At 71.5% G+C, this 56,838-nt stretch carries 51 protein-coding genes and 2 tRNA genes (2 of these 53 only partly in view); 36 read left to right on the top strand and 17 right to left on the bottom strand.

What is annotated here, in order from left to right:
* From ACZ52C_RS06080 to moeZ, 4 genes are all read left to right on the top strand, one after another.
* Positions 1-308 carry the 3' portion of a hypothetical protein gene (locus ACZ52C_RS06080; RefSeq protein ID WP_469073621.1) on the top strand. The gene continues 985 nt to the left of window position 1, outside the view, so only the last 308 of its 1,293 coding nucleotides appear in the window; the start codon falls outside the window, past its left edge; it ends in the stop codon at positions 306-308.
* 196 nt (positions 309-504) lie between these two features.
* Complete coding sequence (locus ACZ52C_RS06075; RefSeq protein ID WP_215448875.1) at positions 505-1,464, top strand: NAD-dependent epimerase/dehydratase family protein; 960 nt, start codon at positions 505-507, stop codon at positions 1,462-1,464.
* Positions 1,452-2,201: a spherulation-specific family 4 protein gene (locus ACZ52C_RS06070; protein WP_469073620.1), complete on the top strand. Its 750-nt coding sequence runs from the start codon at positions 1,452-1,454 to the stop codon at positions 2,199-2,201. The genes ACZ52C_RS06075 and ACZ52C_RS06070 overlap by 13 nt, the downstream gene beginning before the upstream one ends.
* A 63-nt stretch (positions 2,202-2,264) precedes the next feature.
* Entirely contained in the window at positions 2,265-3,443 is a 1,179-nt protein-coding gene (moeZ, locus tag ACZ52C_RS06065; RefSeq protein WP_469073619.1) for an adenylyltransferase/sulfurtransferase MoeZ, read from the top strand.
* Between the two features lie 134 nt (positions 3,444-3,577).
* Here moeZ and ACZ52C_RS06060 read toward each other — a convergent pair whose 3' ends face one another.
* The 3 genes from ACZ52C_RS06060 to ACZ52C_RS06050 form a co-directional block, all read right to left on the bottom strand.
* Entirely contained in the window at positions 3,578-5,104 is a 1,527-nt protein-coding gene (locus ACZ52C_RS06060) for an alpha/beta hydrolase (RefSeq protein WP_469073618.1), read from the bottom strand.
* Between the two features lie 120 nt (positions 5,105-5,224).
* The gene (locus tag ACZ52C_RS06055; protein WP_469073617.1) at positions 5,225-6,775 is read right to left on the bottom strand and encodes an alpha/beta fold hydrolase; all 1,551 of its coding nucleotides are present in this window, start codon (positions 6,773-6,775) and stop codon (positions 5,225-5,227) included.
* 129 nt (positions 6,776-6,904) lie between these two features.
* The gene (locus ACZ52C_RS06050; protein ID WP_469073616.1) at positions 6,905-9,784 is read right to left on the bottom strand and encodes a lysylphosphatidylglycerol synthase transmembrane domain-containing protein; all 2,880 of its coding nucleotides are present in this window, start codon (positions 9,782-9,784) and stop codon (positions 6,905-6,907) included.
* A gap of 186 nt (positions 9,785-9,970) precedes the next feature.
* Here ACZ52C_RS06050 and ACZ52C_RS06045 point away from each other — a divergent pair, with 186 nt between their 5' ends.
* The 5 genes from ACZ52C_RS06045 (at position 9,971) to nudC (ending at position 20,160) form a co-directional block, all read left to right on the top strand.
* Positions 9,971-10,336 carry an MGMT family protein gene (locus ACZ52C_RS06045; protein WP_319107512.1) on the top strand — a complete coding sequence of 122 codons (366 nt, stop codon included), beginning with the start codon at positions 9,971-9,973 and terminating at the stop codon, positions 10,334-10,336.
* 311 nt (positions 10,337-10,647) lie between these two features.
* A complete protein-coding gene (locus tag ACZ52C_RS06040; RefSeq protein WP_469073615.1) occupies positions 10,648-14,109 on the top strand; it encodes an ATP-dependent helicase in 3,462 nt (1,153 codons plus the stop codon).
* A gap of 58 nt (positions 14,110-14,167) precedes the next feature.
* Positions 14,168-17,695, top strand: coding sequence for an ATP-dependent DNA helicase (locus ACZ52C_RS06035; RefSeq protein WP_469073614.1), 3,528 nt, complete (start codon positions 14,168-14,170; stop codon positions 17,693-17,695).
* Between the two features lie 10 nt (positions 17,696-17,705).
* Positions 17,706-19,118 carry a dipeptidase gene (locus ACZ52C_RS06030; protein WP_469073613.1) on the top strand — a complete coding sequence of 471 codons (1,413 nt, stop codon included), beginning with the start codon at positions 17,706-17,708 and terminating at the stop codon, positions 19,116-19,118.
* Positions 19,119-19,212: 94 nt separating this feature from the next.
* Entirely contained in the window at positions 19,213-20,160 is a 948-nt protein-coding gene (nudC, locus tag ACZ52C_RS06025) for an NAD(+) diphosphatase (protein WP_192333087.1), read from the top strand.
* A 13-nt stretch (positions 20,161-20,173) separates the two neighbouring features.
* On the opposite strand, the gene ACZ52C_RS06020 is transcribed toward nudC, so the two are convergent.
* The gene (locus ACZ52C_RS06020) at positions 20,174-20,416 is read right to left on the bottom strand and encodes a mycoredoxin (protein WP_045559070.1); all 243 of its coding nucleotides are present in this window, start codon (positions 20,414-20,416) and stop codon (positions 20,174-20,176) included.
* A 216-nt stretch (positions 20,417-20,632) separates the two neighbouring features.
* Here ACZ52C_RS06020 and ACZ52C_RS06015 point away from each other — a divergent pair, with 216 nt between their 5' ends.
* The 5 genes from ACZ52C_RS06015 (at position 20,633) to ACZ52C_RS05995 (ending at position 24,568) form a co-directional block, all read left to right on the top strand.
* Entirely contained in the window at positions 20,633-22,855 is a 2,223-nt protein-coding gene (locus ACZ52C_RS06015; protein ID WP_469073612.1) for an ATP-dependent DNA helicase UvrD2, read from the top strand.
* A gap of 164 nt (positions 22,856-23,019) precedes the next feature.
* Positions 23,020-23,343: a hypothetical protein gene (locus ACZ52C_RS06010; RefSeq protein WP_469073611.1), complete on the top strand. Its 324-nt coding sequence runs from the start codon at positions 23,020-23,022 to the stop codon at positions 23,341-23,343.
* A gap of 173 nt (positions 23,344-23,516) precedes the next feature.
* A complete protein-coding gene (locus ACZ52C_RS06005; protein WP_365672506.1) occupies positions 23,517-23,894 on the top strand; it encodes a WhiB family transcriptional regulator in 378 nt (125 codons plus the stop codon).
* Positions 23,891-24,214 carry a hypothetical protein gene (locus tag ACZ52C_RS06000; RefSeq protein WP_045559068.1) on the top strand — a complete coding sequence of 108 codons (324 nt, stop codon included), beginning with the start codon at positions 23,891-23,893 and terminating at the stop codon, positions 24,212-24,214. Before ACZ52C_RS06005 ends, ACZ52C_RS06000 begins: the two co-directional genes overlap by 4 nt.
* Before the next feature lie 144 nt (positions 24,215-24,358).
* Entirely contained in the window at positions 24,359-24,568 is a 210-nt protein-coding gene (locus ACZ52C_RS05995) for a hypothetical protein (protein WP_078853601.1), read from the top strand.
* 21 nt (positions 24,569-24,589) lie between these two features.
* Here ACZ52C_RS05995 and ACZ52C_RS05990 read toward each other — a convergent pair whose 3' ends face one another.
* Entirely contained in the window at positions 24,590-25,945 is a 1,356-nt protein-coding gene (locus ACZ52C_RS05990; protein ID WP_086798004.1) for an ABC1 kinase family protein, read from the bottom strand.
* The gene (locus ACZ52C_RS05985) at positions 25,938-27,203 is read right to left on the bottom strand and encodes a TOMM precursor leader peptide-binding protein (RefSeq protein WP_469073610.1); all 1,266 of its coding nucleotides are present in this window, start codon (positions 27,201-27,203) and stop codon (positions 25,938-25,940) included. Before ACZ52C_RS05985 ends, ACZ52C_RS05990 begins: the two co-directional genes overlap by 8 nt.
* Positions 27,204-27,420: 217 nt before the next feature.
* On the opposite strand from ACZ52C_RS05985, the gene ACZ52C_RS05980 reads away from it, so the two are divergent.
* The 4 genes from ACZ52C_RS05980 to ACZ52C_RS05965 all read left to right on the top strand — a co-directional run bounded on the left by ACZ52C_RS05980 (position 27,421) and on the right by ACZ52C_RS05965 (position 31,344).
* Complete coding sequence (locus ACZ52C_RS05980) at positions 27,421-28,017, top strand: M48 metallopeptidase family protein (RefSeq protein WP_469073609.1); 597 nt, start codon at positions 27,421-27,423, stop codon at positions 28,015-28,017.
* Positions 28,018-28,270: 253 nt separating this feature from the next.
* Complete coding sequence (locus tag ACZ52C_RS05975) at positions 28,271-29,878, top strand: TerD family protein (protein WP_469073608.1); 1,608 nt, start codon at positions 28,271-28,273, stop codon at positions 29,876-29,878.
* Positions 29,879-29,886: 8 nt separating this feature from the next.
* Positions 29,887-30,564 (top strand): AIM24 family protein, encoded by a 678-nt coding sequence (locus ACZ52C_RS05970; protein ID WP_469073607.1) that lies wholly within the window; start codon positions 29,887-29,889, stop codon positions 30,562-30,564.
* A gap of 27 nt (positions 30,565-30,591) precedes the next feature.
* Positions 30,592-31,344: an AIM24 family protein gene (locus tag ACZ52C_RS05965; RefSeq protein WP_469073606.1), complete on the top strand. Its 753-nt coding sequence runs from the start codon at positions 30,592-30,594 to the stop codon at positions 31,342-31,344.
* Positions 31,345-31,513: 169 nt separating this feature from the next.
* Here ACZ52C_RS05965 and ACZ52C_RS05960 read toward each other — a convergent pair whose 3' ends face one another.
* Entirely contained in the window at positions 31,514-32,029 is a 516-nt protein-coding gene (locus tag ACZ52C_RS05960) for an NUDIX hydrolase (RefSeq protein ID WP_469073605.1), read from the bottom strand.
* Positions 32,026-33,441 (bottom strand): zinc-dependent metalloprotease, encoded by a 1,416-nt coding sequence (locus ACZ52C_RS05955; RefSeq protein WP_469073604.1) that lies wholly within the window; start codon positions 33,439-33,441, stop codon positions 32,026-32,028. The genes ACZ52C_RS05960 and ACZ52C_RS05955 overlap by 4 nt, the downstream gene beginning before the upstream one ends.
* A 190-nt stretch (positions 33,442-33,631) precedes the next feature.
* Between ACZ52C_RS05955 and ACZ52C_RS05950 the strand changes: the two genes are divergently transcribed.
* The 4 genes from ACZ52C_RS05950 to ACZ52C_RS05935 all read left to right on the top strand — a co-directional run bounded on the left by ACZ52C_RS05950 (position 33,632) and on the right by ACZ52C_RS05935 (position 36,743).
* Positions 33,632-34,744: an SDR family oxidoreductase gene (locus tag ACZ52C_RS05950; RefSeq protein WP_469073603.1), complete on the top strand. Its 1,113-nt coding sequence runs from the start codon at positions 33,632-33,634 to the stop codon at positions 34,742-34,744.
* Between the two features lie 64 nt (positions 34,745-34,808).
* Complete coding sequence (locus tag ACZ52C_RS05945; protein ID WP_469073602.1) at positions 34,809-35,267, top strand: molybdenum cofactor biosynthesis protein MoaE; 459 nt, start codon at positions 34,809-34,811, stop codon at positions 35,265-35,267.
* Between the two features lie 142 nt (positions 35,268-35,409).
* On the top strand, positions 35,410-35,574 hold the full coding sequence (locus tag ACZ52C_RS05940) for a hypothetical protein (RefSeq protein ID WP_179201718.1): 165 nt from the start codon (positions 35,410-35,412) through the stop codon (positions 35,572-35,574).
* Positions 35,575-35,645: 71 nt separating this feature from the next.
* A complete protein-coding gene (locus ACZ52C_RS05935; RefSeq protein ID WP_469073601.1) occupies positions 35,646-36,743 on the top strand; it encodes a YlbL family protein in 1,098 nt (365 codons plus the stop codon).
* Positions 36,744-36,854: 111 nt separating this feature from the next.
* On the opposite strand, the gene ACZ52C_RS05930 is transcribed toward ACZ52C_RS05935, so the two are convergent.
* Positions 36,855-37,397, bottom strand: coding sequence for a PPA1309 family protein (locus ACZ52C_RS05930; RefSeq protein WP_469073600.1), 543 nt, complete (start codon positions 37,395-37,397; stop codon positions 36,855-36,857).
* Between the two features lie 163 nt (positions 37,398-37,560).
* Here ACZ52C_RS05930 and ACZ52C_RS05925 point away from each other — a divergent pair, with 163 nt between their 5' ends.
* From ACZ52C_RS05925 to ACZ52C_RS05910, 4 genes are all read left to right on the top strand, one after another.
* Positions 37,561-40,494, top strand: coding sequence for a UPF0182 family membrane protein (locus ACZ52C_RS05925; RefSeq protein ID WP_469074152.1), 2,934 nt, complete (start codon positions 37,561-37,563; stop codon positions 40,492-40,494).
* Between the two features lie 44 nt (positions 40,495-40,538).
* Positions 40,539-40,612 (top strand) — tRNA-Met (locus tag ACZ52C_RS05920).
* 171 nt (positions 40,613-40,783) lie between these two features.
* Complete coding sequence (locus ACZ52C_RS05915) at positions 40,784-42,781, top strand: tetratricopeptide repeat protein (protein WP_469073599.1); 1,998 nt, start codon at positions 40,784-40,786, stop codon at positions 42,779-42,781.
* Between the two features lie 281 nt (positions 42,782-43,062).
* A tRNA-Met gene (locus ACZ52C_RS05910) sits at positions 43,063-43,136 on the top strand.
* Between the two features lie 91 nt (positions 43,137-43,227).
* Here ACZ52C_RS05910 and ACZ52C_RS05905 read toward each other — a convergent pair.
* From ACZ52C_RS05905 to hisN, 3 genes are all read right to left on the bottom strand, one after another.
* Complete coding sequence (locus ACZ52C_RS05905; RefSeq protein ID WP_469073598.1) at positions 43,228-43,644, bottom strand: Fur family transcriptional regulator; 417 nt, start codon at positions 43,642-43,644, stop codon at positions 43,228-43,230.
* A 206-nt stretch (positions 43,645-43,850) separates the two neighbouring features.
* Positions 43,851-44,243 carry a CBS domain-containing protein gene (locus ACZ52C_RS05900; RefSeq protein WP_045559052.1) on the bottom strand — a complete coding sequence of 131 codons (393 nt, stop codon included), beginning with the start codon at positions 44,241-44,243 and terminating at the stop codon, positions 43,851-43,853.
* A gap of 152 nt (positions 44,244-44,395) precedes the next feature.
* Complete coding sequence (gene hisN, locus ACZ52C_RS05895) at positions 44,396-45,196, bottom strand: histidinol-phosphatase (RefSeq protein WP_469073597.1); 801 nt, start codon at positions 45,194-45,196, stop codon at positions 44,396-44,398.
* 372 nt (positions 45,197-45,568) lie between these two features.
* On the opposite strand from hisN, the gene ACZ52C_RS05890 reads away from it, so the two are divergent.
* Entirely contained in the window at positions 45,569-46,186 is a 618-nt protein-coding gene (locus ACZ52C_RS05890; RefSeq protein ID WP_469074151.1) for a TetR/AcrR family transcriptional regulator, read from the top strand.
* Positions 46,187-46,286: 100 nt separating this feature from the next.
* Here the strand turns inward: ACZ52C_RS05890 and ACZ52C_RS05885 are convergent, their stop codons facing one another.
* The 4 genes from ACZ52C_RS05885 to ACZ52C_RS05870 all read right to left on the bottom strand — a co-directional run bounded on the left by ACZ52C_RS05885 (position 46,287) and on the right by ACZ52C_RS05870 (position 49,969).
* Positions 46,287-46,610, bottom strand: a complete 324-nt coding sequence (locus ACZ52C_RS05885; protein ID WP_469073596.1) for a DMT family transporter — start codon at positions 46,608-46,610, stop codon at positions 46,287-46,289.
* Positions 46,611-46,749: 139 nt separating this feature from the next.
* Positions 46,750-47,763, bottom strand: coding sequence for a ribosome small subunit-dependent GTPase A (gene rsgA / locus ACZ52C_RS05880; RefSeq protein WP_469073595.1), 1,014 nt, complete (start codon positions 47,761-47,763; stop codon positions 46,750-46,752).
* A 17-nt stretch (positions 47,764-47,780) separates the two neighbouring features.
* Positions 47,781-49,112: a 3-phosphoshikimate 1-carboxyvinyltransferase gene (gene aroA / locus ACZ52C_RS05875; RefSeq protein ID WP_469073594.1), complete on the bottom strand. Its 1,332-nt coding sequence runs from the start codon at positions 49,110-49,112 to the stop codon at positions 47,781-47,783.
* Between the two features lie 134 nt (positions 49,113-49,246).
* Positions 49,247-49,969, bottom strand: coding sequence for a M50 family metallopeptidase (locus tag ACZ52C_RS05870; RefSeq protein ID WP_469073593.1), 723 nt, complete (start codon positions 49,967-49,969; stop codon positions 49,247-49,249).
* A gap of 101 nt (positions 49,970-50,070) precedes the next feature.
* Between ACZ52C_RS05870 and ACZ52C_RS05865 the strand changes: the two genes are divergently transcribed.
* The 4 genes from ACZ52C_RS05865 (at position 50,071) to rsrA (ending at position 52,783) form a co-directional block, all read left to right on the top strand.
* Positions 50,071-50,886 carry an SOS response-associated peptidase gene (locus ACZ52C_RS05865; RefSeq protein ID WP_469073592.1) on the top strand — a complete coding sequence of 272 codons (816 nt, stop codon included), beginning with the start codon at positions 50,071-50,073 and terminating at the stop codon, positions 50,884-50,886.
* 1 nt (position 50,887) lies between these two features.
* Positions 50,888-51,532, top strand: coding sequence for an alpha/beta hydrolase family protein (locus tag ACZ52C_RS05860; RefSeq protein WP_469073591.1), 645 nt, complete (start codon positions 50,888-50,890; stop codon positions 51,530-51,532).
* A 271-nt stretch (positions 51,533-51,803) separates the two neighbouring features.
* Positions 51,804-52,475 (top strand): RNA polymerase sigma factor SigR, encoded by a 672-nt coding sequence (gene sigR, locus ACZ52C_RS05855; RefSeq protein WP_045559042.1) that lies wholly within the window; start codon positions 51,804-51,806, stop codon positions 52,473-52,475.
* Positions 52,472-52,783, top strand: a complete 312-nt coding sequence (rsrA, locus tag ACZ52C_RS05850) for a mycothiol system anti-sigma-R factor (RefSeq protein WP_469073590.1) — start codon at positions 52,472-52,474, stop codon at positions 52,781-52,783. Before sigR ends, rsrA begins: the two co-directional genes overlap by 4 nt.
* An 87-nt stretch (positions 52,784-52,870) precedes the next feature.
* On the opposite strand, the gene ACZ52C_RS05845 is transcribed toward rsrA, so the two are convergent.
* Entirely contained in the window at positions 52,871-53,236 is a 366-nt protein-coding gene (locus ACZ52C_RS05845; protein WP_469073589.1) for a hypothetical protein, read from the bottom strand.
* 195 nt (positions 53,237-53,431) lie between these two features.
* Here ACZ52C_RS05845 and ACZ52C_RS05840 point away from each other — a divergent pair, with 195 nt between their 5' ends.
* The 5 genes from ACZ52C_RS05840 to ACZ52C_RS05820 form a co-directional block, all read left to right on the top strand.
* A complete protein-coding gene (locus ACZ52C_RS05840; protein WP_045559249.1) occupies positions 53,432-53,773 on the top strand; it encodes a hypothetical protein in 342 nt (113 codons plus the stop codon).
* On the top strand, positions 53,770-54,597 hold the full coding sequence (locus ACZ52C_RS05835) for a hypothetical protein (protein ID WP_469073588.1): 828 nt from the start codon (positions 53,770-53,772) through the stop codon (positions 54,595-54,597). The genes ACZ52C_RS05840 and ACZ52C_RS05835 overlap by 4 nt, the downstream gene beginning before the upstream one ends.
* A 377-nt stretch (positions 54,598-54,974) precedes the next feature.
* Positions 54,975-55,112, top strand: coding sequence for a hypothetical protein (locus ACZ52C_RS05830; RefSeq protein ID WP_469073587.1), 138 nt, complete (start codon positions 54,975-54,977; stop codon positions 55,110-55,112).
* 85 nt (positions 55,113-55,197) lie between these two features.
* Positions 55,198-55,587: a roadblock/LC7 domain-containing protein gene (locus ACZ52C_RS05825; RefSeq protein ID WP_045559037.1), complete on the top strand. Its 390-nt coding sequence runs from the start codon at positions 55,198-55,200 to the stop codon at positions 55,585-55,587.
* 272 nt (positions 55,588-55,859) lie between these two features.
* Positions 55,860-56,838, top strand: the 5' portion of a protein-coding gene (locus ACZ52C_RS05820) for an HD-GYP domain-containing protein (protein ID WP_469073586.1). 488 nt of this gene lie beyond the right edge of the window; only the first 979 of its 1,467 coding nucleotides appear in the window; the start codon lies at positions 55,860-55,862; the stop codon falls past the right edge of the window.

The raw sequence follows: 56,838 nt of genomic DNA, 5'->3' as shown, positions 1-56,838 counted from the left end.
GCGCCGCGGCACTCGGGGCGCTGCTGCTGCTCGCCCGTCTCCTCATCGCCCACGGCTTCGCCCAGGCCCCGGTGATCGCCCTCCGCACGGCCGCGCTGGCCGAGGCGCTCGCGCTGGGCACCGTCTTCGCGAGCCGCCTGCCCGGCTGCTCCTTCCTGGCCGTCCCCGTCGAGACCGTCACCCATGCCTGGGGGGCCGAGGCCGTTCCCGCCCTTGTCTGCGGCACCGCCGCACTCGCCCTGCTCGTCCGCACCCTCCGCACCCTGACCCGGGCCTCGGCCCACGCCTTGCCCTCCGGGGCGACCTGACTCTCTCGGGCTTCCCGCGACGGCCTCATGCCGCCGCGCGAAGTCCGAGCCCGACCGATGCGCGGGGCTGCCGTCCCGCGCGTCCCCTTCCCGCGGGGCCGACACCGCGGGACCTCATCACCCACGGCACCACCCCATAAGGAGAACGCCAGATGATCACCTCCCGAACCGGAGAGCCCGCCCCGGGAGCCGCCCGATGAGGGTCCTGCTGATCGGAGCCAACGGATATCTCGGCCGCTTCGTCGCCGAACGTCTGCTCGCCGACCCGGCCGTCCAGCTCACCGCCCTCGGCCGTGGCGACGACGCCGACGTACGGTTCGACCTCGCCACCGGCAGCCCCGGCGCGCTCACCCGCTTCCTGGACGCCGTCCACCCCGGAGTCGTCGTCAACTGCGCCGGCGCCACCCGCGGAGGCGCCCGCGAACTCACCCGGCACAACACCGTCGCCGTCGCCACCGTCTGCGAAGCCCTGCGTCGCAGCGGCTGCGGGGCGCGGCTGGTGCAGCTCGGCTGCGGCGCCGAGTACGGGCCGAGCCAGCCCGGCTCCTCCACCGCCGAGGACGCCGTGCCCCGCCCCGGCGGCCCGTACGGAGTGAGCAAGCTCGCCGCCACCGAACTCGTCCTCGGCTCCGGCCTGGACGCCGTGGTGCTGCGCGTCTTCTCGCCCGCCGGACCCGGCACACCCGCCGGCTCCCCGCTCGGCCGCCTCGCCGAGGCCATGCGCCGCGCCATGCAGTCGGGCGACGGCGAACTCAAACTCGGCGGTCTCGGCGTCCAGCGCGACTTCGTCGACGTACGCGACGTCGCCCGCGCCGTCCACGCCGCCTCGCTCTCCGCGGCCCAGGGCGTGATCAACATCGGCTCCGGCCGAGCCGTGCGCCTCCGCGACGCCGCGGCCGTGCTCGCCCGCGTCGCCGGTTACGGCGGCGCCCTCCACGAACTGGACGCCCCGCCCAACCCCCTCAGGTCCACCATCGGCCACCCCCGCCCCGAACCCGACCACGCCGCCCCCGTCTCCTACCCCTACCCGGACGGCTGCGGCAGCTGGCAGCAGGCCGATGTGCGCACCGCCCGCGACCGGCTCGGCTGGCGGCCCCGCATCAACCTGGAGGAGTCCCTGGCCGACATCTGGATGGAGGCGGCGTGTCGTATCTGACCCCCGCCCCGTCCGGCATCGCCCGCACCGGCCTGAGCCTGGGCATCGGTGTCCCCGGCTATGCCCACCCCCTTGTCGCTCCACTGGAATGGGGCGAACTCACCCGCCCCGCCACTCCTCTGCACTGGGTCGCCCTCGATGTCGCCGACGGCCCCGGCACCCGCCCCGACCGCCACTGTCTGGAGGCCGCCGGACGCCTGCGGAACGCGGGCGTCCAGGTCCTCGGCCGTCTGGACATGACCTACGGTGCGCGCGCCTTCGCCGAGCTCGCCGCCGACGCCCGCCGCTATCTCGACTGGTATCTGGTCGACGGCTTTTTCCTGGACCGCTGTCCCACCGAGCGCGGCGCCCTCGCCGAGACCGGCCGCACGGTCACCACACTCCGCGCCCTCCTCGGCGGCGGCCACATCGTCCTCGGCCACGGCACCCACCCGCACCCCGGCTATGTCGAGACCGCCGACCAGCTGGTGACCTTCTCCGGCCCCTGGAGCGACTACCGGTGGTCGCAGGTCGCCGAATGGACCGCCGACCATCCCCCCGAGCGTTTCTGCCACTTCGTCCACGGCGTCCCGCGCGGTCACCTCGACGAAGCGCTGCGCATCGCCCGCTGGCAGGGGGCCGCCACGATCTACTTCACCGACCGCACGGATCGCGGCGGCAGGATCGACCCCTGGGAGACGATGCCCGGCTACTGGGACGACATCGTCTCGCTGGTTGGAACGGGTGTCTCGGAATGAAAAAGGGCGTGGCAGTGTTACGGGGAGAACAACTGTAGTGATTGACCGACCAACGGAGTCCCCGTGTCGCTGCCACCCCTGGTCGAGCCCGCTTCCGAGCTCACCGTAGACGAGGTCCGCAGGTACTCCCGCCACCTGATCATCCCCGACGTCGGGATGGACGGGCAGAAGCGGCTGAAGAACGCCAAGGTGCTCTGTGTGGGCGCCGGCGGCCTGGGCTCGCCGGCGCTGATGTACCTGGCCGCGGCGGGCGTCGGGACGCTCGGCATCGTGGAGTTCGACGAGGTCGACGAGTCGAACCTGCAGCGCCAGATCATCCACAGCCAGGCCGACATCGGCCGCTCCAAGGCCGCATCCGCGCGCGACTCCGTCCTCGGCATCAACCCGTACGTGAACGTGATCCTCCACGAAGAGCGGCTCGAGGCCGAGAACGTGATGGACATCTTCAGCCAGTACGACCTGATCGTCGACGGCACGGACAACTTCGCCACCCGCTACCTGGTCAACGACGCCTGCGTGCTGCTGAACAAGCCGTACGTCTGGGGTTCGATCTACCGCTTCGACGGTCAGGCCTCCGTCTTCTGGTCCGAGCACGGTCCCTGCTACCGCTGCCTCTACCCGGAGCCCCCGCCGCCGGGCATGGTCCCCTCCTGCGCCGAGGGCGGCGTCCTCGGTGTGCTGTGCGCCTCGATCGGCTCCATCCAGGTCACCGAGGCCATCAAGGTCCTCACCGGCACGGGCGAGCCGCTGGTGGGCCGTCTGATGATCTACGACGCCCTGGAGATGCAGTACCGCCAGGTCAAGGTTCGCAAGGACCCCAACTGCGCCGTCTGCGGCGAGAACCCCACCGTCACCGAGCTCATCGACTACGAGGCCTTCTGCGGCGTCGTCTCCGAGGAGGCCCAGGAGGCGGCCGCCGGCTCGACGATCACTCCCAAGCAGCTCAAGGAGTGGATCGACGACGGCGAGAACATCGAGATCATCGACGTCCGTGAGATCAACGAGTACGAGATCGTCTCCATCCCGGGCGCCAAGCTGATCCCGAAGAACGAGTTCCTCATGGGCACCGCCCTGGAGGCCCTCCCGCAGGACAAGAAGATCGTCTTGCACTGCAAGACGGGTGTCCGCAGTGCGGAAGTCCTCGCGGTCCTGAAGTCGGCGGGCTTCGCCGACGCGGTCCACGTCGGCGGTGGCGTGATCGGCTGGGTCAACCAGATCGAGCCCAGCAAGCCGGTCTACTAGCAGCACGGACCGGTTCGCCGGACGAGCGCCTTTTCGGAGGGGGCTCGGCACCACGGGTGCCGGGCCCCTCTCCGTTGCCCGGTGGACCGGCGCGAGTGCCCGGTGGACCGGCGTGAACCGGTGGCCGCACCGGCCTACGCGCAGACCTTGCCGTCCTCGGGCACCTTCCCGTTCAACAGATACGCGTTCACCGTCGAGTCGACACAGTCGCTGCCGCTGCCGTACGCGCCATGGCCCTCGCCCTTCCAGGTGAGCATCACACCGACGCCCTCGCCCAGCTCCCCGGCCATCTTCCGCGCGCCCTCGTAGGGCGTCGCCGGATCGCCGGTGTTGCCCACCACGAGGACGGGCTCCGCTCCCGGGGCGCTCACCTCCGGCGAGTCCGTGAGACCGGGCACCGGCCAGTCGTGGCACCAGCCCGCCGTGTCCCAGCCCAGGAACTCGCCGAACACGGGCGAGATCTCCCGGAACTCGGACAGGAGCCTCTTCGTCTCCTCCGGGGTCGGCCGCTGCTTCTGGTCCAAGCACGATATGACCCGTTGGGAGTGGGTCGTCGTGCCGTAGTGGCCCGACGGGTCACGCTCGTTGTAACCGTCGGCCAGCGCGAGCAGCTCGGTGCCGTCGCCGTCCTCGGCCGCGTCGAGCGCGCTGGTCAGCGTGGGCCAGCTTTGCTCGCTGTAGAGCGGCAGCACGATCCCGGTGGTCGCCAGGGTCTGGGTGAGCTCGCGGCCGGACGTCGTCGCGAGCGGCTCGGCGTCGATGCGCCGCAGCAGCTTCTCGATCTTCCGGGTGCCTTCGTCGGGGTCCTGGCCCGTGGAATTCAGGTAGTTGTCGAGGGCGCGCTGGAATCCCAGGGCCTGGTTCTTGGCGTGGCCCACCGTGTCGGCGGTCGGGTCGACGACCGCGTCCAGGACCAGGCGTCCGACCTTCTCGGGGAACAGATGGGCGTAGACGCCGCCGAGTTCGGTGCCGTAGGAGATGCCGAAGTAGCGCATCTTCTCGTCGCCGAGGACCTGGCGCATGACGTCCATGTCGCGGGCGGTCTCGGTGGTCGACACGTGCGACAGGAGCTTCCCCGCGGCCTTCTCGCAGCCCGCGCCGAAGTCGGCCGCGTCCTTGAAGAAGGCCGTCTCCTCGGATGTGTCGTCCGGTGTGGCGTCCACCGACTCACCCGCCTGGATCTCCTTGTCGCTGCGGCAGCGCACCCCGTCGCTCTGGGCCACCCCGCGCGGGTCCCAGCTCACCAGGTCGTACCGCTTGTGCAGTTCGCTCGTGAGGCCCGCGTACGACGGCAGGGTGGAGACGCCCGAGCCGCCCGGTCCGCCGAAGTTGAACAGGAGGGAGCCGACACGGTCGTCGGCGTCACCCGTCGCCTCGCTGCGGATCAGCGCGAGCCCGATCGTCGGGCCGTCCGGTGCGGCGTAGTCCAGTGGCACCTTCAGCGTCGCGCACTGCCATTCGTCGCCCGGCGCCGGACCCTCCGAGGTCGCCTTGCAGCGCCCCCAGTCGAGTTCCTGGGACGCGGCCGAAGGCGCCGGTGCGGGCGCGGAGGCCTTGCCGTCGTCCGCCCTGTCGTCGGCCCCGTCGTCCGTGCCGCCGCTGCAGCCGGCGACCAGCAGCACGGCAGCGGCCAGCGCCGCCCCCCGTGGAAAACGCGCCATGAACACTTCCCCCCCTCTCGCAGGACCGTCCGTCGGTTGTCCCGAATGACGGTCATGCCATGGTATGCGGATCGCGGGGAATGCCGAGATGGCCTGTGGATAACGCTCTGACCTGCATGTTCACGTGCAGACGGTGCCGGATTTCGGTACCTTCCCCGACAGCAGGTAGCCGTCCACGGCACTCCGGACGCACCCGTTGCCGCTGCTGTACGCGCCATGGCCCTGTCCTTTGTACGTCAGCTCCACTCCGACCCCCGGCCCGAGCGCTTCGACCATCTTTCGCGCACCCTCGTACGGTGTGGCGGGGTCGCCCGTGTTGCCGATCACGAGGATCGGCGCCGAGCCGGGAGCCCGCACATCGGGATGGTCGGCCGCGCCGGCGACCGCCCAGTCGGTGCAGCTGAGCATGGACCAGGCGAGCCAGTCACCGAAGACCGGCGAGGCCGCCCGGAACTCGGCCCGCCTCCCCTCCACGTGCTCGGTGGTGTAGCGCGGCTTGTCGTCGGCGCAGTTGATGGCGACGTTCGCCGCGGTGATATTGCTGTACTCGCCGTTCTCGCTGCGCCCGTTCAACGAGTCGGACAACAGCATCAGCACCTGGCCGTCCCCGTCGTACGCCTGTTGCAGGCCCTCGGTCAGGTACTGCCAGAGGTCGTGGGAGTACAGGGCCTGGGCGATGCCGTTCCTCGCCTCGGACTCGGTCAGGTCGCGGGGGAAGACCCCGGGGATCGGCTTCCTGTCGAGGTCTGCGAGCAGCTTGACGATCCGGTCCTCGACGTCCTGTGCGGTGTCGCCCACCGGGCAGTCCGCCACCTGGGAGACACAGTCCCGGGCGTAGTTGTCGAGCGCCCGCTGGAAGCCCTCGGCCTGCCCGAGCGAGCCCTGCTCGGCGGTCTGGGTCGGGTCGACGACCGCGTCGAACACGGCCCGTCCGATGCTCTCGGGGAACAGATGGGCGTAGACGCCGCCGAGTTCGGTGCCGTACGAGAACCCGAAGTAGTGGAGTCTGTCGTCGCCGAGGACACGCCGCATGAGGTCCATGTCGCGGGCCGCGTCCGTGGTGGAGACGTGCGGGAGGGTCTTGCCGGAGTTCTCCTCGCAGGCGGAGTTGAACGTCTCGGTGTTGTCGAGGAACTCCGTCCGCTCGGAGGTGTCGTCCGGGGTCATGTCCTGCTGGAAGTACTCGTCGAGCGCCTCGTCGTCCTCGCACTGGATGCCGGCGCTGCGTCCGACGCCGCGCGGGTCGAAGCTCACCAGGTCGTAGCGGGTGCGCAGTTTCGCGTAGTCCTCGCCGAACGAGGGGAGCGTCTTGATGCCCGAGAGGCCGGGGCCGCCGAAGTTGAAGACGAGTGAGCCGATCCGCCGGCTCGCGGAGCCGCTGGACCGGGCCCGGATCAGTGCGATGCCGATCGTGTCGCCGTCGGGGTCGTCCCAGTCGAGAGGTGCCTTCATGGTGGCGCACTGCCAGGCGTCGCCGTCCGGCAGCGGTGAGGGTGCCGGGCCGCCGCCCTGGGCCTCGGACGGTGCCTCGCAGGTCTTCCAGCTCAGCTTCTGCGTCGTCAGGTCCCCGTCGTCCCCCTGGGCGTCGTCGCCGCAGCCCGCGGCCGTCAGGGACAGCAGAACGGCGAGGGCGGTCACGGCGACGGCACACGGACGGGGAAAGAGGGGCATGCCACCCATCCTGGAGGCGCCCGGAGCGATGCGCTCGGGGCGCGGGCCGTGCGGGTGAGCCCCGGGACACGCGGTCCACGCGCGCGTGGACCGCGTACATCGCGAAGGAGGACCAACGCGCGTGGGTCCCTACAGCGCGCCCTTGCGTGACAGCTGATTGAAGGCCAGCCACCCCGGCAGCACGGGCAGCCACAGGGTCAGCAGACGGAACAGCAGCACGGCGGGCGCGGCGACCTCCTTGGGGAGGCCCACGGCGATCAGACCGACCGTCAGGGTGGCCTCGACGGCACCCACACCGCCCGGGGTGGGTGCCGCGGAACCGAGCGCGTTGCCCGCGAGGAAGACGACCGCGACGCTGGCGATGCTGATCGACACGTCCTCGTTGCCGAACGCGCGGATCGAGGCGTCCAGACACATCACGAAGCATCCAGTGAGGAGCAGCATGCCGCCGATGCCGGTGACCAGCTTCTGCGGCCGTTGCAGCACGTCGAGCATGCGAGGCACGACACCGGCGAAGAGCGACCGCACGCGCGTGACGACGAACTTGCGCAGGAACGGGATCGACGTCACCACCAGCACGAGCACCGCGACCGTCAACAGGCCCGCGATGACGGTGCGGGACGGCGACAGGGACGGTGTCTTCTCGGTGCCGGTCAGATAGCCGAAGGCCAGCAGCATCAGGATGTGGCAGCCGAGCCCGAAGAGCTGCGAGGCGCCGACGCTCGCCACCGCGAGCCCCGGCCGCACCCCCGCGCGCTGCAGGAAGCGTGTGTTGAGTGCCACACCGCCCACCGCGGCCGGCGCCACGATCTTCACGAACGACCCGGCGACCTGCGCTCCGATCGTCCGCAGGAACGGCACCCGCTCCGGCACGAAGCCCAGCAGGCTCATCGCCGCCGCGACATAGCTCAGCGCGGAGAAGAACACCGCCGCGGCGACCCAGCCCCACTCGGCGTTCTCGATGAGCGGCCCGAACTCGATATGGGTGAGCTGGGTCAGCAGGAAGTACGCGCCGATCGCACCGGCGATGAGGCTGATCAGCGTGCGCGGCTTGACCCGCTCCAGGCGGGCCGGTTCGACCGGTGCCTGGGGTCTGATCAGCAGCACCTGGTGGCGGATCTGGGTGAGCAGGTCCTCCTCGCGGGCCTCCTCCAGGGCCTCGTCGAGCGCCCGCTTCTCGGCCCGCTGCTCGGCCCGCACGGCCTTCTTGTCGGCCTTGCCCGGCTCGGCGGCCCTGCTGTGTTCCTCCGCACGGGCCTGCTTGGCCAGGTGGGACGCCTCCAGGACCGCCTCGCGCTCGCGTTCGGCGCGCTCCCGGGCGAGTCTGCGCAGGGTCGCGCGCGTGGAGCGTGACAGGGCGATCGGCTGGAGCAGCGGCAGGCAGTCGGCCACCGCGTCGGGGCCGAGCACGCTGACGGCCGAGGCCACCGCGCGTTCCGCGCCCACCCGCAGGCCGAGAGTCGTCAGCAACTGGGAGACGTCCATGCGCAGCACCAGATCGCCCGCCGCGATCTCGCCGACGCGCAGATCGGTGAGGATCACCGTGCCGGAACGATCCACCAGAACCGCGTCGCCCACGAGCCTGCGGTGCGCGATGCGCCGCGACTGCAGCGCTTTCACCTGGTGCCAGGTGTCCGACATCAGCTCGTCGGTGACCTCGTCGTCCGCCAGGGAGTCCAGGGTGCGGCCGCCGGTGTGCTCGTAGACGAGCATCACCGCGTCCGGCCCGAGCTCGGAGGTGGCGATCAGTTTCGGCGCGTTGGCGCCGGCCGCGATGGCCGCGTACGCCAGGAGCGCCTCCTGCTCCAGCGCCTGGCGCAGCGACTGGAGGCTGCGGCGTGTGGTGATGCCGCGCAGCGTCAGACGCCGCCAGACGCGGTAGAAGAAGCCCTGGGCCTGCTGTTCCCGGTCCACGACGGTGACGTCCAGGGGTGGGCCGTCCTCCAGCGTCACGAAGTACCGGCGGCCCCGGTCCCCGCCCTCCGTCGTCTCCGGGACCTCCTCACGGGCCGCGCTCACCGGCTTGAAGCCGACCCGCCTGAGGCCGGCCATCAGGGTCCGGCCGGTCGGGCGGACGTTCGGTGAGCCGACCGCGTACAGCGTTCCGTAGGCGACGGTCCAGCCGATCAGCACCGTCAGGATGATCGAGAACGGTGTCGTGTAGCCCGTGACCAGCATCGAGAAGGCGTCCAGCAGCAGCACGATCCACAGCACGGCCCGCCAGCGGGGTCTGCGTGACATCCCCACGGCGGTCATGTACGCGATGACCGGCGCGAGGTAGCCGTGCACGGGGTCCGTGAGGGCGTGGATGTCGCCGGGCGAGGGCTGGGTGAGCGCCTCCTGGATCGAGTCCGGGGCGGCCCTGGCGACCCACAGATCGGTCGCCAGCGTCACTCCGTGCGCCAGGACGGCCGCGAGCACGCCGTCGGCGATGCGCAGACCGTCCCGCTTGATCAGCCGTTCGATCGCGAAGGCGACCGGTACGAGCAGGATCGCGATGCTCGATCCCAGGCCGGCGAGCTTGATCAGGAGATCGGGTGCCTGTCCGGTGCCCTTGTTGATGTCCTGTTCGAGTCCGGAGGTGGTGCCGTGGGCGAACGCGGCGATCGCCAGCAGGACGATGATCCCGAGGATGCCGACCGACAGGCGCATGAGGTCGGAAGGGCGGTGCACGCGCGCGGGGAGCAGTGGTTCGTCGCCCTCGACCTCTTCGGCGTGCGCCTCCTCGAGGTCGTCCTCGCCCGGCCCGTCCTCCCTGTCCGGCCCGTCGTCCTCGTTGTCCTGCTGCCGCTGGTCGCCCGGCTGCTTCTCGTCCCCGTGCGTCACGGGGGACTCTTTTTCGGTCACGGGAGGAGTGGTGCCGGAGGATTCGGTGACGGGAGGGGGGGTGCCGGAGGCCTTCTTCGAGACGCCGTCCGCGCCCTTGTCGCCCCCCTCGGAGGCGTTCGGGCGCGACGAGGCGTCAGAGGTGCCCGCCGCGTCATCGGGGTGCACGCTCTGCTGCTTCATCGTCTCTTCTTGGTCTCGTATCACCAGTCACCGCCCGCACGATGGTGGCATGCCGGGTGGGCACACAGGGGCATCAGGGTGCAATGCGGGGGCGCACAGTCTGCCCGAAGACCGCCCCCCGGGGCGAGGGACGCACGCGGCGGCCGCCACGTCCCATTGTCGGTGGCGTGGGGCAGGATGGGGCGGATGAGCGAGGAGAGCCTTCCGGCGGACGCCCTGCCGGAGTACGCGGAGCGGGTCCTCGAGGTCGCCGACCTGATCCCGCCCGGGCGGGTCATGACATACGGGGACGTCGCCGAATGGCTGGGGGAGGGCGGTCCGCGCCAGGTGGGCCGTGTCATGGCCCTCTACGGCGGCGCGGTTCCGTGGTGGCGGGTCGTCCGTGCCGACGGCGTCCTGCTGCCCGGCCACGAACTGAGAGCGCTGGACCACTACCGCGCGGAGGCCACCCCCCTGCGGGAGGCGAGCCGCGTCACCGAGGGCCATGTGCCGCGTGTCGACATGAGACGGGCGCGCTGGGACGGCGGCGCGGGCGCGGAGGGTCACACCTGACAGCTTCCGGCATCCGACGGATCTCGGTGCGCCCCCTGGTCCGTACGGGGGACACGGGACACGTCGGTGCCATGCCGTACGTTCGTGGGGCGAGGGACGCCCGTGCCGCGCGCGTCGGGAGGCAATAAGGGGAAGCCCCGCTTCCGCGCCACCCGTCGGCGTAGCGTCGGCTGAGCGTGTCCTTCTCACCCCGCACCCACCCTCCTCGACGGGCGGCGCGCCGCGCACCCCTTTCCCGACCACCACCCAGCGACACCGGCGCACCGCGTCGGCAGTGACACCCCGCACACCCACCAGGACCGGCGAACCACGTGAGCTCCTCTTTCTCCACCAGGCGCCTGTCGCACACCCAGGTGCGACAGGGGAGCCGTGGCGCTTACCGACTGGTGCGTACCCCACCGGCCCGGACGGACCCCCCTCGTCTGGACGCCGAGCAGCGCGGTGTGGTTGACCACGAGAGGGGGCCCCTGCTCGTCCTCGCAGGTCCGGGCACCGGCAAGACGACCACGCTCGTCGAGTCGGTGGGAGCCCGCATCGCCCGCGGGGCCGACCCCGCGCGCGTGCTGGTCCTGACCTTCAGCCGCAAGGCGGCCGTGGAACTGCGCGACCGCATGGCGCTGCGCCTGGGGGCCGAGCGCGCCCCGCAGGCCACCACCTTCCACTCGTTCTGCTACGCCCTGGTCCGCGCCCACCAGGACAGCGATCTGTTCGTCGAGCCCCTGCGTCTGTTGTCCGGCCCTGAGCAGGACGTGGCGGTCCGTGAACTGCTCGCCGGTCAGCCCGACCTGGAGCGCCTGGGCCTCGCGCACGTGCGCTGGCCGGACGAGCTGCGCGCCTGCCTGACCACCCGCGGCTTCGCCGACGAGGTCCGCGCGGTGCTCGCCCGCAGCCGTGAACTGGGCCTGGCCCCCGAGGACCTGCGCGCCTTCGCCGCCCGCATCGGCCGCCCGGACTGGCTCGCGGCCTCCGCCTTCCTCGCCGAGTACCTCGACGTCCTCGACCTGCGGGGCGTGCTCGACTACGCGGAACTGGTCCACCGCGCGGTGCTCCTGGCCGGCCGCCCCGACGTCGCCGAGCGGCTGGCCGCGCAGTACGACGCGGTCTACGTCGACGAGTACCAGGACACCGACCCCGCGCAGGTACGGCTCCTGCGGTCCCTCGCAGGCGGCGGCCGCACCCTGGTCGCCTTCGGTGACCCCGACCAGTCGATCTACACCTTCCGGGGCGCCGACGTGAACGGCATCCTGGAGTTCCCGCAGGCCTTCCCGCGCGCGGACGGCCGCCGGGCGCCGGTCGCGGTCCTCAGGAACTCCCGCCGCTCGGCGGCGAACCTGCTCGGCGCCAGCCGCCTGCTCACCCAGCGCATGCCGCTCACCCGCCTCCCCGCCGAGAAGGTGCGTGCCCACCGCGAGTTGAGGCCCGTGCGGGACGGCGGCCGCGTCGAGGTCTACACGTACCCGACACCGGGTACCGAACTGGACAACATCGCGGACATCCTTCGCCGGGCCCATCTCGAGGACGGCGTCCCGTGGAGCGAGATGGCCGTCCTGGTTCGCGCCGGCGCACGCACGATCCCCTCGATCCGGCGCACCCTCACCGCCGCGGGCGTCCCGTTGGAGATCGACGGCGACGACCTGCCCCTGCGCCACGAGCCGGCCGTACAGCCCTTGCTGACGGCGCTACGGGCGGTGGCACGGGCAGAGCTGGGGGAGCGGACCCCGGCGGCCCCCACAGGCCCGGTGGCTCCGGCGGCCCCCGCGGCCCCGGCTGAGGAACCCGACGAGGCACCCGTCGGGCCCTCGAACAAGTTCCCCGACGAGTCCGAGTCGGCAGATGCGTCCGGGCCGGCAGATACGTCCGGGCCGTCCGGCACGGCCGCCGCGCAGCCCTGCTGGCTGGACACCGAGACCGCGCTCGACCTCCTCGCCTCCCCGCTGGCGGGCATGGACACCGCTGACCTGCGGCGCCTGGGCCGCGCGCTGCGCGAGGAGGAGCGGGCCGGCGGCAACCCCGTACCGCCGCCCTCGGACGAACTGCTGGCACGCGCGCTGGCGGAGCCGGAGCGGCTGGTGGCGCACGATCCGGTGTACGCGCGGGGCGCGCAACGCCTCGGCGCGCTGCTGCGGAAGGCCCGCGAAGGTCTCGCGGGCGGCGGTACGGCCGAGGAGGCGCTGTGGGAGCTGTGGGACGGCACGCCGTGGCCCAGGCGCCTGGAGCGTGCCGCCCGGCGCGGCGGCGCGGCCGGGCGCAACGCGGACCGCGACCTCGACGCCGTGTGCGCGCTGTTCGCCACCGCGGCGCGCGCGGAGGAGCGCACCGGCGGCCTGGGCGCCCTCAACTTCCTGGCCGAGATCGAGGCCGAGGACATCGCCGCCGACACGCTCACCGGGCGTGTCGTCCGCCCCGACGCCGTACGCCTGATGACCGCGCACCGCGCCAAGGGCCTGCAATGGCACCTGGTCGTCGTCGCGGGCGTCCAGGAGGGCCTGTGGCCCGACCTCCGCCGCCGCGGATCACTCCTGGAGGCCGACCGCATCGGCCGCGACGGTCTCGCCGAACCGCTCACGCCGGGCGCGCTCCTCGCGGAGGAACGCCGTTTGTTCTACGTGGCCGCCACGCGCGCGCGTGAACGTCTCGTCGTCACCGCGGTGAAGGCGCCCGCCGACGACGGCGACCAGCCCTCCCGCTTCCTCACCGAACTGGGGGTCGAACCCAAGGACGTCACCGGCCGTCCCCGCCGCCCGCTGTCCGTGGCCGCCCTCGTCGCCGAACTGCGCGCCACCACGGTGGACCCGCGCGTGTCGGAGACACTCCGCGAGGCGGCCGCCCTGCGGCTGGCTCGGCTGGCCGCGCTGAGCGACGAGGACGGCCGTCCGCTCGTGCTGTCGGCGCATCCCTACCGCTGGTGGGGCATGTTCGAGCCCACCGAGAGCAAGGTGCCGCTCAGGGACCGTGACCAGCCCGTCGTGCTGTCGGGCAGCGCCCTCGACCAGCTCGCCAACACCTGCGCCCTGCAGTGGTTCCTGGGCCGTGAGGTGAAGGCCGACGCGCCCGCGACCGCCGCCCAGGGCTTCGGCAACGTCGTCCACGTGCTCGCCGACGAGGTCGCCTCCGGACGCACCCCTGCCGACCTCGACGTCCTCATGGAGCGTCTCGACTCCGTGTGGAACGCGCTCGCGTTCGACGCGCCCTGGAAGTCGGAGCAGGAGAAGCAGCACGCGCGCGTGGCGCTCGAACGCTTCCTGAAGTGGCATGTCATGGACCGCGCGGGGCGTGCTCCGGTGGTCAGCGAGCACGACTTCGACGTCACCCTCGAGGCGGGCGACTACGAGGTGCGCATCCGTGGCTCCATGGACCGCGTCGAGACCGACACCGAGGGCCGTGCCTACGTGGTCGACTTCAAGACGGGCAAGCAGTCCGTGAGTTCCGCCGAGGTGACCCGCCACCCGCAGTTGGCGGTCTACCAGCTCGCGGTCCGCGAGGGAGCTGTCGACGAGCCCTTCGGCGGCGTCCGCCCGGAACCGGGCGGCGCCGAACTCGTCCAGCTGCGACAGGGCGCCGCGAAGAAGAACGGCGGCGAGACCCTCCCCAAGGTGCAGGCGCAGGGCCCTCTCGAAGGCGCGGAGGGGGAGTGGGTGGGCGACCTCCTGGCCACCGCCGCGGGCAAGGTCCTGGACGAACGTTTCTCCCCCACTGCCGGACAACACTGCACGCACTGCGCATTCCGGGCGTCGTGCAGTGCCCGTCCCGAGGGCCGGCACGTGGTCGAGTGACGGCGTCCGCTCGGCGGCCCCGCGGCCGCTGTCAGTGGACGGCGTTAGCCTCTCTGGAGTGTCCGCCCGTATCAGCGATCCCGAGCAGCTCAAGGAGCTCCTCGGGATCCCGTTCACCCCGGAGCAGACGGCCTGCATCGTCGCGCCGCCCGCTCCGCAGGTGATCGTGGCCGGAGCCGGTTCGGGCAAGACCACCGTGATGGCCGCGCGCGTGGTGTGGCTGGTCGGCACCGGACAGGTCGCTCCCGAACAGGTGCTCGGCCTGACCTTCACCAACAAGGCGGCCGGCGAACTCGCCGAGCGCGTACGCAAGGCCCTGGTCAAAGCGGGCATCACCGACCCGGACGTGATCGACCCGGACAACCCGCCGGGCGAACCGGTCATCTCCACGTACCACGCCTTCGCGGGCCGCCTGCTGACCGACCACGGCCTGCGCATCGGCCTGGAGCCCACCTCCCGGCTCCTCGCCGACGCCACCCGCTACCAGCTCGCCGCACGCGTCCTGAGGGAGTCCCCGGGCCCGTACCCGGCGCTGACCCGCTCCTTCCCCGACCTGGTCAGCGACCTTTTGACCCTCGATTCCGAACTCGCCGAGCACCTCGTACGACCCGAGGACCTGCGCGCGTACGACGCCGAACTGCTGCGCGAACTGGAGGGCGCCAAGCTCACCAACGCGGATCTGCGCAAGGTCCCCGAGGCCGCCGCCGCCCGACGCGAACTCACCGAACTGGTCGGCCGCTACCGCGCGGCCAAACGCGAACGGGACCTCCTCGACTTCGGCGACCAGATCGCCCTGTCCGCCGGCCTCGCCCGACTCCCCGAGGTGGGGCGCCTCCTGCGGGACGAGTTCCGCGTGGTCCTGCTCGACGAGTACCAGGACACCTCGGTCGCGCAACGCGTCCTGCTGGCAGGCCTGTTCGGTGGCGGCACCGGCCATCCCGTGACCGCCGTGGGCGACCCCTGCCAGGCCATCTACGGCTGGCGCGGCGCCTCCGTCGCCAACCTCGACGACTTCCCCGAGCACTTCGCCCACCCCGACGGCCGTCCCGCGACCCGCCAGGCGCTCAGCGAGAACCGCCGCAGCGGCGGCCGCCTCCTCGACCTCGCCAACGGTCTCGCGGAGCCCCTGCGGGCCATGCACGCGGGCGTGGAGGCCCTCCGGCCCGCCCCCGGCGCCGAACGCGACGGAGTGGTCCGCTGCGCCCTGCTGAACACGCACGCCGAGGAGCTGGACTGGCTCGCCGACTCCATCGCGCACCTCGTGCGCACCGGCAAGGAACCCGGCGAGATCGCGGTCCTGTGCCGCACCGCCACCGACTTCGCCGAGATCCAGAGCGCCCTCGTCGCTCGGGACATCCCGGTCGAGGTGGTCGGCCTCTCCGGGCTGCTGCACCTGCCCGAGGTGGCCGACCTCGTCGCCGTCTGCGAGGTCCTTCAGGACCCCGGCGCCAACGCCTCCCTCGTCCGCCTCCTGACCGGCCCGCGCTGGCGGATCGGACCCCGCGACCTCGCCCTCCTCGGGCGGCGCGCCAGGCTGCTGGTGTCGCACGCGCGCGTGGACGGCGACGCGGACCCGGACCGCCGGCTCGCCGCAGCCGTCGAGGGCGTCGACCCGTCCGAGGTGATCTCGCTGGCGGACGCGCTGGACACCTTCCTGGAACTCCCCCTCGAAGCCGAGGCGGAGGACGACGGGCTGCCGTTCTCGCCGGACGCGCGCGTCCGGTTCGCCCGGTTCGCCGCCGAGCTGCGCGACCTGCGCCGCTCGCTCGCCGATCCACTGATGGACGTCCTCCACCGGGTGCTCGCCGTCACCGGCCTGGAGGTGGAACTCTCCGCGTCCCCCCACGCGCTCGCCGCCCGCCGCCGAGAGACCCTGTCCAACTTCCTGGACATCGCCGCTTCCTTCGCCGCCAACAGCGCCGGAGAAGCCACCCTGCTCGCCTTCCTCGGCTTCCTGCGTACGGCCGCCCAGTACGAGAAGGGCCTCGACAACGCCCTGCCGGGCGGGGAGAACACCGTCAAGGTCCTCACCGCCCACAAGTCCAAGGGCCTGGAGTGGGACGTCGTCGCCGTCCCCGGCCTGGTCACCGGCACCTTCCCCAGCACCCAGGGCCGGGAGAAGTGGACAGCCCAGGGCAAGGTCCTGCCGCACGAGCTGCGCGGCGACGCCGACACCCTCCCCGACGTCGAAGCCTGGGACGCGCGCGGCCTGAAAGCCTTCCAGGAGGCCATGAAGGACCACCAGCACACCGAGGAACTCCGCCTCGGCTACGTCACGTTCACCCGCCCCCGCTCCCTCCTCCTCGGCTCCGGCCACTGGTGGGGCCCGACCCAGAAGCGCCCGCGCGGGCCGTCCGACTTCCTCAAGGCCCTGTACGACCACTGTGTCGCCGGTCACGGCGAGATCGAGGCCTGGACCGACGAGCCGGAGGAGGACGCCGAGAACCCCGCCCTCCACGAGACGGCGGCCGACCACGCCTGGCCGCTCCCGCTCGACGACACGGCCCTGATGCGCCGCCGCGCGGCGGCCCGGACCGTACTGGCCCACCTCGACGCGGCAGCCTCCCCCGAGTCCAGGGATCCGAGTCCCGCCGCCGACGACTTCCCGCAGGACCCCTTCATCGACGAAGACGAGGCCCCCTCCGTCGACGAGGACACCGACGACTGGGACTCCTGGTCGTCGGACCGCCCGGCCCCGGGCCCCCACGCGCGCGTGGACCACCCCGCACCGGACGAGCGCCCGCCGTCCGTGCCGCACGCCCGCAGACACCCCACCGCCTCGCGGCTCACCCCCGAGGAGGCCCGCACCGTCGCCTCGTGGGACCGCGACCTGGACGCCCTCGCCGGAGAGCTCGTGCGGGCCCGAGCGAAGGTCACCGACGTCCCCCTGCCGGCGTCGCTGACCACCTCGCAGCTGATGCGGCTGGCCGCCGACCCGGACGGCTTCGCGCAGGAGCTCGCCCGGCCCATGCCGCGCCCCCCGCAGCCCGCGGCCCGTCGCGGCACCCGTTTCCACGCCTGGCTCGAGGCCCGTTTCGAGGAGCTGCGGCTGCCCATGCTGGAACCCGACGAACTGCCCGGCGGCGAGGCCGAGATCGCCGACGAACTGGACCTGGAGGCCCTCAAGGAGGCATTCGAACGCACGCCGTACGCGCACCGCACCCCGCTCCGGGTCGAGGCACCCTTCCAGATCGGCATCGCCGACCGTGTCGTACGCGGCCGCATCGACGCCGTCTACCGGGCCGACGGCGAGGACGGGACGACGACGTACGAGATCGTCGACTGGAAGACCAGCCGCACCCGCGCCGCAGACCCGCTCCAGCTCGCCGTCTACCGGCTCGCCTGGGCCGAGCAGCAGGGCGTGCCCCTGGAGTCCGTCGACGCGGCCTTCCTGTACGTCCGCACAGGTGCCGTCGTGCGGCCCGCGAACCTTCCCGACCGGGAGGCGCTGGAGCGACTGCTCCTGGAGGAACCCGGTGCCGGAGAGGGGCCGGGTTCGACCGCGGAGGGACCGGAGCCCTCGGCGGACGGCCGGGAGGCGGTCACGGACGAACCGCCGGACGAGCATGCCGGCGCGGGCCGATAGGCTCGTGAGCATGAGCCAGTCCGTTGACAGCGACGTCAGCGTCGTCCGTACGTACATCGAGAACCACCGTGCCGCCTTCCTCGACGACCTCGTGGAATGGCTGCGCATCCCGTCGGTCTCGGCCCAGCCCGAGCATGCGACGGACGTACGCCGCAGCGCCGACTGGTTGGCCGCCAAGCTCCGGGAGACCGGCTTCCCGACCGCCGAGGTGTGGGAGACGCCGGGAGCCCCCGCCGTCTTCGCGGAATGGCCTTCCACGGACGTCGACGCCCCCACGGTCCTGGTCTACGGACACCACGACGTGCAGCCCGCGGCCCGCGAGGACGGCTGGGACACCGAACCCTTCGACCCGGTGATCCGCGGCAACCGGCTCCACGCGCGCGGGGCGGCCGACGACAAGGGACAGGTGTTCTTCCACACACTCGGTGTCCGCGCCCACCTCGCCGCCACCGGCCGCACCGCCCCCGCCGTCCACCTGAAGATGCTGATCGAGGGCGAGGAGGAGTCCGGCTCCCCGCACTTCCGCGCTCTCGTCGAAGCACAGGCCGAACGGCTCGCCGCCGACGCGGTGGTCGTCTCCGACACCGGGATGTGGGCCGAGGACACCCCCACCGTCTGCACCGGCATGCGGGGCCTCGCCGAGTGCGAGATCCGGCTCCACGGCCCCGACCAGGACGTCCACTCCGGATCCTTCGGCGGCGCCGTACCGAACCCGGCCACCGAGATCGCCCGCCTCGTCGCCGCCCTGCACGACGAGCACGCGCGCGTGTCGATCCCCGGCTTCTACGACGGCGTCGTCGAACTGACCGACCGCGAGCGCGAACTCTTCGCCGAACTCCCCTTCGACGAGGAGCGATGGCTGCGCACGGCCAGGTCGACCGCGGCGCACGGTGAGGCCGGTCACACCACCCTGGAACGCATCTGGGCCCGCCCGACCGCCGAGGTCAACGGCATCGGCGGCGGCTACCAGGGCGCCGGAAGCAAGACGATCATCCCGTCCTCGGCCATGGTGAAGCTGTCCTTCCGCCTGGTCGCGGGCCAGGACCCGGACCACATCGAGAAGGTGGTCACCGCCTGGGCCGCCGAGCGGATCCCCGCCGGGATCCGCCACGAGATCACGTTCAGCGGCTCCACCCGCCCCTGCCTGACGCCCCTGGACCACCCGGCCCTGCGGTCGGTCGTCCGGGCCATGGGCCGCGCCTTCCAGCAGCCGGTCCGCCATACGCGCGAGGGCGGCTCCGGCCCCGCCGCCGACCTCCAGGAAGTCCTCGACGCCCCTGTGCTCTTCCTGGGCATCTCCGTCCCCTCCGACGGCTGGCACGCCCCCAACGAGAAGGTCGAACTCGATCTGCTGTTCAAGGGTGTCGAGACCAGCGCCTACCTCTGGGGCGAACTGGCCGAAAGCACCCACGAGGCCCACTGAAGAAGCCCCGCCCGCCCCAGTGCGTCCGCCCGCCGCACGCCCCGCCGAACCGCCCGCCCCATCAACCGTTACACCGGGGGAGTTGGAAGCACCCGTGACCACCTGGACCGACCACACCGCCGACCGACCCATCGCGCTCACCGCCCCCAGCGGCATCGACCGGGCCGCCCACCACCGGCTCGACGAGGCCTGGCTCGCGGCGGCCTGGAGCCACCCCACTACCCGCTGCTTCGTGGTCTCCGGCGGTCAGGTCCTCATCGACGAGACCCCGGACGGCACCACCGAACTCGTCATGACCCCCTCCTTCGAGGCCCCGCTCACCGAGGCGCACCGCTACTTCCTGGGCACCGACGCCGACGGTGTGAGCTATTTCGCACTCCAGAAGGACGCGCTGCCCGGCCGCATGGACCAGTCGGCCCGCCCGGCCGGACTGCGGGAGGCGGGCATGCTGCTGTCGCCGCGTGACACGGGCCTCATGGTGCACGCGGTCGGACTGGAGAACTGGCAGCGCACCCACCGCTTCTGCTCCCGTTGCGGCGAGCGCACCGTCATCGCGGCGGCCGGCCACATCCGGCGCTGCCCGGCCTGCGGTGCCGAGCACTACCCGCGCACCGACCCGGCGGTGATCATGGCGGTGACGGACGACGAGGACCGCATCCTGCTAGGCCGCCAGGTCCACTGGCCCGAGGGCCGCTTCTCCACCCTCGCGGGCTTCGTGGAGCCCGGCGAGTCCATCGAGCAGTCCGTGAGGCGCGAGGTCCAGGAAGAGGTCGGCATCACCGTCGGCCAGGTCGAGTACATCGCCAGCCAGCCCTGGCCCTTCCCCTCCAGCCTCATGCTGGGGTTCATGGCCCGGGCCACCTCCACCACCGTGGACGTCGACGGCGACGAGATCCACGAGGCCCGCTGGTTCTCCCGCGAAGAGCTGCGGGCCGCGTTCGAGACCGGGGAGGTCCTGCCTCCCTACGGCATCTCGATCGCGGCCCGACTGATCGAACTCTGGTACGGAAAGCCCCTGCCGACACGAGGTCACACCGGCTAGGGCCCGTCCGCGGTTACGCGCCGATCTTCTGCTTGACCTGCGCCAGCGAAGGGTTGGTGAGCGTCGAACCGTCCGGGAAGAGGACGGTGGGGACCGTCTGGTTCCCACCGTTCGCCTTCTCCACGAAGGCGGCGGACTCGGGGTCCTGCTCGATGTTGATCTCGTTGTACGTGATGCCCTCGCGGTCCATCTGGCTCTTCAGCCGACGGCAGTAGCCGCACCACGTGGTGCTGTACATCGTCACAGTGCCCGGCATGTCCCTGGCGCTCCTTCACGGTCTGAGGGGTGCGTCGTCGCAGTGAGGGAACGTACGCGACGGGCCGGCCATTCCCCCGGGCGGGGGGCGTCCCCCACCGCTTCCCCGCCTCGGACACACCAGAGGACAGGAGCGCCTGCCGCATTAGTACGACTGCGGGGCCCTGCCTGTGGACAACCTGCTCAGCCGTCTCCGGCGACCTGGCAGCATGGCCATGTGACAGCAGCAACGCATTCCACCCTCTTCCCGCGGGTCCCCGACTCGGCCGACGCGGTGCTCGAAGGGCTCGACCCCGAGCAGCGCGCGGTGGCCACCGCGCTGCACGGGCCGGTGTGCGTGCTGGCCGGCGCCGGTACGGGCAAGACCCGGGCGATCACCCACCGCATCGCCTACGGAGTGCGGGCCGGCATGCTCCAGCCCGCCAGTGTGCTGGCCGTCACCTTCACCAACCGAGCCGCCGGAGAGATGCGTGGCCGCCTGCGCCAGCTCGGCGCGGCCGGGGTCCAGGCCCGGACCTTCCACTCGGCCGCACTGCGCCAACTCCAGTACTTCTGGCCGAAAGCCGTCGGTGGCGGCATGCCGCGCATCATCGACCGCAAGATCCAGCTCGTCGCGGACGCCGCCGCCGCCTGCCGCATCCGTCTCGATCGCAACGAACTGCGCGACGCCGCCGCCGAGATCGAGTGGTCCAAGGTCACCCGCACCGTCCCCGCCCACTACGCCGCCGCAACCGCCAAGCACGGCCGCGAGGCCCCCCGCGACCCCGCCGAGATCGCCCAGATCTACGCCACCTACGAGGACCTCAAGCGCGAGCGGGCCGTCATCGACTTCGAGGACGTCCTCCTGCTTACGGTCGGTATCCTCCAGGACCGCCACGACATCGCCGAGCAGGTCCGCTCCCAGTACCAGCACTTCGTGGTCGACGAGTACCAGGACGTCAGCCCGCTCCAGCAGCGCCTGCTGGAACTGTGGCTCGGAGACCGGGACGACCTGTGTGTCGTGGGCGACGCCAGCCAGACGATCTATTCGTTCACCGGCGCAACTCCCGACCATCTGCTCGACTTCCGCCACCGCCACCCCGGGGCCACCGTCGTCAAGCTCGTCCGCGACTACCGCTCCACCCCGCAGGTCGTCCACCTCGCCAACGGCCTGCTCTCCCAGGCCCGCGGCCGCGCCGCCGACCACCGCCTCGAACTGATCTCCCAGCGCCCCCCGGGCCCCGAACCCCGGTACACCGAGTACGCGGACGAGCCCGCCGAGGCCGAGGGTGCCGCCCGCCGCATCCGTGACCTCATCGCCTCCGGAGTGCCCGCGAGCGAGATCGCCGTCCTGTTCCGCACGAACTCCCAGTCCGAGACCTACGAACAGGCTCTGGCCGACGTCGGAGTGCCCTATCAGCTGCGCGGCGCCGAGCGGTTCTTCGACCGCCCCGAGGTGCGCAAGGCGGGTGCCGCGCTGAGGGCGGCCGCACGGTTCGGGGGCAACGACACCCTCCTCGAGGACACGGTCGACCTCCCCTCACAGGTACGGGCCGTGCTGTCCGGCGAGGGCTGGACCGGCGAACCACCGGCGGGCTCCGGAGCGGTCAGGGAACGCTGGGAGTCACTGGCTGCCCTGGTGAACCTGGCCCACGACTTCGCCGCCGCCAAGCCCGACGCCACGCTCGGCGACCTGGTCGCGGAACTCGACGAACGGGCAGGCGCCCAGCACGCCCCGACCGTCCAGGGCGTCACCCTCGCCTCCCTGCACTCCGCGAAGGGCCTGGAGTGGGACGTCGTCTTTCTCGTCGGGGTCGCCGAGGGCATGATGCCGATCACCTACGCGAGAACGGACGAACAGATCGAGGAGGAGCGGCGACTCCTCTACGTGGGCGTCACCCGAGCGCGCGAACAGCTTTCCGTCTCCTGGGCTCTGTCCCGGTCGCCCGGCAGCCGCCCCAACCGCCGCCCCAGCCGCTTCCTCAACGGCCTGCGGCCCGGATCCACCGCCACCGCGGGCCGGGCCGGCACAGGCGGCCCCGGAGGAGTCGAAGTGGGCTCCCCGGGCCGCCGGACCGGGGACCTCGTGGGTGGCGGCACCGAAGCGGCGCCGCGCCGCACCAGCCGGACCCCGGCGCGCTGTCGCGTCTGCGGGCGCACCCTGCGGGACGCCGGCGAGATGAAACTGATGCGCTGCGAGGACTGCCCCTCCGACATGGACGAGGGCCTCTACGAGCGGCTGCGGGAGTGGCGCGCGGTCCAGGCACAGCGCAGCGGCCAACCCGACTTCTGTGTCTTCACGGACCGGACCCTGATGGCGATCGCGGAAGCGGGGCCGAGCACTCCGGTTGAACTGGGTCGCATCCCCGGCGTCCGCGCCCGCAAGCTGCAGCGGTACGGCGCCGATGTTCTCGACATCTGCGCAGGTCGGGAGCCTGAGTGCGAGGACGGGAACGACTGATGCGAACTCGTCGAAAAAATAGTTTGCGCATGCCCCAGCAATCCCCATAGGTTCTTAGGCACGAGAGCAGCGGCCTTCTCGAAGGCCCTAATTTCGTGATGTACTTCATATCCGTCGGAACGGTTCGCGCCGGTCCCCGTAGACGCCGAGAGGAGGCGAGTCCAGTGATCAGCATCAACACCAGCTACATCAGCCCGGTCAAAATGACCGATCGCTCGGCCGTCTCCCTGTGCATGCTCGGCGTCTCGAACCTGGGCACCGGTCTGTCCGCCGTCCGTGGCGGCCGTCCGGCGTCCTCCGTGTCTCTGGCGGGTCTTCCCGTCCGTGAGCGCAATGAGCGACCGACCAAGGCACTGGAAGCAGCAGTAGAGGCACAGGCCCAGGCCTATGCCTTCGCGGCGGCCGGTGCCGGATTCCGGAAGCAGACGACGCAGCACCACCTGATGTGGGCCTTCCGTGGGCCTGAACCCTGGAGTGATCCAGCCTGATCGACGATCAGGCCGGCGCCTTCAGGGCCGCGGAACCCCATCCGGGATCCGCGGCCCTTCTGTTTGTCCCCGACCGGGGACTACAGAGCGAAGGGGCCTCGGGACAAGAAAAGAACCCGGTACCAGCCGCCACCGGCCAACAGGCCGGAACGACCAGACGAGGAAGACGAACCGTGCAACTCGAAGCGCACGCCCCGTCCGTACCGCCTTCCGAAACGATCCCCCCGCCCGGCCTCACGGAGGACTCCACCTTGACCCCGCTCACCCCGCTCACCGCGCTCACCGCGCTCGACGACGCCATCGAGAACCTCGGCGTACCCGTCCCCTGCCGCTCCTACGACCCGGAGGTCTTCTTCGCCGAGTCGCCGGCCGATGTCGAGTACGCCAAGTCCCTCTGCCGCACCTGCCCGCTGATGGAGGCCTGCCTCGCCGGCGCCAAGGAGCGGCGTGAGCCCTGGGGTGTCTGGGGTGGCGAGCTCTTCGTCCAGGGTGTCGTCGTGGCCCGCAAGCGGCCCCGTGGTCGCCCGCGCAAGAACCCGGTCACGGCATGAACATCACCGGAACGATCGACCGCCCTCTCACGCACGACCCCAAGAAGCAGGCCCCGATGAAGCCGTCCACGAGCGAGCCCGCCGGCTCCGCGACACCTGATTTCACCACCACCGGCGCGAACGCCTCGCGTCAGAACAGGACCCGAGAGATGCATCTCATGCCAGAAGCCCTGGCTCGTGCGCATATGCACGAGCGCCTGCACCAGGCTGAGCAGGAACGCCGGGCCATGCGCCTGGCGGTCGCTCAGCGGATGCAGCGCAGGGCCGAGCGCGCCTCGCTGCGCGCCCGCCGTGCGCTCGCCATGGCGGTCATGCAGTAGCCGCCACGCGGCGACCCGCATGACCCCGCCTGGAAAGGCACCTCACCACCAGCAGTAGCTCCCCGCGGGGGCCGGTCCGAAGGGACCGGCCCCCGCGGTGCGTTGTGCCCACGCATCCGCCGAGGGCGGCGATATCGTCGCCGAGTGACGAGTCTTTCCGGAGACAGTGACCAGGGCGGCCCCGCCGCAGAACCCCAGACCCTCGTGTGTGCCCGCTGCGGCACGACCGCCGAGGCCCCTCGACCTCTGTGGATCTGTTCCGTGGAGAACGGCGCACGGCGCTACTTCTGCGAGACCTGCGCCAGGGAGAACCTGCGCGCGATCGAAGGCAGGCTGGATTCGGCCTGGTGGTGAACCCGCCCCCGCCCTCACCGGCTACGCCTCCGCGACCGACTCGCCCTCCTCCTCTTCCGCCAGGAAACCCGGCAGCCACTCCTCCAGCTCGTCGCGCATACGGACCGTCGCGCCGAGCTGGCACAGGACGCCGATGGTGCTCAGGGTCACCCGGTGGATGAGGAGATAGGAGGGCGGCAGGTTCAGCTGCTTGCCCAATTGGTGGGCGGGGGAGCGCGGATCGGCGATCCGCGCGGCCTGGCTGCGCATCCAACCGCGGGCGAAGGTGAACTCGTCCGCCCGGACCGGCTCGATGATGGGGTGCAGATAGTCGAGGACGGCGTCCGGGTCCAGGTCTATCGACTCCTTCACGAAACCCTCGGTGCGGAGCATCTCGTAGACCGCCTCGGCCTCGCCCTCGATGGTCAGCCGGAGGGCATCGCCGATCGGGGTCGGCAGGCCGCCCGGCAGTCGGTCCACCGTGCCGAAGTCGAGGACGCCGAGGCGCCAGCCGCTCTTCTCGTCCGGCAGGAGGCGGAAGTTGCCCGGATGCGGGTCGGCGTGCAGGAGGCCGGTGCGGGCCGGACCCGAGAAGAGGAAACGGGTCAGCAGCTGGCCCGCGCGGTCGCGCTGCTCCTGAGAGCCGTCGGTGATCACCTCGGAGAGAGGGATGCCCTCCATCCATTCGGTCACCAGCACCTGCTCGCACTGGTGCACCACGGCCGGGACCACCACGTCCGGATCGTCCGCGAACTCCTCCGCGTGTGCCTGCTGGGCCTGGGCCTCCAGGCCGTAGTCGAGCTCCTCCGAGACACGGTCCCGCAGCTCGGCGATGAGCGGCTTGATGTCCATCCCGGGGATCAGCGGGCCCAGGAGACGGGCGAACCGGCTGAGTTGTCCGAGGTCGGAGAGGAGGGCCTCGCCCGCGCCCGGGTACTGCACCTTGACGGCGACCTCTCGGCCGTCGTGCCACACCGCTCGGTGCACCTGGCCGATCGAGGCCGCGGCGGCCGGCTTGTCGTCGAACTCCAGGAACGACTCCTGCCAGTCCGCTCCGATGCGCTCGGCCAGCACGGCGTGCACCGTGCGCGTCGGCATGGGCGGTGCCGCGTCCTGGAGCTTCGTCAGAGCCGCGCGGTAGGGACCCGCGACCTCCTCGGGAAGCGCCGACTCGAAGACGGACAGGGCCTGCCCGAACTTCATCGCGCCGCCCTTCAGCTCGCCGAGGACCTTGAACAACTGCTCCGCCGTGCGCTGCTGGAGTTCTCGGCCCACGAGATCGGCCGACTCGCCGACGATCCGCTTGCCGAGTCCCCAGGTGGCCCGGCCTGCGATGCCGAGCGGAAGCGCGGCGAGCTTGGCGGTCCGGGTGACCGCCTTCCGGGGAAGATCAGACATGCGCCCTCCAAGTCCCAGCAGGCCGTGCCGCGTGTGCCTTGCGGGACAACCTCGTTGACCGCTGATGCCCCGCCATTGTCTCGTGCGCCTCCCCCTCCTTTGCGGTGTGTTCCCCATTACCTTTTCCGGCGGCGCCGTTTTCGGCAGCTGTGCAGGAACACGCGGGGTGCGGCCACACCGGGCGCGAGTGCCAGTCGAACCCCGGTACCGAGACCTCCCAGCGGACGCCCGCGCTGGAGGGGGTCAGGCCGTCGAGGAAGGCGAGCGCGTGCGCCGCGGCCAGGCCGGCGACGGTCGTGGCCAGGGCCAGGTCGCACGCCTCCAGCTGGTGCGGGCGTCCGGACCGCCATTGTGCGACCAGCCGGGGCCACGTCTCGTCGCGGTCGGTTCGGCTCTGCTCCAGGCAGCCCGCGCAACCCGTCTCACCGGGCAGGACCAGAGGGCCCACCACGCCCGTCCCCTCGACCACACCCGCATAGAGGTGGGGTGTGCCCGAGGAGATGAGGGGCTCGGCGGTCATGGGCCGGGGAGCGTGGACATCGAGCCCGTCGCGGGGGGCGAGGATCACCAGAGAGAACCCGGCCTCCTCGCGGAGACGTTCCACCGTGAGTTCCCCGGTCGGAGCCCCGGGCGGGTGGGAGCCGCGGCGACGCCGGGGCGGGCGATCGGGTGCCGCGTGGCGAGCGGCCCGGCGGGCCGCCGTGTCCCTGCGCTCACCGATCGACTCGGCCGGCAGCCCACCCGGCGCCACGTCACTCGGCTCGACCCGTCCGACATCGCGGACGTCGATGTCGCCGACCCCCGCGCCCGACAACAGGGAGGCGAGCACCGACCCCACGCGCCCCGCGCCCCTCACCTGCACTCTCAGCGACCGGCGTCCGGCCAGGCGCCTCATGGCGTCGCCCGGCTCGGAGGCGATCAGAGAGAGCGTGGCGGCGTCGGGCCGCAGCCGGTCCAGGACCTCCGGTTTGGCGCGCAGCTCGTCGGCGGCCGAGCCGCCGCCCGTCGCGTCGTCCAGCAGGCCGGACCGGGACAGGCGGTCCACCAGCCCGTCCACATGACCGTCCGGCAGACCCATGCGGCGCCCCTCGTCACGCAGGAGGGGCAAGCCGCGGGTGCCGTCGAGCAGGGCGAGGAAACTGCCTGTCGTCGTGTCCATCGGGCCCAGCACCATGGCGTGCGCCGGTGCCAGGCCGAACTGCACGGTGTTGAGATCCCGCCAGCCGCGCCGGAGCGCGGGCTTCACCATCGGATGCATGTCGGCCCCTCGTAGCCAGAGATCGGTTCCGTCCGTCGACGGTGCGAGTGCCTGGTCCGCCGACGAATGCCAGCATGCACGGACAGCGACGACGCCTGTCGAGAGTTGTCCACAGGCGACGACATTCGTCGTACAAATCAGGCGCTTGGAGTGCGGATCGATATCGAACCGTCCCGGAGGCGGGACTTCCCCCGTGTGCAGCGGGTAACGTCGGGGCGTGCCCGCCGACCCACTGCACCGCGCCGCAAAGCCACCGCGCAGCACGACGAGCCAGCCGCCGAGCGGCTCGGGGGCGAGCGCGATCGAGGTCCGCAGGAGCGCGCGACGGCGCAGAACGGTTTCCGCGTACCGAGAGGGCGATCGCACCGTCGTACTCATTCCCGCCCGGATGTCAGAGGCGGAGGAGCAGCGCTGGGTGACCGTCATGCTCGACAAGCTGGCAGCGCAGGAGAGCAAACGCCGGCTCGGCGACACCGAACTGGCGGAGCGGGCAGCCCGGCTCTCGGACCAGTACTTCGGTGGTCGTGCCCGGCCCACCTCCGTGCGCTGGGTCACCAACCAGAACACCCGCTGGGGCTCGTGCACCCCCGCCGAGGGCAGCATCCGCCTTTCGCACCGGCTGCAGGGCATGCCCGAGTACGTCGTCGACTACGTCCTCCTCCATGAACTCGCACACCTGCTCGTACCAGGGCATGGCCCCCGGTTCTGGCAGCTGCTGGACGCGTATCCACGCACCGAGCGTGCTCGCGGCTACCTCGAAGGGGTGGTCGCCGCCGACCGGCTGCCCCACCTGCCCCTCACCCGGGACGAGTGACACCTCGCGGGACCGTCCGCCGAGACATGCCCCGTGACCTGCGGCCCGACGGTGCCGTCCGGCCGGTGCCGCGGGCGTGAGTGCCGTGAAACGGGCGCTTCACGCGCGCGTGCGCGTTTGTGGGGCCGGTGACCGAAGTCGCGCTTTTGTACCGTCTCTGTACCAGCCTCGTACGTCTCAGGACTTTGCGGTTAGCCTGGCGCGACGCATTCGCAGGCGCACGCACTTTCGGGATGGGGGACGGTCGTTACGCATGGCCAGGGAATTCCAACGCGGCCACAAGGCCAAGATCAGTGACCTCACCGCGGGTACGGATCTGTACGTAGGCGTACAGATCTCCGGCCCCGGGCTGACCTTCGACATCAGTTGCTTCGGGCTGGACGCCGACGAACGGCTCTCGGACGACCGTTACTTCGTCTTCTTCAACCAGCCGAAGACCCCCGAGGAGTCGATCCAGCTCCTGGGCACCCAGTCGGGCGACACCGAGTCCTTCCGTGTCACGCTCGACAAGATCCCGCCGCAGATCCAGAAGCTGTCCTTCACGGCGACGATCGACGGCAACGGGCAGATGTCGCAGATCGCCCCCGGTTACCTCCGTATCGTCGCGGGCGGCGAGGAGGTGGCCAGGTATCCCTTCGACGGCTCGGAGTTCTCCACCGAGCGCGCCGTGATGCTGGGCGACTTCTACCTGAAGGACGTATGGCGGTTCGCGGCCGTCGGACAGGGTTTCGACGGCGGCCTCGACGCGCTGCTGAAGAACTTCGGCGGCGAGGTCGCCGAGGAGGAGCCCGCCGCCCCGCAGCAGCCGCAGTCCGACGCCACGCCCGGCTTCGCGCCCCCCGCGTTCGGTGCCCCCGCGGCTCCGGCCGCTCCGGCGCCCGCCCAGCCGTTCGCGCCCCCGGCGCCCCCGCCCTCCGTGCACGCCGCTCCGACGATCGCCGCGCCCCTGCACACCCCGCCCGGCGGCACCGTCCCGCCTCCGGCCGCCCCCGCGCCTCAGGGCGGGCCCTTCACTCCGCCGGGCGCTCCGCCGCAGGGTGGCCCGTTCACCCCTCCCGGTGCCCCGCCGCAGGGCGGGCCGTTCACGCCTCCCGGCGCGGCTCCGCAAGGCGGGCCGTTCACGCCCCCGGGCGCCCCCGTCGCCTTCCCCGGCCAGGCGCAGCCTTTCGGCGGCGGTACCCAGCTCGCGCCGGTGCCGCCGGAGGCAGGGCTGCGGGTCGTCCTGACGAAGTACTCCGAGGCCCCTGTCGGCGACCGCTGGACCGAGCAGAACCCGCAGCTGGTGCGGGCCACGCTCACCAAGGGCGCCAACATCCTCGCCAAGCAGGGCAGCATGGTCGCCTACCAGGGCGACATCGACTTCGCCCACAAGGGTTCCGGCCTGCTCGGCAAGTTGACGGGCCAGCTCACCGGACAGGGCATGGCCCTGATGCGGTGTTCCGGAGACGGTGAGGTGTTCCTCGCCGACGAGGGCAGCCGCCTCTTCGTCATCCGCCTGGAGAACGATCAGCTTTACACCAGCGCACGCGGTGTCCTCGCCTTCGACGAGTCGCTGGACACCGAGATCCGCCGCATCGAGGGCGCGGGCCTGCCCGGTGGCGGCCTGTTCAGCATGCTCTTCTCCGGCACGGGATCGGTCGTCGTCAAGACGCGCGGGGTCCCCGTCGTGCTGCCCGTCGGCCCGGCCACCTACGTCGACGGCAACGCCGTCATCGCCTGGTCCGCCGGCGCACAGGCCGTCACCACGACCTCGCTCAGGCTGCGCCGCTCCGGGTACGCCCGGCAGACCCAGGAGGCCGTCAACCTCCAGTTCCGCGGCGCCCCCGGCAACTTCGTCGTCGTCCAGCCCTTCGAGGTGTGAGGCAGAGCATGGACCTCCAGACACTCAACGCGCACCGCTCCGCCTCCACCGGCGTCCGTATGAGCGTGCACAGCTCCAAGACGCTCAAGGTCGCCATGGTCACCGGCCAGGACCTCCTGGCCAAGGCCGGCTCGATGATCGCTTACGACGGCTACGTACAGTTCGACGGCCCGCCCGCCACGCTGCGGCGCAGCGCGGAGGAGATGGTCACCGGCGAGGGCGGCAAGCTGATGCTCTGCCGGGGCGACGGGGACCTGTACCTCGCCGACTACGGCGGCGACGTCCTCATCCTCCACCTGAACAACGAGGCGCTCTCGGTCAACGGCCCGACCCTGTTGGCCTGCGACGCCTCCCTCCAGCTCTCCATCGAGCCGGTCAAGGGCCTCGCCAAGCTCTCCGGCTCCGGCCTCACCAACCTCGTGATCCGGGGCACCGGATGGGTCGCCCTGGTCAGCCGGGGCGTGCCGATCTCCCTCGACTGCGCCGAACGGGAGACGTACGTCGACCCGGACGCGCTCATCGCCTGGACCGACGGCCTGGACATGAAGGCCCGTCGCACCATCAAGGCCAGTGCGCTCATCGGCCGGGGCAGCGGGGAGGCGTTCCAGATCGGTTTCAAGGGACGTGGCTTCGTGGTCGTCCAGCCCAGCGAGGACACCGGCGACCGTTTCAAGATCCGTGGCTGACCGGGGCTGAGAGGAGAACAGCACACCATGCACAGCACACTCTTCGCGCACATCCCGGTGAACCACACCGAGCGCTACACACTGCAGAACCCGCAGCTGCTCAAGACCGACATCACCATCGGCAGCAGCCCGGTCCTCGCCCGCCAGGGCGCCATGGTCGCCTTCGAGGGGCAGGTCGACTTCGACAGCCAGTACCGCAACCGCAGCTGGCGCAACGCCGAGCGGATGACCGGCGAGCGCCTCGAACTCATGCGGTGCAAGGGCAACGGGATCGTGTATCTCGCCAACTTCGCGCAGTACCTGCACATCATGGAGGTCGGCAGCGGCATCACCGTCGACTCCTCCGCCGTCCTCGCCTTCGACGGCTCCCTGAACGTCGGTATCGTCGCCGTGGACAGCGCCGTCGAGGTGGCCTCCGCGGGGGCGTACAACCTGGAGCTGTCCGGTGGCGGCAAGGTCGTCCTGATGACCTCGGGCGAGCCGCTGGCCCTGGAGGTGACGCCCGACAAGAACGTCTGTGTCGACTCGGACGCCGTCATCGCCTGGTCGACCTCGCTGCGCACCCAGCTCCAGGCGCCGACCTCCACCTCCGCCGTGTGGCGCCGCAGGGGATCCACCGGCGAGGGCTGGGAGATGCACTTCGGCGGCCACGGGCATGTCCTGGTGCAGCCGAGCGAGCTGCTTCCGCCACAGCACCTGCGCACGTCCGGCGTGCTCGGACAGTTCGGCATGGGCGCCGGCGGACTGAGCGGGAACTCCCTCGGAGGCAGCCGCAACTGAGGCGACGACCGATGGGCGGGCGGGACCAGCGCATCGGGGAATGGGCTCATGTGTAAGGGGCGTCCGCCTTGCGGACGCCCCTTACCGCGTTCGTGCCCCCGGCGGGGGCATGCCCACGCCCCCGCCGCGCCATGCCGCCAGCCCGCCGAAGCCATGCGAAAGAGCGAGGTCAGAGCCGTGCCCGAGTGGCCTCCAGCAGGCGTACGACCGACTTGTCGGCCACGGTCGGGACCTCGTCGTAGGCGAACCAGCGCAGGTCGAGGGACTCGTCGCTGATCGCTTCCACCGCGTCGGCCGGGGCGAGGGCCGCGTACTGGACGTCCAGGTGCCAGGCGCACGGGGTGAGATGGCGGTCGAGGCGGACCGGGCCGCCGGGCAGGAGCGTCAGGCCCTGGATGCCGGACTCCTCCGTGGCCTCGCGGAGCGCGGAGTCCGCGAGGGCGGTGTCACCCGGCTCGCAGTGGCCGCCCATCTGGAGCCACATGCGCAGCTTCTTGTGCAGGGTGAGCAGCACCCGGCCGCGCCCGGGATCGATCACGAGGCCGCTCGCCGTGATGTGTCCGGCGCCGCACGCCTTCCACATGCCGTCCGGGTGGGCCGCGAGATGGTCGAGGTACACCTGGCGCAGCTCGGCCTGGTCCTCGTAGCTCTTCAGTACGAGGACCGCGTCGTCGTGCAGGCTCACTCGGTGTCGTCGTCCTTCTTCTTGAGGTCCGGCTTCTCGGCGGAGCCGCCCGCGGCCTCGCCGAGCATCTTGTCCAGCTCGGAGAAGTCCATCTGCTCCCGGTGGACGAAGCCGTCCGGGTCGTCCAGGTCGGAGGCGGTGGGCAGCATGTCGGGGTGGGCCCACAGGGCGTCGCGGCCGTCGACACCGCGCGCGTCCGTGAGGGACGCCCACAGACGGGAGGCGTCGCGCAGACGGCGGGGGCGCAGCTCCAGACCGATCAGCGTGGCGAAGGTCTGCTCGGCCGGGCCGCCGGTGGCACGGCGGCGGCGCAGGGTCTCGCGGAGGGCGTCCGCGGACGACAGGCGCGGCTTCGCGGCCGCGTGCACGACCGCGTCCACCCAGCCCTCCACCAGCGCCAGAGCGGTCTCCAGACGAGCCAGGGCCGCCTTCTGCGCCGGGGTGTCCTCCGGCTGGAACATGCCCTGCTGGAGTGCCTGCTGCAACTCCTCGGGGTTCTGCGGGTCGAACTGACCGACCACGTCCTCCAGCTTGGCCGTGTCGACCTTGATCCCGCGCGCGTAGCCCTCGACCGCGCCGAACAGGTGCGAGCGCAGCCACGGCACATGCGCGAAGAGACGCTGGTGGGCGGCCTCGCGCAGGGCCAGGTAGAGCCGCACCTCGTCCTTGCCGACGCCCAGGTCCTTGCCGAACGCCTCCACGTTCAGCGGCAGCAGCGCGGCCTTGCCGGCCGGTCCGAGCGGCAGGCCGACATCGGTGGATCCGACGACCTCGCCCGCGAGCACGCCCACGGCCTGCCCGATCTGCTGGCCGAACATGGCGCCGCCCATCGACTTCATCATGCCGATCAGCGGGCCGGCCATGGCCTGCATCTCCTCCGGCAGGATGTCGCCCATGGCGCCGCCGACCCGCTCGGCCACCGGGTCGACCAGTTCCTTCCAGGCGGGCAGGGTGGCCTCGACCCACTCCGCGCGGCTCCACGCCACGGCGGAGCCGGCGCCGGACGGCAGGGACGTCGCGTCGTCCAGCCACAGATCGGCCAGGCGGACGGCCTCCTCGACGGCGGTGCGCTCGGCGGGGCCGACGCTCTCGTCCTTCGCGCCGTCGGCGGTTCCCTGGGCGACGGTCTGGCGGGCGATCTGCTTGGCCATGTCCCAGTTCACCGGGCCGCCCTCGTACGAGAGCATCTGGCCCAGCTGCTGGAAGGCGGCGCCCAGGTCGGTGGGGTTCATGGAACCGAACATCGCGGCGAACGGATTGTCGGCGCCGGGGCCGCCGGCCCCGGGGAACCCGAAACCGAACGGGTTGGCCGGGCCCTGACCACCACCGCTCTCCTGGTCCTTCTTCTTGCCCTCGTCGCCGTCGTCCGGCTCCTCCGGCGGAAGGCCGAATCCGAATGGGGTGTCACTCACGGGATTCCTCGGCTGATAGGGCCATCGGTTTTCTCCGACGGCACGGCTGCCCGAACACCACCCAGCGTAGACACCACGGCGGGTTAAGGCCTCGGTGCTCCGCCGACCGAATGCCTGCGGCAGGATGGATGCCACCTGGTACGTACGCGTCACCCGCGTGCGTACTGAAGACAACCGCTGGAGACGCCCGGTGAGTTCCCCAGATCCGCAGGTTCGCGCAGCGCGAAACCACACAACCAGTCCCGCCGCGCGCGGGCCCGTCGTCGCGGTCACCGGTGCCGCGTCCGGCGTAGGAGCGCTGCTCACCGAGCGGCTCGCCGAGTCCGACGAGATCCGGCAGGTCATCGCCATCGACGAGCGGCGCGGCGACTGCGCGGCCGCCCAGTGGCACATCCTGGACGTGCGCGATCCGGCGATCGCCGAGAAGCTGCGCGGGGCCGACGTGGTGGTGCACCTCGCCGTCGACCTCGACCTGGGCACCGACGCGGCGGTGCGCAGCGCGTACAACGTGCGCGGGACACAGACCGTGCTCACGGCCGCCGCCGCGGCCGGGGTGCACCGGGTCGTGCTGTGCACGTCGGCGATGGTCTACGGGGCGCTGCCCGACAACGAGCTGCCGCTCTCCGAGGACGCCGAGCTGCGGGCGACCGCCGAGGCCACGGGGGTCGGCGACCTGCTGGAGATCGAGCGGCTCGCGCGCCGGGCGCCGCGCGCCCATCCGGGCCTCAATGTCACCGTGGTGCGTCCCGCGACCCTCGTCGGAGGCACGGACACGGCGCTGACCAGGTACTTCGAGTCGCCTCGGCTTCTGGTCGTGGCCGGTTCGCGACCCGCCTGGCAGTTCTGTCACGTCGAGGACCTCTGCGCGGCGCTGGAGTACGCCGTGCTGGAGAAGGTCGACGGGGAGCTGGCCGTCGGGTGCGAGGGGTGGCTGGAGCAGGAGGAGGTCGAGGAGCTCAGCGGGATCCGGCGCATGGAGCTGCCGTCCGCGGTCGCGCTCGGGGCCGCCGCCCGACTGCACCGGATCGGGCTCACGCCGTCACCGGCGGGGGACCTGGCGTACACGATGTACCCGTGGGTGGTGAGCGGGAGCCGGCTGCACGACGCCGGGTGGCGGCCGCTGTGGACGAACGAGGAAGTGCTGGCGGAGTTGCTGGAGGAGGTCGCCGGGCGGCACACCGTGGCCGGACGGCGGTTGGGGCGCAAGGACGCGACGGCCGCGGGTGCCGCCGGTGCGACGGTCGCGCTGCTGGGTACGGCGGCGCTGGTGCGGCGGGCGCGGAAGGCCCGGGGCAGGCGCTGAGCGGCGTGCCCTCGGTAGGTACGGCGGGGAGACGCCGCTCTGTCGCGTGGGGCACGATGGGGGTATGGCTGTGAATGATGATCACCCTGGTGAGCAGGGGGCCGAGGAGCCCGTCAAGCTGATCGGGATCCGAGAGGCGGCGCTCTCCCTGGACGAGGTGTTCCGGGCGGTCGGGGACGAGGCGGCCGGGGGCACCGCGCTGTTCGTGGGAACCGTGCGCAACCACGACGGGGGAGCCGATGTCGACGAGCTCGGCTATTCGTGTCACCCCACGGCCGAGGCCGAGATGCGGCGGATCGCGGAGAAGGTGGTCGCCGAGTACCCGGTGCGGGCGCTCGCGGCGGTGCACCGCGTGGGAGACCTGAAGGTCGGGGACCTGGCCGTGGTCGTCGCCGTGTCCTGCCCGCATCGGGGCGAGGCCTTCGAGGCGTGCCGCAGGCTGATCGACGACCTGAAGCACGAGGTGCCCATCTGGAAGCACCAGAAGTTCTCCGACGGCACCGACGAGTGGGTCGGCGCCTAGCGTCGCCGTCGCCGCGTGACCGGAATACGCCCATGCGCGTTCCGGTTGCGTAACCCGCCCCCCGACGAGAGCGTTGACAGGGCGGACGGATAATCTGCTGATCAGTCAGTTGTGGTTGCTTCATAGGGGTTGGGAGGCCGGCATGGCGGCGCTTGCCTGGTTGCTGATTCCACTTGTGGCCGCGATCGGTGCCGGACTGTGGGGCGGCTGGGCCAGCCGGAACCGCAGGAGCATCGAGGACGGCACCGAGCTCGCGGGCTACTCGCGCTTCCGCGAAGCCATGGAGCGGTCGCACACCGGCGGCTGACACCTTCCGGCCCCGCCCCGGACGGACGGCCCCGACGGTCCCCTGACAGGCCTGTCCCGTACTGTCGTTCCATGCCACGCCGCACCGCGACGATGCTCGCCTCCACCCTGATGCTGATCGCGCTCCTGTGCGCGGGAGTGATCATTCCCGTGCCGTATTCGGAGATGTCCCCGGGGCCGACGGTGAACACGCTCGGGGAGCACGACGGCGAGCCGGTGCTGCAGATCTCGGGACACAAGACGTACGCGACGACCGGCCACCTGAACATGACGACGGTCCGGGTGACCAGCGCCGACTACCGGATGAACCTCGTCGAGGCCGTGTACGGCTGGCTGGCGCACGACAACAAGGTCGTGCCGCACGACACGCTCTATCCCGACGGCAAGACCGAGGAGCAGTCGACCCAGGAGAACGCCGAGGAGTTCAGCCAGTCCCAGGAGAGCGCCAAGGTCGCCGCCCTGAAGGAGCTGGACATCCCGGTGAAGTCGTGGGTGATCGTCTCCACCGTCCTCAAGGACTCGCCGGCCGAGGGCAAGCTGCACGCCGGTGACGTGATCAAGTCCGTCGACGGTACGGCGGTCAAGGAGCCCGAGGACGTTGCGAAGCTGGTCACCGAGCACAAGCCCGGAGAGGACGTCGACTTCGTCATCGTGCCCGCCAAGGCGCAGGCCGCCGCCGAGAAGGCGAACAGGACGGCGACCGAGACGGAGACGGTCACGATCACCACGGCCAAGTCCGACGACACCGGCGAGGAGCGGGCGATCGTCGGGATCTCGGCGGGGACCGACCACACCTTCCCGTTCACCATCGACATCAAGCTCGCCGACGTCGGCGGCCCGAGCGCCGGACTGATGTTCGCCCTCGGCATCTACGACAAGCTGACGCCCGGCAACCTGACGGGCGGCACGTTCGTGGCCGGCACCGGCACGATCGACGACGAGGGCAAGGTCGGCCCCATCGGCGGCATCGAGATGAAGACGGTCGGCGCGCGGGACAAGGGCGCCGAGTACTTCCTGACGCCCAAGGACAACTGCGCCACGGCCGCCAAGGACGTCCCCGACGGGCTCACCCTCGTCAAGGTCGACACCATCGAGGACGCGCTCGGGGCCCTGAAGGACATCCGCTCCGGCGACACGGCCGATCTGCCGAAGTGCACCACCAAGGGCTGACAGGAGCAGGGGACGGCGCACGCGCGCGTGGGGGCGCCCTCGCGGCCGGAGGGCGCCCCCATGGTCGTAGATCGGATCTAGTCGTAGATCGGATCGGCGTGGATCCGTAGATCAGTCCACGAAGGTCGCGGACAGGGCCTCTGCCAGGCCAGGGACCAGCTCGGGGCCGGTCAGGACCTCCGTCGGGCTGTCCTTCTCGCGCAGGCGCAGGGCCGAGTCACGGGAGCCGTCGCGCAGGACGGCGACCGTCATCCGGACCTCCTGGCGGTCCGGGTGGGAGGCGACCCACTTGGTCAGGCGATCCCCGTCGAGGTCCTCCGGGACGGACGCCTCGGCGGACGGCGGCAGCATCAGCCGCTCCACGGTCAGCGCGCAGCCGACCACCGCGTCGGGCCAGGCGATGGTGCCGAGGAACTCGTCGAGCGCCTTGCCCGCGGGAATCTCGTCCTGCTCGATCGGGGTGAGACCCACGGTCTCGGACTCGTCCTGCAGACCGAGCTGGGCCGCGAGGGCGGGTTCCTGGGACCGCAGACGCGCGGTATCCACCAGGGCGAAGAGGCGAGCGGGCTGGTCCCAGCCGAGGCCCGCGGCGTACTCGTCGATCTCGAGCACGGCCCGGGTGAGGGGGTTCGCTGCCATGGGAGTGTTGGACATGGTCACAATCCTGCCTCGTTCGTTCCCGGAAGCGGGAACCGAGTAAAGCGTGAGTAAGTTGCATAGGTGAGGCCCCTGCGATCACGGGGCCCGCTGGAGGGTCCGTAGACGCGGGCCTGACGTATCGACAGCGAACTTCGAGGTGCGCACCTTGGCTTTCCAGATGCCGGACCGCGGCGGAGGCCCGACGGGGCCGCGGATCAGAGTGGGCCGACCGTCCCGACGTGTCCGGACGCTGCTCATGACGTTGGGCGTCCTTGCCGTCCTCGGCATGGCCTTCGTCATGTTCGCGGGGTTCTGGACGGACTGGCTCTGGTACCGGTCGGTGAAGTATTCGTCGGTCTTCACCACCACGCTGTGGACCAAGATCGGGCTCTTCTTCGTCTTCGGTCTGCTGATGTCGGCCTCGGTCGGCTTCAACATCTGGCTGGCGCACCGGCTGCGGCCGCCGCTGAGCGCGATGTCGATGGAGCAGCAGAGCCTCGACAGGTACCGCATGGGCATCGCGCCCTACAAGAAGTGGCTGCTCCTCGGGATCACCTCCCTGGTGGGCCTCATCGCCGGCGCCTCCGCCTCCGGGCAGTGGCGCACCTGGCTGATGTGGGTCAACGGGGTGTCGTTCGGGCAGAAGGACCCCCAGTTCCAGCTGGACGTCTCCTTCTACGCCTTCGACCTGCCCTGGTACCGCTTCCTGCTCGGCTTCGGCTTCGCCGCCGCCGTGCTCTCGGTGATCGCCGCCGCGCTCACGCACTACCTGTACGGCGGCCTCAGGGTCACCTCCCCGGGCGCGCGGGCCACCGCCGCGGCCACCGGGCACCTGTCGGTGCTGCTCGGCATCTTCGTCGCCCTGAAGGCCGTCGCCTACTGGCTCGACCGCTACGGGCTCGCCGTGAAGTCCAGCGACTTCAAGGCCACGGGCAACTGGACGGGCCTGAGGTACGTCGACGCGAACGCGTACCTGCCGGCCAAGACGATCCTGTTCTGCATCGCCGTGATCTGCGCACTGCTGTTCTTCGCCACCATCTGGCGGCGCACCTGGCAGCTGCCGGTCATCGGCTTCGGCCTGATGGTGCTCTCCGCGATCCTCATCGGCGGGCTGTACCCGGCCATCGTCCAGAAGTTCCAGGTCCAGCCGAACGAGCAGGCCAAGGAGGCGCCGTACGTCGAGAAGAACCTGGCGGCGACCCGGCAGGCCTACGGCATCGACGGGACCGACGTCCAGGAGTACTCGGGCGTGAGCGACACCACGGACAAGGCCAAGCTCCGCAAGGACGCCGACACCACGGCCAGCATCCGTCTGCTCGACCCGAACATCGTCTCGCCGACGTTCCAGCAGCTCCAGCAGATGCGGAACTACTACGCGTTCCCCACGAACCTGGACGTCGACCGGTACAGCAATGAGGACGGCGCGGATCAGGACACGGTCATCGGTCTGCGCGAGCTGAACCTCGCCGGCATCCCGAAGAACAACTGGATCAACGACCACTTCCGCTACACCCACGGCTACGGCGTGGTCGCCGCCAAGGGCACCGAGGCCACCTCCGGCGGCCGCCCGGTCTTCACCGAGTCGGACCTGCCGTCCAAGGGCGACCTGGGCGAGTACCAGCAGCGGGTCTACTACGGCGAGAAGACCACCCAGTACTCGATCGTCGGCGGTCCCCAGGACGAGATCGACTACTCCGACGACAGCGGTGAGAAGACCACCAGCTACAAGGGCAACAGCGGGGTCAACCTCTCCAGCCCGGTCAACCGGGCCGCGTACGCGGTGGCGTTCAACGAGCCGCAGATCCTCTACTCCGGTGCCATCGGCGAGGGTTCGCGGGTCCTGTACAACCGCACGCCCAAGGAGCGCGTCGAGGCGGTAGCCCCCTGGCTGACCATCGACGGAGACGCCTACCCGGCCGTCGTCGACGGCAAGATCCAGTGGATCGTCGACGCGTACACCACCACCAACGGCTACCCGTACGCCTCCCGCACCACCCTGGGCGACACGACGGCCGACTCGCTGACCGCGGACAACAGCCAGCGTGCGGTGGTGGCCCAGCAGAACCAGGTCAACTACATCCGCAACTCGGTGAAGGCGACCGTCGACGCGTACACGGGTCAGGTCAAGCTCTACCAGTGGGACACCAAGGACCCGGTCCTGAAGACCTGGATGAAGGCGTTCCCGGGCACGGTGGAGCCGAAGGACGACATCTCCGACTCGCTGCTGGCCCATCTGCGGTACCCGCAGGACCTGTTCAAGGTGCAGCGCGAACTGCTGACCCGCTACCACGTGAAGGACGCCGAGACGTTCCTCAGCGGCAGCGAGGTGTGGCAGGTCCCGGACGACCCGACCAACACCTCGGGCAACGCGGTGCCGCCGTACTACCTGAGCATGAAGCTGCCGGGCCAGTCGGCACAGGCGTTCTCGCTGACCACGACGCTCACGCCGAACGGCCGGGACAACCTCAGTGCCTTCGTCTCGGTCAACGCCGAGGCGGGCACCAAGGACTACGGCAAGATCCAGATCCTGAAACTGCCGACCAGCGAACCGATCGACGGACCCAAACAGGTCCAGAGCCAGTTCAACTCCGAACAGGACATCGCCGAGACGATCAGCCTCCTGAAGAGAGGCGACTCACAGGTCGAGTACGGCAACCTCCTGACGGTCCCGCTCGACGGCGGTCTGCTCTATGTGGAGCCGGTCTATGTGCGAGGCGGCGGCCTCAAGTACCCGCTGCTGCGCAAGGTCCTGGTCACCTACGGCGGCAACACGGCCTTCGAGGACACCCTCGACGCGGCGCTGAACAAGGTGTTCGAAACCGAGGGTCCGCCCACCGAGCCGCCGGTGGACGACGGCGACGAGGGCACCGACGAGCCGCCGAAGACCGGCGACCCGACGGTCCAACAGGCCCTGGAGGAAGCCCAGAAGGCGTTCGACGAGGGGCAGCAGGCCCTCAAGGACGGCGACTGGGAGGCGTACGGCCGGGCCCAACAGGACCTGGAGGACGCGCTGAAGCGTGCCGAGGACGCCCAGGCCAAGGCCGGCGGGACCGGCGGCAGTGGCAACGAGGACAGCGACAAGAGCGGCGACGGAGGCTCCGGAAGCGGCTGATGCAAGGCTTCGTCCCGCGCCGTGATACGGTTGCAACGCAACGGCGCGGGGTGGAGCAGCTCGGTAGCTCGCTGGGCTCATAACCCAGAGGTCGCAGGTTCAAATCCTGTCCCCGCTACTGAAGTTGAAGGCCCGGATCCTCCAAAGGATCCGGGCCTTCGACGTGTTGTCGGGGGTGGTCGGGAAATCTGTGTTTGACTTGTCGCTCTGTGGGCATGTCGACAAAACGCTGTAGTGACCTCAATGGCTGCGGTATACCAGGTGTACCCAGGTTGCAGGTGGTGCGACGATGGACGTTATGGGGGACAAGGCAACTCTGTTGGAGACCGGGCGGTTTGCGCAGCCTGCCGACATTGCGCTGCCTGCCGACTTTGTGGTGCCCGCCGAGTCCGCCTCGTCGGTCGAGTCCGTGTCGGCCGCGGACGAGGACGAGACGGCGGACGCCGTCGAGGAAGCGCGTCAGCGGCTCGCCGCCGAAGCCGGTGACACCGAGGCGATGAGTGTCCTCGGCGCCATGCTGCTGCGCCGCGGCGACCTCGACGGAGCCGAGCCCTGTCTGCGGGGTGCCACGGCCGCCGGGGACCGCGCGGCCGCCAACAATCTGGGTGTCCTGCTGCACCAGCGTGGATACGCCGACGAGGCCGCCAGCTGGTGGCGGGTCGCGGCCGTCGCCGGTTCCGCCGCAGCCGCGCACGCGCTCGGCCGGCACCACCGTGAGCGCGGCGACGAACCGGCCGCCGAGTACTGGCTGCGTCAGTCCGCCGAGCAGGGGCACGCCCTCGGGGCGTACGCACTGGCCGACCTGCTGGAGCACCGCAGCGACGCCGCCGCCGAGCGGTGGATGAGAGTGGCCGCCGAGCGCGGCCACCGCGAGGCCGCGTACCGGCTCGCGCGGGCGCTCAGCCGGCGCGCTGAGCAGGAGGAGCGCGCCGCCGTGCGCGAGGGGCGGAAGCTCGCGCGCGCGGCGCTGGAGATCGGGAGCGGCGGCCGTGAGGCGGTCCGCGAGCCACGTGACGCGGGGCGCAGGCCCGCCGCGGCCACGGGGGAGCACGGCGCTGACAACGGTGTCGGGACGGGTGCCGCCGAGGAGGCCGAGCAGTGGTACCGGCAGGCCGCCGCGCGCGGGCACCGGCGGGCCGCGCTGCACCTCGGGGCGATCCTGGAGCGACGCGGGGAGCTCAAGGAGGCAGGCCGCTGGTACCTGACCTCCGCCAAGGACGGCGAGCCGCGCGCCGCGTGCGCGCTCGGGTTCCTGCTGCGGGACGCCGGCGACACGGAGAGCGCCGCCGTGTGGTGGCTGCGGGCCGCCCAGGACGGCGACGGCAACGCGGCGAACGCGCTGGGCGCGCTGCACGCCGAGCGCGGCGAGACCCAGACCGCCGAGCGCTGGTACCGGGCCGCGATGGACGCCGGCGACGTCAACGGCGCGTACAACCTCGGGTTGCTCTGCGCCGAGCAGGGACGGACCGCGCAGGCCGAGCAGTGGTACCGGCGTGCCGCCTACGCCGGGCACCGGGAGGCGGCCAACGCGCTCGCCATCCTGCTGCTCCAGGTCGGCGACGCGTCCGGCGCCGAGCCGTGGTTCTCCAAGGCCGCGGAGGCCGGGAGCGTCGACGCCGCCTTCAACCTGGGCATCCTGTTCGCCGGGCGGGGCGACGACGCGACGGCACTGGTCTGGTACGAGCGGGCGGCCGCAGCAGGGCACACCGAGGCGGCGCTCCAGGTCGCCATAGCGCGGCTGCGGGACGGTGACGAGCGGGCCGCCGAGCGGCATCTGCGGTGCGCCGCCGGTGGGGGCAGCGCGGAGGCCGCGTACCGGCTGGCCGCCGTGCTCGACGCGCGCCGTCCGCCCGCGCCCGCGCACGAGCTGGGTGAGCCGGTGCGGGAGAAGAACGAGTGCGAGGAGTGGTACGAGCGGGCCGCGTCGCAGGGGCATCGGCGGGCGCAGGTGCGGGTCGGGATGCTGGCGGCCGGGCGCGGGGACGTGGTCGAGGCCGCGCGGTGGTACCGGGTCGCGGCGGAGTCCGGGTCGCGCAACGGCGCGTTCAATCTGGGGCTGCTGCTGGCCCGGGAGGGCAGCGAGCCGGAGGCCGCGGTGTGGTGGGCCCGTGCCGCCGACGCGGGGCACGGGCGGGCGGCGTTGCGGCTCGCCCTCGTCTACGCGCGTCGGGGCGAGCTGGTGGAAGGGAAGCGGTGGGCCGATCGGGCCGTGGCGCTCGGGCCGGCGGAGGTGGCGGAGCGGGCGGCACGGTTGCGGGACGCGTTGCGGGACGAGCTGTCGGCGTAGCTGACCGCGGCGGGGTCGGCTGTGCGGGCCGGGGGCGTGAGGGTGCCGGGGGCGTGCTGGGCAGGGCGGGGTTTCGCTCACCCGCGCTTGCGGGGTGCCGCTGCGCCCACCCGTGCCGCCCCAGCGGCACGACTGCCCGCAGTGTGGGACGGGTGGAGGTGCGTGTGGCTGGGGGACGGGTGACGGTGCGTGCGGTGGGGGCGGGCGGAGGTCCTGGTCAGGGGGCGGGCTTAATGGATTTGCTCTGGTCGGTCAGGGTGACGTAGTGTTCAGTTCATCGACGCGGGGTGGAGCAGCTCGGTAGCTCGCTGGGCTCATAACCCAGAGGTCGCAGGTTCAAATCCTGTCCCCGCTACTGAAGGCCGATGGCCCGGAACCGAACAGGTTCCGGGCCATCGGTGTTTTCGTGTGTGTGGGCGATGAGCGATGAGCGATGAGCGATGGGGCTACGCCTTGGTGCAGTTCGGGCAGACGCCTCGGTAGGTGACCTCCACGTCCGAGACGGTGAAGCCGAAGCGCTCGGTGGCGGGGAGGTCGGCCAGCGGGTCGCCGGTCGGGTGCACGTCGCGGATCGTGCCGCACTGGGCGCAGACCAGGTGGTGGTGCGGACGGTGCGCGTTCGGGTCGTACCGCTTGGCGCGCCGGTCCGTGGCCACCTCGAGCACCTCGCCGAGGGAGACCAGCTCACCGAGGGTGTTGTAGACGGTCGCCCGGGAGATCTCGGGCAGCTTGGCGACAGCGCGTGTGTGTACCTCGTCGGCCGTCAGATGGACGTGTTCGCCGTCGAGAACCTCGGCCACGACACGCCGCTGCGCGGTCATGCGCCATCCGCGTCCGCGCAGCCGCTCCAGAAGGTCACTCATAACGGTCAGCGTAACAGCAGGTAGGAACAGATCCCGAACAGGTGTGACTTTAGAGCAAGCCTTGACTTAGATTTAGTCCAATGTGGGATCGCGTCAGCGGTCGACCGGGGTTCGGGCCGCTCGCCGTTGGGGCGGGCCGGGATCTCGTAGGAGACTCCCGGCCCGTTCGTGCGTCCGGTCGGGGTCGAATCCGGGTGGGTCGGGGGCTATGCCGGTGCGGGCTGTCGGGCGGGGGCCCAGCAGCGGATGATGTCGCGGACCGAGACGATGCCGACGGGGGCGCCCTCGTCGAGGACGATCAGATGGCGGAAGCCGCCGTGGGACATGGCGCGGGCGGCTTCCTCCAAGGTCCAGGACGGCGTGGCGAACACGACGTCGTTGGTGGTGTGGGCGTGGGCGCGCTCGGCGTCGGGGCTCTGGCCCAGGCCGACGGAGATGAGGACGTCGCGTTCGGTCAGGATGCCGAGTCCGCCGGCGTCCGGGTCGAGGACCACGGCCGCGCCGATCCGGCGAGCCGCCATCAGGGCGGCGGCCTGGCGGAGGGTGTGATCGGGGCCGATGGTGAGGACCACTGTGCTCATGGCGTCGCGGACGAGCATGGAGTTCAGCCACCTCCTAGGGAATCCGGTGAACGGATTGTTCAAGGATTCACAAGTTCACAAGTGGGGGAACTCTCAATGTGGCAGGTAAAGCGGAGGTCAACAAGGGGGCGTGCGTGGTCAGTTCGGGGCGCCCCGGATCACTGCCGGGCTCAGTAGCGCTGGTTCAGATAGCCCAGGAGCTCGTCGTGGAGGAGGCCGTTCGAGGCCGCCGCGTTGCCGCTGTGCGGGCCGGGGCGGCCGTCGAGGCCGGTGAAGCTGCCGCCCGCCTCGGTCACGATGATCGCGTTGGCGGCCATGTCCCAGAGGGAGAGCTCGGGTTCGGCGCAGATGTCCACGGAGCCCTCGGCGACCATCATGTACGGCCAGAAATCGCCGTACGCGCGCGTGCGCCACACCTCGCGGGTCAGGTCCAGGAAGCCGCCCAGGTGGCCGCGCTCCTCCCAGCCGCTGAGGGAGGAGTACGCGAAGGAGGCGTCCGACAGATCGGCGACGCGGGAGACGCGCAGACGGGAGGCCGAGCTCAGGCTGCGGCCGGTGAAGGCGCCGTGGCCCTTCGCGGCCCACCAGCGGCGGCCGAGCGCGGGGGCGGAGACCACGCCGACGACGGGCTGGTAGCCGCCCTCGGCCGCCTCCATGAGGGAGATCAGGGTGGCCCAGACGGGGACGCCCCGGACGTAGTTCTTGGTGCCGTCGATCGGGTCGACGACCCAGCGGCGGGGGCCCGTGCCCTCGACGCCGTACTCCTCGCCGAGGATGGCGTCCCGGGGCCGGGCGCGCTGGAGTTGGCCGCGGATGAGTTCCTCGGCGGCCTTGTCGGCCTCGCTCACCGGGGTCATGTCGGGCTTCGTCTCGACCTTCAGGTCGAGGGCCTTGAAGCGGCCCATGGTGGTCGCGTCGGCGGCGTCCGCGAGGACGTGGGCGAGGCGGAGGTCGTCGAGGTAATCGGCCATGTGGCGAACGGTATCCGCCGAGGTCGGTGCGGGGCTACAGGGGGGCCGGGGGTGGGTGGGGCGCGGTGGTCACCGGCGGCGGAGCGGTGCGGTCGCCGAGGCTGCGGGCACGGCCGCCGGGGTGGTGGGCACGGCTGCCGGCGTGGTGGGCATGGCCGCCGGGGTGGTGGGCACACGAGGGGGTGTTGTCCGTCGGGTGAGGTGTCTCGGGGGCTCGTACTTCTCTTCGGTGTGGGTGTCGGGCGTTGGTGGAGCGTGCCGCGCACGTTGGCCGGTGTGCGCCCCTGGGGAGCGCCGTGAACCCTTGACAGTGACTTGATGCGCGTCAAATCTGAGGGCCAGAGCCGCCCGCTCGTATTCAGGGAGGCGATGATGCCTGCAGCGCGGGAATCCTTGTTGGACGCCGCTTACGCGGCGCTGGTGCGTCGGCCGTGGTCCGCCGTGCGCATGGTGGACGTGGCGGCGGTGGCCGGAGTGTCACGTCAGACGCTGTACAACGAGTTCGGCAGCAAGGACGGGCTCGCCCGGGCCCTGGTCCGCAGGGAGGCGGACGGTTATCTGGCGGGCGTCGAGCGGGCGCTGGCCACCCCCGTGGACTCCCGTGACCGGTTGGCCGCGACCGCCGAGTGGACCGTGGCCGCCTCCCGCAACAACGCGCTGGTTCGCGCCATGCTCACCGGCTGCTGGAGCGAACGGCTGCCGTCACCGTCGCTCGCCGCGGTGCGTTCCTCCTCCGCGGTGCCCGCGCAGCGCCGCGCGGACGGACCGCTGCCCGCGCCGACCGACTTCGTGGCCCTGGTGCGCGAGCGGGCCGTAACCGTGCTGTCCGCGCCCGGCACCCCCAGGTCGGACACGGCGGAACTCGCCCGGTCCTGTGAACTCGCGGTGCGGCTCGCCCTCTCGTGCGTGGCGGCGCCCCCGGTCGAGGGCGGGGTCACGGATCTCGTACGGACGGCGCTGCCCCGTCAGCTCAGCCGGACCCTCGGCTAGCCGAGCCGAGCCGAGCCGAGCCGAGCCGACCGACGCCATCGCCATCGCCGTCGCCGGAGGCAGCGGGCAATAGGCAGGGGTGCGGCAGGTGCGGGGTGAACTAGTGTGCCGAGCCCGACAGTTGGAGTCCCACGACGCCCACGATCACCAGGCTGATCGAGACGATCTTCAACGTCGACACGATGTCGCCGAGGAAGATCATCCCGTAGATCGCGGTGCCGGCCGCGCCGATGCCCGTCCAGACGGCGTAGGCGGGGCCGACGTCGAGCTTCCTCAGGGACAGGGTCAGCAGGCCGAAACTGCCGAGGGCGAAGACGCAGAAGGCGACCGTGGGCCAGAGTCTGGTGAAGCCGTGCGAGAGTTTCAGACAGACGGCGAACCCGGTCTCCAGGAGCCCCGCCACGACCACCAGCAGCCACGCCATGTCTCGTCCTCCCGTGTCCCACGTTCCGTGACCGCTTCGTCTGTTCTCGGCTGATCTCGTCTGGTCTGGGTCCGACTCGGTGCGATTATGCACTTACCGGGTGGACGGGGGCGCAAACAACGCGGAGGTCGGTGCGGAGTCAGTCGCCTTCCCGCCGTTCGCGCGTGGCGAGCAGCCTGCGCAGGGAGTAGAGGCGGGCCGGGTCAGCGTGTCCGTCCGCCACCCACTGGTCCAGCGCGCAGTCCTGCTCGTCGTGACTGCACGCGCGCGGGCAGCCCTCCGTGCCCGGCACCAGGTCCGGGAAGGCGTTGATCACCCGGGACGGATCGATGTGTGCGAGACCGAAGGAACGCACGCCGGGGGTGTCCACGACCCAGCCGCCGCCGGAGTCCGCGAGGGGCAGGGCGAGTGCGGAGGTCGTGGTGTGCCGGCCGCGGCCGGTCACCGCGTTGACATGGCCCGTGGTGCGGCGCCGGTCCTTCGGGACGAGAGCGTTCACCAGGGTCGTCTTGCCGACGCCCGAGTGACCGACGAACGCGGTGATCTTGCCCGCGAGGTGTTCGCGGACGCGGTCGGCGGCGCCGCCCGTCTCCAGCTCCTCGCGGCTCGTCACGACGTACGGGATGTCGATGTCGCCGTAGAGCTCCAGGAGTTTGTCCGCGGAGGCCAGGTCCGACTTCGTGAGGACGAGGAGCGGGGCCAGACCGCCGTCGTAGGCCGCCACCAGGCAGCGGTCGATGAGGCGGGGGCGGGGCTCGGGGTCGGCGAGGGCGGTGACGATGGCCAGTTGGTCGGCGTTGGCGACGACGACGCGTTCGTAGGGGTCGTCGTCGTCGGCCGTGCGGCGCAGCAACGACGTGCGGTCGGCGATGCGGACGATCCGCGCGAGAGTGTCCTTCTTGCCGGAGAGGTCGCCCACGAGGGCCACGATGTCGCCGACGACCGCGGCCTTGCGGCCCAGTTCGCGGGCCTTCATCGCGAGGACGACGCGGTCCTCGACGAGACAGGTCAGCCGGCCCCGGTCGACCGTGAGGACCATGCCCTCGGCGGCGTCCTCGTGCTTCGGGCGGATGTTCGTCCGGGGACGGTTGCCCTTGCGGTTCGGGCGGCTGCGGATGTCGTCCTCGTCGGTGTGCTTGCCGTAACGGCGCATGATCCCGGTCCGCCCGTCTAGTTCTTCCCGAGCATCCCGGTCCACAGGTCGGGGAAGTCCGGCAGCGTCTTGGCCGTCGTCGCCACGTTCTCGATCCATACGCCCTCCACGGCCAGGCCGATGATCGCACCGGCGGTGGCCATGCGGTGGTCGTCGTAGGTGTGGAAGACACCGCCGTGCAGCGGGCGGGGGCGGATGTGGAGGCCGTCGGCGGTCTCGGTGACGTCGCCGCCGAGTTCGTTGATCTCCTTGGTGAGCGCGGCCAGGCGGTCCGTCTCGTGGAGGCGGAGGTGGGCGACGCCGCGCAGGGTGGAGGGGGAGTCGGCGAGGGCGGCGACCGCCGCGATGCCCGGGGTCAGCTCGCCCACCTCGCTCAGGTCCACGTCGATGCCGTGGATCGCGCCGGAACCGGTGAACACCAGTCCGTACTCGGTCAGTTCGCAGGTGCCGCCCATCTCCGTGAAGATCTCGCGGAGCTGGTCGCCCGGCTGGGTGGTGCGCGCGGGCCAGTCGGGGACGACGATCTTGCCGCCGGTCACCAGGGCCGCCGCCAGGAACGGCTGCGCGTTGGAGAGGTCCGGCTCGATCGTGAGGTCGCGGCCCAGCAGGGCGCCCGGCGTGACCCGCCAGACGTTGGGCTCGCCGCCCGACTCCGGGGTGTCCACCTGCGCGCCCACCGAGCGCAGCATGTCCACGGTCATCCGGATGTGGGGGAGGGAGGGCAGGGTCGCGCCGGTGTGGCGGACCTCGACGCCCTGGTTGAAGCGGGGGGCCGAGAGGAGGAGCGCCGAGACGAACTGCGACGACGAGGACGCGTCGATCGCCACCGGGCCGCCGTCGAGGGCGCCGCCGCCGTGGACCGTCAGGGGGAGCGCGCCCCGGCTGTCGTCGTCGATGCGGGCGCCGAGGGCGCGCAGGGCGTCGATCACGCCGTTCAGGGGGCGCTCGTAGGAACGCGGGTCGCCGTCGAAGCGGACGGGGCCGTCCGCCAGGGCCGCCACCGGGGGGAGGAAGCGCATGACCGTGCCCGCGTTGCCGACGTCGACCGTGGCCGGGCCGTGCAGACCGGTGGGCAGGACGCGCCAGGCCTCGCCGGTGCCGCCCGCGCCGGAGGAACTGGAGGAGACGGTCTCCTCGATGCCGACGCCCATCGCGCGCAGGGCGTTCGCCATCAGGAGGGTGTCGCGGGAGCGGAGGGGGCGGCGCAGCCAGCCGGGTTCGCTGGCGAGGGCGGCGAGGACGAGGGCGCGGTTGGTGACCGATTTGGACCCCGGGACGTGGACCGTCGCGTCGACGGCTCCGCTCGCGGTGGGGGCGGGCCAGAGGGCGGGCTGTGCGTTCAGGGCCATGCGGCCACTTTAGTAGGGGTTCGCCCGAGGGGGTGCCTCGTGATCGCCGTGGGCGGCTGAGGGTTCGGTGGGGCTTCTGGCGCGGTCTCCCGTGCCCCTTGAGGGGCGGCACCCCGGCCTCGGCTCCAGGGCGCTCAGAGGTTCAGCAGCCAGCGTCCGCCGCCCATCAGGGCGCACAGCGACACCACGTGGAACATCACCAGCCACACCGTCGCCGGGAGGTGGGTCAGCCGGGAGAGCTGGTCGGCGTCGGAGTCGCCGGCGCCTCCCCGGCGGCGCTTCGCCTGGAGCTCGAAGGCCGGGCGGACGCCTCCCAGCAGCAGGAACCAGACCACCGCGTAGGCGAAGGCGGCCTGGACCTGGGGGCCCGCCAGCCAGGAGACGACGACGAAGGTGCCGCCGGTGACGAGGAGGGTCAGGGCGCCGTAGGCGTTGCGGATCATGACCAGCATGGCGACCAGCAGGATCGTGGCGAGCCAGAGGAGGAGGGTGATGCGCCCGGAGCCGAGGAGGGCGGCGCCGCCGAGGCCGAGGAGCGGGGGAGCCGTGTAGCCGGCGGCGGCGGTGAGGATCATGCCGAGGCCGCTGGGCTTGCCGCGGCTGACCGTGAGGCCGCTGGTGTCGGAGTGCAGTCGGATGCCGGTGAGGGTGCGGCCGGTGAGCAGCGCGACCAGTCCGTGTCCGCCCTCGTGCGCGATGGTGATGGCGTTGCGCGAGAGCCGCCAGACGCCGTGCGGGACGATCGCCGCGAGCGCGGCGACCGCGGTGGCTATGACGACCCACAGGTCGGGGTCGGGCTGGGTGCCGAAGACTTCGTCCCACAGGCTGGCCAGCGAGGTGGCTGCGGTGCTTTCCATGTTCTGCGGTGGCTCCTCGGGGTCGCGATCGACGGGGGCGCGTGGCGCCGTTGTCGGGGGGTGGTGGTCGGGTGACGGGTCGGCCTGGCAGTGTGGCACTCATGTGCGGACGGTATGCGTCGAGTCGTAGGCCCGAGGATCTCGCAGGAGTCTTTGAGATCGAGAAGTGGGAGCCGGAGGAGACCCTGGAGCCGGATTACAACGTGGCTCCCACCAAGGAGGTCTACGCGGTCCTCGACCGCCCTCTGAAGGACGCCGACGACAAGCGGCCGGTTCGCCAGCTGCGGAAGCTGAAGTGGGGACTGGTCCCTTCCTGGTCCAAGAACCCCGAGGGCGCCGCGCGGATGATCAACGCTCGCGCGGAGACCGTGCACGAGAAGCCGTCGTACCGCCGCGCCTTCGCCACCCGGCGGTGCATCCTGCCCGCCGACGGCTACTTCGAGTGGGTCACCGGCCAGGGGGAGCGGGAGCTGGAGGTGGAGGGGAAGAAGAAGCGGCCGCGCAAGCAGCCCTACTTCGTGCTCCCGGCAGACGGCTCCGTCTTCGCGATGGCCGGCCTGTACGAGTTCTGGCGGGACAGGACGCTGCCGGACGACCATCCGCAGGCCTGGTGGGCGACCTGTTCGGTGATCACGACGGAGGCCGAGACGACCCCGCTGGCGGTGGCACCGGCGGACGGCCCGCACGCGTTGGCCGACATCCACCCCCGGATGCCGCTGATGCTGACGCCGGACCGCTGGGACAGCTGGCTCGACCCGGCGCGCACGGACCCCGACGACCTGCGCGGGCTGCTCGACCCGCCGCCCGCCGGGCTGATGCGCGCCTACCCCGTCTCCACGGCCGTCAGCAACGTCCGCAACAACGGCCCGGAGCTGCTGAAGGAGCTGGAGGGGCCCGAGGAGGGCACACTCTTCTGACGTGACCGAGAACGAGGCAGCAGCGCGGGAAGAGATCGACACCGAGGCCGGCACGGGCCGCGTCAGCTGGTACGAGGCCGAGGACCCGGCCTTCGTGCTCGCCGTCGGCCATGGCGCCGGCGGCGGCATCGAGGCCCGTGATCTGCGGGCCCTCGCCGCCGTGCTCCCCGCGCGCGGCGTGACCGTCGCCCTGGTGGAGCAGCCGTGGCGGGTGGCCGGGAAGAAGCTCGCACCCGCGCCCGGAACGCTGGACGTGGGCTGGCGGGGACTGTGGCCCGCGCTGGCGAAGCCGGGACTCCCGGTGATCGCGGGCGGCCGGAGCGCCGGGGCCCGGGTGGCCTGCCGCACGGCCACGGAGCTGGGCGCGGCGGCCGTACTGGCGTTGAGCTTTCCGCTGCATCCCCCGGGCAGACCGGAGAAGTCCCGGGCCGACGAACTGCTCGGGGCGGGGGTGCCCACCCTCGTGGTCCAGGGCGGCAACGATCCCTTCGGCAGGCCGGAGGAGTTCCCGGAGGGCGCGTACGGGCTCGTGGAGGTGCCGTACGGGGATCACGGGTTCGCCGTCCCGAAGCGGGCGCCCCTCGGGCAGGACGAGGCGCTGACGGTGATCACGGACGGTGTCGTGGAGTGGATCGCGTCACTGTGATGACCCGTCCGGCGGTGGGTGGGAATGCGGAGCGGCGGCCCTTGGTTGTGCGGATCAGACAGCGCGAAAGACCGTGCTGACCGCCGTACGAGAGGAAGTCCGCCGCATGGGTTCGACCTATTGCCCGAGCCGCAGCAGCCGCGCTGACCTGGACTGGACGGTGCTGCACGCGGCCAAGAGCGGCCCTGTTCGGGCGGCGGCGGGCATGGATCGTCGTCTATCCTCCGATTCTGGTGGTACCGGTTTCGGTATCGCACAGACGCTGGAGGAGGTGGGTCCGGTCACTGGGACCGACGCAGGGACCGAACGGGGCCAGGCGGAGCAGCCCGAGGGCACCGAGACCGCCGCGGAGCGCAGCGCCCGGTTCGAGCGGGATGCTCTGGAATTCCTCGACCAGATGTATTCGGCCGCGCTGCGGATGACGCGCAACCCGGCCGATGCCGAGGACCTGGTGCAGGAGACGTACGCGAAGGCGTACGCGTCCTTCCACCAGTTCCGTGAGGGCACCAACCTGAAGGCCTGGCTGTACCGCATCCTCACGAACACCTTCATCAACTCGTACCGCAAGAAGCAGCGCGAACCCCAGCGCAGCGCGGCTGAGGAGATCGAGGACTGGCAGCTGGCGCGTGCCGAGTCGCACATGTCGACCGGCCTGCGTTCGGCCGAGTCGCAGGCGCTTGACCACCTGCCCGACTCGGATGTGAAGGCGGCGCTGCAGGCGATCCCCGAGGAGTTCCGCATCGCGGTGTATCTCGCCGATGTCGAGGGCTTTGCGTACAAGGAGATCGCCGACATCATGGGGACACCCATCGGTACGGTGATGTCCCGGCTGCACCGGGGCCGCCGTCAACTGCGCGGCATGCTCGAGGACTACGCGCGTGACCGCGGGCTGGTTCCGGCCGGCGCCGGGGAGTCGAACGAAGCGAAAGGCTCGGGCTCATGAGCTGCGGAGAGCCGCATGAGACGGAGTGCAGCGAAATCCTCGATCATCTCTACGAGTTCCTCGACCGGGAGATGCCCGACGCCGACTGCACCAAGTTCGAGCACCACTTCGAGGAGTGCTCGCCCTGCCTGGAGAAGTACGGGCTCGAACAGGCCGTCAAGAAGCTGGTCAAGCGGTGCTGTGGGCAGGACGACGTGCCCACCGATCTGCGCGCCAAGGTGATGGGCAGGATCGATCTGATCCGATCGGGACAGACCGTTCCCGAGCATGATGTGACGGCTTCGCCGGTCACACCGCAGGAGAGCTGAACCGTCTACTGAGCCCGTTCCGTGGGAGCCGTCCGGCCGCCCACGGAACGGGCTCAGTCGTGTGCGGAGCGAGGTGGGAGAACGGGCTCAGACCTCGAGTCCGTTCTCGATGCGCTTCAGGCCGTGCCGGGCCAGCGCCAGGTTGCTGCGGGAGCGGTCCAGCGCCAGGTAGAGGAAGAGTGATCCCTTGGTGCTGCTCAGCGGGCGGATCAGGTGGTACTGCCGGCCCAGGGTGATCAGGATGTCCTCGATCACGTCGTCCATGTCCAGCGAGGCCAGCGTGCGCATCTTGGAGCGCACCACCTCGGTGTTGCCGGCCGCCGCGAGTTCGAGGTCGAGGTGCTCCCCGCCACCGAGGGTGCCGAGCGACATGCCGCTCTCGTAGTCGACCAGCGCGACACCGACCGCACCGTCGAGGGCCATGGCTTCCTTGAGCGCCGTCTCGATGTTCATTTGCTGCCCCAATTCCTCAGTGCTGCTGACCGGTCACTGTCCGGCCAACTACGATCGACATGAGTGACCCGAGCGGTCACAAACATCAACTTTTCTGCGGGTTACGGAAGTTGGCGTTCAAAGTACTGTGCGGCGCGTCAACGTGGAGGGCGAATGGGGGGACTTGAGGAAAGGAAGCCCGCGCTCCAGGCCTCCCTGGACCGGCTTCTCGACTCTCCCGGCGTCACCGGCCTCGCCCTGATCGACGCGGTCACGGGACTGACCTACGCCGTCGCGGGTGACGCCGCCCAGGCAGGGACGGGGGCGGAGTGCTCGGATCTCGCCACCCTCATCTCCGACCGGCTCGGCGCGGCCGGGGCCGAGGGGGAGCTGGAGAGCGTGGTCATGACCAGCAGACGACGCCATCATGTGCTGCTCTCCGTGGACCGGTCGGCCGGCGACCCGCTGCTGCTCGCGGCCGGGCTCGACCGCGACCGGGCGAACGTGGCGCTGGCACTGCGCAGCCTCGGCGACCGGGCGCGCGAGGTGCTGGCGTGAAGACACCCTCGGCGCGCAACGTCCCCGCCCTGCTGCAGGCACTGCACCAGGAAAGCTACACCGGCACGGTACGGGTCTCCGGCTCCCCCGGTGGCACGATCCACCTGCGGGACGGACTGATCGGGGCGATCGAGACACCGGGCGCGCCGACCGCGACATCCACGCTGCTCGCCTCCGGCCGGATCGACGACGACGCCTGGCTGGCGGCCTGCGCGGCCGAACCCGACGCGGACCGGCTCGCCGCGCATCTGGTCGCCGCCCATCTGATCGGTGCCGCCGAACTGGAGGTCGTCTGCACGGCGGCCGTGTTCGACGGGGCCTTCGCGATGGCGCTCAGCCCGCCCGGCGGCTGGGAGCTGATCGAACGCCGGCCCACCCTCCTCGCCCGGCCCGGTATCGAGCCCCGGCCGCTGGCCGAGGAGACCACCCGCCGTATGGCCCTGCTGACCCGGCTGTGGGGTCCCGCGGGCGAACTGGCCCGGATCCGGCCCCGGCCGATCGGCACCCCGGAGCCCGACGCACGGCTGACCCGGCGTCACCGGGACCTCGTCGAGAGCGCCAACGGCCGCCGTACCCCCCGTGACCTCGCCTTCGCCCGGGGGCGCGGACTCTACGCGGTGATGCTGGACCTGATCCGGCTGGAAGCGCGCCGGGCCGTCCACTGGGAGACCAGGTCCGTCCCCGACGGTCGGCCCAGCACCGCGCCCCGGGTCCTCCAGGGGCAGCCCGCACCGGACGAACCGTCACAGAGAGCCGGTCCCCTGCCCAGACGCAGGCCCGGTGGAGGCTCTCCCGCCGGAGACCTCGGAGCGAAGGGCGGGTAGTGAGCCCCCACAAGGACCCGGCCCGCAAACGCCGTATACGCAGCAAGGTCGCCCGCCTGAGACGGCGTCCGGTGCCGAGAGCGCCCGCGGACGACCGCCCGGTCCCGCCCGCCGAAGCCCCGCCGTCCGTCGCGCCCGCCCACCCCGAGGCCGCACGACCGCCGTCCGCCGAGCCCGGGGGCGGCGCGGCCGCACGGCCACCGTCCGGTGGGACGGCGGCCGGAACGGTACCGCCCACCGAGCACGACGCCCCGGCCGCAGCACGGCCGTCGCGCGCCGGACCCGGTGAAGTCGCCGCGAAGCCACCGCCGTTACCCGTGCGGGGCGCGCCGCGTCCTCCCGCGGACGCCGGTGACGACACGTCGGACAACCCAGCCGTGCCGTCCCCGTTCCCGCCCACGTCCCTGCTGTCGGCCGAGGAGCTGCTCGCCGACCGACCCTCCGTCGAAATGCTGCGGCGTGTCCGCCGCGGGCTGCGGGCTCTGCCCGAGTCCGACCCTCACCTGCCCGAGTAGCGGGCGCCGGGGCAGTCCCGCCAGCACCTTCTGCCGCTCGGACCGCACACCCACCGCAGACGTATGGACCAAGGAGCACGCGCCCATGACCGCACACGCGTCGACCGAATCGCTGACCGGCATCCTGGCCTCGTTGCGTGACCGGGTGATGGGCGTCGCCGAGAGCGTCCTGTCCACCGTGGACGGGCTCCTCGTCGTCGCCGACGTCGACAAGGTCCACCCCGAGTCCGTCGCCGCCCTCGCCGCCGCCACCCTCGGGGTCAGCCGCCGTATGGCCGACCAGTCCGGAGTCGGGGCGCTCCGCGAGGTCGTCGTCCGGTGCGGCGCGGGGCATGTCATCGTCGTCGCCGTGGGGGAGCGCACCCTGCTGACCGTCATGGGCGACGACGGCCTCGACCTCGCCGCCTTCCAACGTGAGTCCCCGGCGACCGTGGAACAGCTCAACAGGGCCCTCGCCGCGGACGTGGCGCACTGAGCGGAAGCGGCTCGACGGGCGCGAGGCCCGGCGGTGTGAGGCCCGGCGGTGTGAGGCCGGGCGGTGTGAGGCCCGGCGGCGCGAGGCACGGCGGTGTGAGGCCGGGCGGCGCGAGGCGCGGTGGTGCGTCGGGCGGTCGGTCGGTCCGCACGAGAGCGGCGCTTCACTCGAAGGAGTTAATCCGGCCGTCGTGGCGTGATGGATTCACCCGTAGCCGTCCCCTCCCGTTCCGGCCCGTCCTAGGCTCCGGAGCCTGAACTCGGGAGGGTGCCATGGGCTCAGTGCCGGCATGGGCACGTGTGTACGTCGCCTGTGTCGTCCTCGGAGCCCTGGCCTGTCTCGCGCCCCTTCCCGGCAGCCCTGTCCCGTGGTGGGCCGTGGCCCTGCTCGCCGCGCTGTACGCCGCGTGCGAGCAGATCACCCGCTGCCCCTTCATGGGCCACCGCGCGCCCAGGGGCATGGGCACCTTCTTCCCCGTCCTTCTCGCCGGGGCCTTTCTGCTGCCGGTGCCCGCCGCCGCGCTCGTCGCCGTGCCGGGGGCGCTGGTCTCCCGGGTCGAGCAGCGGCCGCGAGGGCTGCGGCGGAGCTGGCGGGCGGGACGGCTGGTGCTCGCGGTGGCGGCCGCGTCGCACACGCACGCGGCGCTCGGCGGCCGGGACGCGGTCGCCGGCCCCGACTTCCCGTACGCGCTGCTGCCCGCCGGGGCCGCGGCGGTGGTGTTCTGCGGGGTGCTCGCGCTGCTCGACGGCGGGATCCTGGCGCTCGCCGAGCGGGTGCCCGCACGCGTCGCCTGGCGCGGGCTCCTGTGGCGGTCGCTGGCGCCCGTCACCGTGCACGGATTCGCCGGGCTGATGATGGCCGTGCTGTGGCGCAGCCCGCACGGGCCCGTCGCCGCGCTGCTCGTGCTGCTGCCGATGTACGTGTCCTGCTGGGTGTTCGCGCAGTACCACCGGGAGCGGGCGGCGCACCGGGCGACCATCCGCGCGCTGGTCCAGGCCGTCGACATCAAGGACGGGTACACGCGCGGGCACAGCGAGCGGGTCGGCCAGGCGTCGCTGCTGATCGCACGGGAACTGGGCATGGACGACGAGCGGGCCGAGGCCCTCCGGTTCGCCGGGATCCTGCACGACGTGGGGAAGCTGGGGGTGCCCACGCGGTTGCTCCGCAAGGACGGGCCGCTGACGCCCGAGGAGCGGCGGGTCGTCGAACTGCATCCCGAGTACGGCCACGAGATGGTGCGCGGAATCTCCT

This window comes from Streptomyces sp. NPDC034049, assembly GCF_055575575.1.
Note: the sequence above shows the minus strand (reverse complement) of the source record. Positions and strands in the feature narration are given on the sequence as shown.

Excerpts from the sequence above, each read along its gene's own strand:
- ACZ52C_RS05975 (WP_469073608.1), top strand. The coding sequence starts at position 28,271 with ATGGCCAGGGAATTCCAACGCGGCCACAAGGCCAAGATCAGTGACCTC.
- ACZ52C_RS05985 (WP_469073610.1), bottom strand. The coding sequence starts at position 27,203 with ATGCATCCGATGGTGAAGCCCGCGCTCCGGCGCGGCTGGCGGGATCTC.
- ACZ52C_RS06000 (WP_045559068.1), top strand. The coding sequence starts at position 23,891 with ATGAACATCACCGGAACGATCGACCGCCCTCTCACGCACGACCCCAAG.
- ACZ52C_RS05935 (WP_469073601.1), top strand. The coding sequence starts at position 35,646 with ATGCCACGCCGCACCGCGACGATGCTCGCCTCCACCCTGATGCTGATC.
- ACZ52C_RS06030 (WP_469073613.1), top strand. The coding sequence starts at position 17,706 with ATGAGCCAGTCCGTTGACAGCGACGTCAGCGTCGTCCGTACGTACATC.
- ACZ52C_RS05885 (WP_469073596.1), bottom strand. The coding sequence starts at position 46,610 with ATGGCGTGGCTGCTGGTGGTCGTGGCGGGGCTCCTGGAGACCGGGTTC.
- ACZ52C_RS05870 (WP_469073593.1), bottom strand. The coding sequence starts at position 49,969 with ATGGAAAGCACCGCAGCCACCTCGCTGGCCAGCCTGTGGGACGAAGTC.
- rsgA (WP_469073595.1), bottom strand. The coding sequence starts at position 47,763 with ATGCGCCGTTACGGCAAGCACACCGACGAGGACGACATCCGCAGCCGC.
- ACZ52C_RS05930 (WP_469073600.1), bottom strand. The coding sequence starts at position 37,397 with ATGTCCAACACTCCCATGGCAGCGAACCCCCTCACCCGGGCCGTGCTC.
- ACZ52C_RS06045 (WP_319107512.1), top strand. The coding sequence starts at position 9,971 with ATGAGCGAGGAGAGCCTTCCGGCGGACGCCCTGCCGGAGTACGCGGAG.
- ACZ52C_RS06075 (WP_215448875.1), top strand. The coding sequence starts at position 505 with ATGAGGGTCCTGCTGATCGGAGCCAACGGATATCTCGGCCGCTTCGTC.
- ACZ52C_RS06050 (WP_469073616.1), bottom strand. The coding sequence starts at position 9,784 with ATGAAGCAGCAGAGCGTGCACCCCGATGACGCGGCGGGCACCTCTGAC.
- ACZ52C_RS05890 (WP_469074151.1), top strand. The coding sequence starts at position 45,569 with ATGCCTGCAGCGCGGGAATCCTTGTTGGACGCCGCTTACGCGGCGCTG.
- ACZ52C_RS05845 (WP_469073589.1), bottom strand. The coding sequence starts at position 53,236 with ATGAACATCGAGACGGCGCTCAAGGAAGCCATGGCCCTCGACGGTGCG.
- ACZ52C_RS06020 (WP_045559070.1), bottom strand. The coding sequence starts at position 20,416 with ATGCCGGGCACTGTGACGATGTACAGCACCACGTGGTGCGGCTACTGC.
- hisN (WP_469073597.1), bottom strand. The coding sequence starts at position 45,196 with ATGGCCGATTACCTCGACGACCTCCGCCTCGCCCACGTCCTCGCGGAC.
- ACZ52C_RS06060 (WP_469073618.1), bottom strand. The coding sequence starts at position 5,104 with ATGGCGCGTTTTCCACGGGGGGCGGCGCTGGCCGCTGCCGTGCTGCTG.
- ACZ52C_RS05945 (WP_469073602.1), top strand. The coding sequence starts at position 34,809 with ATGGCTGTGAATGATGATCACCCTGGTGAGCAGGGGGCCGAGGAGCCC.
- ACZ52C_RS05905 (WP_469073598.1), bottom strand. The coding sequence starts at position 43,644 with ATGAGTGACCTTCTGGAGCGGCTGCGCGGACGCGGATGGCGCATGACC.
- rsrA (WP_469073590.1), top strand. The coding sequence starts at position 52,472 with ATGAGCTGCGGAGAGCCGCATGAGACGGAGTGCAGCGAAATCCTCGAT.
- ACZ52C_RS05925 (WP_469074152.1), top strand. The coding sequence starts at position 37,561 with ATGCCGGACCGCGGCGGAGGCCCGACGGGGCCGCGGATCAGAGTGGGC.
- ACZ52C_RS05970 (WP_469073607.1), top strand. The coding sequence starts at position 29,887 with ATGGACCTCCAGACACTCAACGCGCACCGCTCCGCCTCCACCGGCGTC.
- aroA (WP_469073594.1), bottom strand. The coding sequence starts at position 49,112 with ATGGCCCTGAACGCACAGCCCGCCCTCTGGCCCGCCCCCACCGCGAGC.
- ACZ52C_RS05825 (WP_045559037.1), top strand. The coding sequence starts at position 55,198 with ATGACCGCACACGCGTCGACCGAATCGCTGACCGGCATCCTGGCCTCG.
- ACZ52C_RS05990 (WP_086798004.1), bottom strand. The coding sequence starts at position 25,945 with ATGTCTGATCTTCCCCGGAAGGCGGTCACCCGGACCGCCAAGCTCGCC.
- ACZ52C_RS05965 (WP_469073606.1), top strand. The coding sequence starts at position 30,592 with ATGCACAGCACACTCTTCGCGCACATCCCGGTGAACCACACCGAGCGC.
- ACZ52C_RS06055 (WP_469073617.1), bottom strand. The coding sequence starts at position 6,775 with ATGCCCCTCTTTCCCCGTCCGTGTGCCGTCGCCGTGACCGCCCTCGCC.
- ACZ52C_RS05915 (WP_469073599.1), top strand. The coding sequence starts at position 40,784 with ATGGACGTTATGGGGGACAAGGCAACTCTGTTGGAGACCGGGCGGTTT.
- ACZ52C_RS05865 (WP_469073592.1), top strand. The coding sequence starts at position 50,071 with ATGTGCGGACGGTATGCGTCGAGTCGTAGGCCCGAGGATCTCGCAGGA.
- ACZ52C_RS05940 (WP_179201718.1), top strand. The coding sequence starts at position 35,410 with ATGGCGGCGCTTGCCTGGTTGCTGATTCCACTTGTGGCCGCGATCGGT.
- ACZ52C_RS05900 (WP_045559052.1), bottom strand. The coding sequence starts at position 44,243 with ATGCTCGTCCGCGACGCCATGAGCACAGTGGTCCTCACCATCGGCCCC.